We start from the raw sequence: 57671 nt of genomic DNA, 5'->3' as shown, positions 1-57671 counted from the left end.
ACCTGTTCTACAATTTTTATAGCCAGTTCGGTATCGGCAAGGTGGCCGGCTTCGAAGGCATACCTGATCTGTTCCAGTGTGCCTATTACGGTATCTTTTGACCATATTTCGGTGCTTGGTATTTCCAGATAAGTGGCATGCAGCTCCTGCGAAATTTTAATAATCTCATCAGACAGGAAGGAAGCGCTAAATGGTATGCCGAGGTTATTGGCGCTATTTGCCCAAAAGAAAAGTTTGAAGCTGGTCAGTTCAGGGTACTTGAAGAAATGAAATAAAGGAATATCATCTGTTGTAATGGTAATGTGTTTCTCCTTACTTTTTTTAATGGCCTTGATATGCTCCAGCAGATTACGCAGGTAGTTTATCATATCCAGATCTTCGTTTACACTTAAATAGTTAAAAGTAACGGACAACGATTTTTTCGGGCTGTATAGGAATGGCACATCGAAACAGTCAGATAGTTTGATGATCTGTTGCAAAGTTAGGTTGCTATCGCCTCTTATTTTTTTATAAGCCTCATTTGTGCTGATTCCTAATTCTTCTGCTACACTTAATGCCAGATTTTGATAATCGGGCAATGAAGACTTAATGGCCTGAAGAAATAATGCTTGCTGATTATTCATAAAGATTAATTTTTAAATGAAGTGTGTCGACTTTTAATAATTTAAAGGATTATTTTAATCATGAAATATACAAAATGTAATTTTAAGTTACTTGTTTAATAAAGAGTATTGCTTTTAAAAATATCTTTTGATTTTATGTAATCTTTGGGGTTATTCGGATGCAGTTTGGTGTTTTAGATTTGATCAGGAAAATTAAAATACATCAAAATGGATATTCACTGCTCAACCTCAATAAATTCAAATGGTACAACCATAGGATTTAATCAAAAAATTACAACCACTATTTTAGCTCTTGCCTGCTGTTTTTTCTTGTCGGCCTGTGCCTCGTTTTCTGACGGCCCTATAAGGTATCATAAAGTTAAATTGACCGAAAGAAACTTATCAATGCTTTCTGGCACTTATGAATTGTATCCTGATTCAGTTTATAAGAAGAATGGCAAAGCCGGATTGCAGGTTAATTCATCCAAGTATGAAAAATTTCATCAATATATTGGTAAAAGCAAGATTGATTTTGATACACCGGCCAATGCTCATGTGGTTGTTCAGGTTTCTGATCATCAGGTTAACTTTCTTTTTAAAGAAGACAGCTTAGTAAAAGATACGGTAAGCTTATCATATAAGTTACAGTCTCGGGGTTTGTTATTGTTAGGTAATAAATATACCAAATTCGAAGGCATCCCATATGTTTTGGGTGGCTCCAGAAGCGAGAAAACCAGAATAGGTTTAGCTAAAGACGGTGGCCTTATTATGAATCATGCTGTTGACAATACTGGTGCTGTTTTACTCTTTTTTATGGCCGGCTATTCCTATAACGCGTCTTATCATTTCAAAAGAATAAACTCAAAATAATATGAAAAAGCTTTTTTTATTTTTTGTTTTCGTCCTGCTAGGGCATGTGGCTAAATCGCAAGAAGGTTATGGTGATTTTTTTCAGCATTTAAGTGGTGGCTTGGAGTTTGGCGCAGCAACTTTGCAAAAGCCGCTGTTGTCAGGTTATATCGGTTATCATAAACCTGGTTCTTACATCAAATTTAAAATGTCATCTGTATTGCAGGAAACATATGAAGTAAATGTTGACGGTGAGAAAACAACTGTTCCAGGTTTTTCTGAAGCGGCCCTGATTTTAGGTAAAGGGATTAAATCCAATTCCAATCATCGGTTCGAATTTGGTGGCGGCGTGGCTGTTATAGCCGACCTTAAAAAGTACGATCAATCTAATAGTGATACGTTGAGGGATAAAATTATTCAGAAAAATTCGGCTGGAATTGTTGCTGAAGCCAGGTATATATATCGTTTTGTTGATGGTGTTGGGATTTCTGTGTCGGTAAACGGTAATGCGAACAGGCAAAAAACTTTTGCTACAATAGGTTTAGGCCTGGTATTTAGCGCTAAAATGCTGTAGTATGAAAAAGTATATCTTATGTTTACATTGCCTTTGCATGACAGGCTTAGTATCTGCACAGCAGGATACTTTACATCAAAAGTGGAAAACCTATTTTGGTCTTGGTTTCAGTTTAGGTGGTGGAGGAAATGGGCGTTTGTACAGCGATATCGATATTTTCCTGCAGAAAAGAAACAATTTTATTTCGATTAAAACCTCTGGCGTTAAGCGATTCAGGATATTTTACTTTGGTGGATTGCCCGAGCCGCGTATTTCTGACCTTAGTATTTTAGCAGGTAAGAATTATACATTTAACCGTTACCATTATCTAAGATTAAGTGCAGGCCTATCAATGATTAATCAGATCAGCCGTGGCACATTTTTGTACGATGATTGTGATCGGCCGGGAGGGTGCCTGTTTGGCAATTATATATATGAAACAATCAGAAGGCGGTCGATCGGTTTGCCATTTGAAATAAAATACGGTCTTTATCTGGATGGGACCGCTTCTGTTACTGCTGGTTTTTCGGCAAATCTGAACAAAGTGGAGTCTTTTTATGGAATATCAATGGGTTTGGTATTGGGTAGGCTGAGAGATCAAAGAAGAAAACATCGAACGTTTGCAACTTCAAGATAAAATTGATTGAATGCGGTGTTTTGTTTAACGGCACAGATCCTTCAAGGATAAACCTGAAGGAAACGACAGCTCCGGATATAAAGTTGGGACTATAGTGTACAGCAGGGCTTCAGAATCAAAAATGCATCGTTCTTTGTTTTCCAAAAAGAGAATGCATTTAGTGAAAAGAAGTAGCGGGTACTTTTACCTTTTCTGTTGCACCTTGATTACTTCTGATCAGCCAGAAGGCGAATAATGCACCCACCAAGGCCATAGCTGCACCTACATAAGCAGGAGAAGTATAATCGAAACCATAAACCAAAGGAAGACCGCCAAAGAAAGCACCCAAAGCATTACCAATGTTAAAACTTGCCTGACTAGCAGAGGCCGCCAGCATTTCAGATCCTTTGGCACTTTGAATCATCAACATCTGGATGGGGGCAGCTAACGAGAAAGCGACAGCGCCTGTAATAAAAGTCATAATCAGGGCCAAAGCTTGGCTTGCGGATACAAAATGAACGATGGTTAAGGTAACCACCATGGTGAGCAATAAAGCCGCAGATGCTTTGGCTGGGGAAAACTTATCGGCCAAAAGTCCGCCAATGTAATTGCCGAACATCATGCCCAAACCCGCCAGCATTAATATATAAGTTACCGAATTTGGCGAAAAGCCTGCAACATCTGTCATTAATGGAGCGATGTAACTGTACCAGGTAAATAACCCACCCGTACCAATAGAGATCATAAAAATGATGATCCATGCTTCTCTTTTTTTAAAGAAACTTAATTCCGCTTTTAAATCTCTGTTTTTTGTTGCTTCTAAAGCAGGTAACCATAATTTTAAACTTAGTAAGGTTACCAAACCCACAAATACCACCACAGCAAAAGATATACGCCAGGAGAAATTGTGACCGATAAACGTACCCAATGGTACGCCCACAATATTGGCAATAGTTAAGCCCATAAACATCAATGATACGGCCTGTGCGGCTTTCCCTTTTTCGGCTATTCTGCTAGCCACAACTGATCCTACTCCAAAAAATGCCCCATGAGGCAAGCCTGAAAGTAACCTGGAAATAAAGAGAATATTGAAAGTTGGTGCGAATGCGGAAAAGGCATTGAAAACCGTAAACATGATCATCAAGGCCATCAATATTTTTTTCGGTGGATATTTACCCGCAATTATAATTAACAAAGGAGCGCCGATTACCACGCCTAGTGCATAAGCAGAAATTAAATGCCCGGCCTGTGGAATGGTTACTTTTAGATCTTTAGCGATATCGGGTAACAGGCCCATCATAACAAATTCAGTGATTCCAATGCCTAAACCACCTAAAGTAAGTGGGAGTAAATTCTTGTTCATAGCGCCCTTAGTGTTAAAATTACACTATGCAAAGGTAGGTCTTTTTATGGTTGTGTATTGTAAAAATTGGGACATTTTAAGAGATGGGAGATGTGGGATGGAAGATGTAAAATGGGAAATGGAGGGTAGATGATGGAAATTTTTACAGTTTGTGCAATTTCAATGAGCAGTTTGCATTATCATTTGGTTTGTTGGATTCTGAAACACCCGTCCGATTGGCCGTGCGGAAGTTCAGGATGATGGATGGTGGTTGGATTTGCAATTAACCAAATCAAACACTTATGTTTGGCCTGAAGTGAGTTTAGTATGACGGATGACGGGATGATTGTAGATTCAAACCATTAACCATCTTCAGTTTTCAATTAGCAGTTGCCAATTGGCAATTATACCGATTAACCGGCAGCTAGCTGCTGAACCATAAAACAAGAAGGCCTTTCGATAGGCAATTGGCAATTATCAATGAACTAATGGCTAATAAACCATCACCCATGTTACCTCTTCCATTTTCCATACAAAAAAAGGTTGTTTCACCCTGTGGAACAACCTTTTTACAAGTATAAATTTTATAACGACCTGCTGTAAGCTAAAATCTTATTGATGGTTTCATCTTGAGGATCTTTAGCCAACCTATCTAACTTACCTTTTATTTGATCATAAAATAAGTCGATTTCTGCGTCCGATTCCATATCAGTTATTGGCTGAAACATATTGGGTGTAGGTAAATTTACCTTGTTTTGTGATGTAGAGGTTTTTGTCATAAGCAACGAAATGTGATAAGTTTTATAAACTTAACGATAGTTCAGATGCTTTATTTCAAACCCTAAAAAAAAATATGTAACATTTTTACTACCCTTTGTAGGTCATCTCTTTTGTTTTAAGCATTTTACGCAAATTACTCAATGCATAACGCATCCGGCCCAAAGCGGTATTAATGCTAACATCAGTTAAGTCTGCTATCTCTTTAAAACTTAAATCAGCGTAATGGCGCATCAAAAGTACTTCCTTCTGCTCATCGGGTAATAAATGAATCATGGCCTTTAAATCTTTATGGGTTTGGTCGCGAAGCATTTTGTCTTCTGCGCTCTCATCATAAAAGTGTAGCATATTGAATACATCCATGCCATCAGCACTGGTGATGATTGGTGTTCTCTTTTCTCTCCTGAAATAATCAATAACCAGGTTATGCGCAATACGCATTACCCAGGGTAAAAATTTTCCTTCTTCGTTATATCTTCCTGATCGCAGGGTATTAATCACTTTAATAAAAGCATCCTGAAATATATCCTCCGCCAGATATTGGTCTTTAACCAATAAGTAGATAGAGGTATAAATTTTACTCTTATGTCTTCTTAAAAGTTCCTGCAATCCATTCTCGTCCCCGGCAATATATACCTTTACCAGGTCCTGATCATTATATGATTGTAAATTCATAGGTTTACCTACACTAAATCCCGTACTGTTTGCTAAAAATTAATTTGTAGATGTTTAATTTCTATAGCTGATCTCCTATGTTTTTTTGATATGTGTTAGTTTGGTTTTGAGGTTGTTAATGTTCAAAGAAAGTTATTTTTTTATCAAAAAACAAAAAATAAAATGATAAAAAATAAATTAACCGTCTTAGTACCCTATTTTTGTATCTTCTAAAAACCCTAACCACAATCTGGGGTTATATATTTATATTCTTTACCATACATGAGCAAAAAAGAGGCCGAAAAAGATCCGCATAAAAATATTATCATAAAAGGAGCAAGGGTGCACAACCTAAAAAACATTGATGTTGCCATTCCAAAAAATAAACTTGTGGTGGTAACGGGCATGTCTGGTTCAGGCAAATCGTCGCTCGCATTTGATACTTTATATGCAGAAGGACAACGCCGGTACGTAGAAAGTTTGTCATCGTACGCCCGCCAGTTTATGGGCCGGATGAATAAGCCTGATGTTGATTATATTAAAGGTATTGCCCCCGCAATCGCTATCGAACAGAAGGTGATCACTTCCAACCCACGTTCTACCGTTGGTACCTCAACTGAAATTTACGATTACCTGAAACTGCTTTTCTCCCGTATAGGGAAAACCATTTCGCCCGTTTCGGGCAAGGAGGTGAGAAAGGATTCGGTAAGCACAGTGGTAGATTATGTGAATGCCATGCCGGAAGATACCACGGTAACCATTTTTTGTCCGCTATATCCGCATAACAATCGCACCATCAAAGAAGAATTGGCTATTTTACTGCAGAAAGGATTTTTGCGTGTTTTGATTAACGATAAAATAGAAAAGATAGAGGCTATTTTAGGTGATGCTGATTTTAAAGATTCAGAACTCACTGATGATAAAACCGTTCAGATCCTGATTGATCGGATTGTAACCAACCAGGAAGAGGAAACATTAAGCAGGCTGGCCGATTCAGCACAGACCGCTTTTTTTGAGGGTAAAGGCGATTGTTATGTTGAAACCCAGGGTACAACGAAACATTTTAGCGACCGTTTTGAACTGGATGGGATAAAATTTGAAGAGCCTACGCCAAACTTTTTCTCTTTCAACAATCCTTATGGCGCCTGTAAACGCTGTGAGGGATATGGAAACGTTATCGGTATTGATGAAGATCTGGTGATTCCTGATAAGAGCAAAAGTGTTTATGATAATGCCATTGCCCCCTGGCGTGGCGAAAAAATGAACGTTTGGCTGCAAAACTTTATCAAGGCTGCACCAAAATTTGATTTTCCTATCCACCGCCCATATAGTGCACTTACTGAAAAAGAGCAGCAGCTCCTTTGGAGGGGCAATAAATATTTTGCTGGCTTGGATGCTTTTTTCAAGGAATTAGAAGAGCAGACTTATAAAATTCAGTATCGGGTAATGTTATCTCGCTATCGCGGTAAAACCACCTGTCCTGATTGTAAGGGTTCGCGTTTGCGTAAAGATGCATCTTACGTTAAAATTGCTGAAAAATCAATCATTGATGTGGTATTGATGCCGCTATCAAAAGCATTGGGTTTCTTTAATGATTTAAAACTGAGTGTAAACGACGCTAAAATTGGCAAACGTTTGCTCGCAGAGATCAACAACCGTTTCCTGTATTTAAATAATGTGGGTTTGGGATATCTTACCTTAAACCGTTTATCTAATACTTTATCGGGAGGAGAATCGCAGAGAATTAACCTGGCAACCTCTTTAGGTAGTAGCCTGGTTGGGTCGGTTTATGTGTTGGATGAGCCCAGTATCGGTTTGCATCCACGTGATACCAATAAACTGATTGAAGTGTTAGTTTCGCTCCGCAATGTAGGTAATACCGTATTAGTGGTGGAGCACGAAGAAGAAATGATGCGTGCTGCCGATCACATTATCGATATTGGTCCGGAGGCAGGTACCCATGGCGGTAACCTGGTTTTCAGCGGTAATTACGGGGAGATTTTAAAAAATAAAAATAGCTTAACAGGGCGTTATCTTTCTGGAACAGAGAAAATCGCCATTCCGGCGAAACGTCGTAAATGGAAAGATCACGTGCTGATTAAAGGTGCCAGGGAAAACAACTTACAAAATATCGATGTGAAATTTCCGCTGGGTGTTTTTACTGCGGTAAGTGGCGTTTCGGGATCGGGTAAAACCAGTTTGGTTAAAAAGATTTTATATCCGGCTTTACAAAAAGCCATCGGAAACTATGCCGGTGAGCAGACGGGTGCCTACGATGGTATTTTCGGTAATTATGACCTGGTGAGTGCCGTAGAATTGGTAGATCAGAACCCAATTGGCCGTTCCAGCCGCTCTAACCCGGTTACTTATGTCAAAGCCTGGGATGACATCCGTGCACTTTTTTCGGGCTTGCCTGCTGCAAAAGCCGCAGGGCTGAAGCCTGCTGCTTTCTCATTTAACGTAGAAGGTGGTCGCTGCGATGTTTGTCAGGGTGAGGGTGAGGTGAAAATCGAAATGCAGTTTATGGCCGATATTTATCTGCCTTGTGAGGCTTGTAATGGCAAACGGTTTAAACAACAGGTTTTAGATGTAACTTATAAAGAGAAAAATGTTTCTGAAATTTTAGATATGACCATTGATGAGGCGGTTGATTTCTTTAAAGATGAACAAAAAATCCTGAACAAATTAAATCCGTTGGTTGATGTGGGCTTGGGTTATGTGCATTTAGGGCAATCATCGAATACCTTGTCAGGCGGAGAGGCGCAGCGGATCAAGTTGGCTTCATTCCTGATTAAAGGCAATAATGCCAACAAAACGGTGTTTATTTTTGATGAGCCGACCACCGGTCTGCATTTCCATGATATTAAAAAACTCTTAAAGGCTTTAAATACACTAATTGAGCAAGGAAATACCATTTTGGTTATCGAACATAATATGGATATGATCAAATGTGCCGATTGGGTGATCGATATCGGTCCTGAAGGAGGAGATGGAGGTGGCAATCTGGTATTTGAAGGAGTGCCTGAAGAACTGGTTAAAGTAGAAAACTCATATACCGGAAAATATTTGGCTGCGCATTTAAATTTAAATCCATAATTTCGGCAATGCTTTTTCTAACGTTTTTAATCGGCATCCTTCTCAATGCCATGGGTTATATTCCTCCCGGCAATATTAATCTTACTGTTGCGCAGCTCGCCATTAATAAAGGCATGCGGCAGGTTTGGTATTTTATCTTATCTTTTTCGTGTGTAGAGGTATTTTTTACTTTCGGTATGATGCGCTTTGCGCGATGGGCAATGAGTGATATTAACCCTAATGAGGCTGTTAGCGAAGTGCGTTTGGGCACTTTGGTTGATTGTTTTATGATTGTGATGTTTCTGGTAATGGGGACCATTACTTGGAAAAACAGAAAAAAAACACCGAAAACCAGTAGCAAAAAAGATGATAAGCGCAGCGGAAGCGTTTTATATGGATTGATTTTAGGGGTGTTAAACCCGGTCCAGATTCCATTCTGGCTATTTTTTGGCAATTATGTAATTTTACACCAATGGATCCAAACCGATTACCTTTCTCTGGTTATATTTAGTTTAGGCTCTGGTGTCGGCTCTTCTTTGGCCCTTTATGTATACGCCCATTTTGCAACTTATATCCAGGAGAAATTTGCTCTGAGCAGCCTGATTATCAATAAATCCATTGCCATATTTTTATATGCGCTGGCCGCTTACCTGATCGTAAAGCAATTGATCGTTATTTTATAATCCAGCCTGTTTCTGTATCAGCATTAATGAGTTGATAATTACCGAAAATGCCTAAGAGGTTTACGATCTGTCCTTCTTTTAAGGTGGTTCTAAGTGCCGCTAAACTATCCGGTTTATCGTAAACTTTTTGCTGACGCATATTTATCTTAAATTTTTTCAGGGGATCAGCTACCTGTACAAGGCTGTTGCTTTGAATAAAACCTGTGCTTCCATCAGGCAGTTCTGCCTTATAATAATTTGCGGTTGCTGCATTTGCTTCTACAATAGTGCCTGTATTTAGTGTAGCCAGAACAGTAGCTTTACTTTGCGGAGAGGATAACATTCTGGTGGTAAATATGGTCCTGAGCATTTTATTAAACTTATTGCTCGAAGCGGTAACGGCACTGGGCGTTTTGGTTATGGGGTCTATAAAAGGCAATGGATTTACGGCTCCGTTAAAGGTGTAAATGCCAAAATGTAAGTGGGTAGGCGTGTTTCGGGCGTTGCCCGTATTTCCCATAAGGCCTAAAGTATCGCCTGTTTTTACGTCCTGTCCTTCAACCGCAAGCTGTTCGTCCAAATGTGCATAGTATAACGTATAATCTTTACCTTTTGGACGCATCCAAACCACTTTTCCGCCCAGGTTATTTTCGTTTACCCGTGTTACCGTTCCTTCCGAAATGGCCAGAACAGGTGTTCTGAAATTGCCAAAAATATCTACACCTTCATGTTTTCTCACATTATTATCCCTGCCATCTCCCCAATAACTTTTGATATTATTGATGTTTTTCGATTTTATCGGGAAAGCAAGAGATGGACCAGTGGTAATTTCTAATTCATAAGCTACATTCTGCAACAGTTCTGGCTGTAGCCTGATCAGATATGAACCTGTTTCCTCGATATCAAAGCTAACCGGATTATTTAAGGTATCAGCAGATGCAATCAGTTTTTGGGTTTGATCCACACTATACCAAACATCAATATAAACCAAAGCGTTGGTTGAAGGCTTTTTGCTTATTTTTATGATTAGTTTTTGTCCCTTGGTTGCATTAAACTTATAAGCCGTTGCCGGAACCTTATCTGCAGCAAAATAACCATTCTCTTTATAAGGGATGTTAATATTTAACGCTTTTTGGGTGCTTATATTAGCCGCGTTTAACCATGCTGACCCCATTGCGGTTTTATCCAACCCTACATTTATCAACTTTTTTTGATATTGCTCGTGCGGACTTGAGGCCTTAAACAGATTAACCGAACCTGTTTTGCATGACAATATGCCTGTTGCTGTCATCGCGATGAAAAAAAACCAGAATGCAGGTCTGTAAGTTCTCATTGCCTTAAGCCTTTTTCAAGTGTTTGAAAACGGCTGCCGTTACCAATCCACCAATTAGGTACCAGGTCACCGTTAATATCTTAGCTTTATCAGTTCTAGTAACCGGCGTATCATCTAATCCGATTTTGTCAGGAATGCTTATTGCGCCCAGACCAGCTGTAAGGCCTGCTATCGCACCTTTAAAATAGATGTTTTTTTTATTTCCTAAGCCAATGGCACTATAATATAGGGTATTGCTGATGATATCGCCCGCAAGGGTGGCCAGATATAGATTGTCGCCCTTAGGACTATTGAGATTTAAATTGTCCATTGATTTGGAAAGTGCCTGTTTACCCAACAGGTCAATCCTCGGTGCGTCAGGATCAAGCCGCCTAACACTTTCATGCAATATATTCAGGGCTGCAGCGCCTGCAAAGCCAGCGAGTAAGGATTTAAGTGATTTCATATTAGAATAATCCCTGCAAGTGACAAATTGTTTTATGAGGATCGAGATTGTGTTATGCATGGCAATTACAGGTCCTTCTTTGTTATAAAATTGATACACAAAATAGATTCCGTTAACTTAATCATAACATTAAATTTATGTTTAGGATGCTTGATCACCCTAATATTGGGCTTTGATACAAAACCTATTTTATCCTTATGTCTAACAGACGATTTTTTCTAAAAAATAGTTTAGCAGCTGCTGTTGCGGCCAGTATTTCTCCAGTTTTATCCTCATTTGCAGGTGAACAGCATCCTGTTGCTGATCAATCTGCTGAGGTTCCCAAACTGCGTTTTGCTATTGCATCTGATGGTCATTACGGTCAGCCGGGAACAGATTACAAACTCCATCACGAAAATATTGTAAAGTGGCTGAATGAGTATCATGATAAAAGTCCGTTAAACTTTGTCATCATCAATGGCGATCTGGTACATGATCAGCCCGATTTGTTACCTGAAGTGAAAAAGAATTATTACGATAAACTCAAAGTTCCTTTTTACGCCATTCCAGGTAATCATGATCATGCTGACGCCAAAATTTGGCAATCGGTTTTTGGTTATGAGGATAACTTTTCTTTTGAAAAAAATGGAGTGGGTTTTGTGTTGGCCAATACTTCTGATACCAAAGGGACTTATTTATGCCCTAACAATAATTTTCTAAAACAGGAGCTGAATAAGTTTAAAAACTGAAAACTGTTTTTGTGGTATTGCATATTCCGCCACACTTTTGGGTGCCTGAAAGTCCTTTTGTGGATTGTCCGGATACGATTAAGCTCCTGCACAGCTATGCAAATGTAAAGGCTGTTTTTCATGGTCACGACCATAGTTTAGATGCCGTGTTTTATACGGATAAATTACCTCATTTTTTTGATGCACACATTGGGGGAAACTGGGGCACAGCTTATAAAGGTTGCCGAATTGTAGAGGTTGATGATAACGATCAAATCCGGACCTGTCAGGTAAATGCCAGCGGATCGCCATTATTGAATGAAACCAATTTAATTAAATCAAAAACATATTTTTGATACTCATCTTTGTCAGTGCCATATTAAACTATGTTGCTCAAAAGATAAGTAAAGCCAAAACAATTGTAAACGTTCTGAACTGTTCAATTTTGCAAAGATTCGGCACCTGATTTAGATCTAAATGAAGTGCTATGGAAATCAGTTAAGGGTGAGCAATCGGTAATGCCTGCACCAAAACGGAGCGATTTTGTGATTCTTGAAAAAAAGAAAAAAGATGATGATTAGTGTTTGCTAATGATCTGATTTCAAACAAAAGGCAGTTTTCAATTAAGAAAATTGCCTTTTTTTATGCGCCATGGTTTGTATCCTCACAGACCATTTTATTTAATAAAGACCTGCTTTAACGATGATTATTAATTCAACTTCCAATCCGGTCTTTCGAAATGGCAGGTATAACCGTAAGGGTTTTTCTGTAAATAATCCTGGTGCTCTTCTTCCGCATTCCAAAAATCAGTTTCCGGTACTACCTCGGTTACAATTTTTCCAGGCCATTTGCCAGAAGCATCCAATTCAATAATCAATGCTTCAGCGGTTTCTTTCTGTTCTTGACTATTATAAAATATGGCCGATCGGTAGGATGTACCGACGTCATTTCCCTGCCTGTTGCGTGTACTCGGATCGTGGATTTGAAAGAAATACTCCAATAGTTTACGATAGGTTAAAACAGTTGGATCGAATGTAATTTCAATAGCTTCAGCATGTGTGCCATGGTTCCGGTAGGTGGCATTGGGAACATCACCACCAGTGTATCCAACAACAGTTGAGATAACGCCAGGGTAATGACGGATCAATTCTTCTACTCCCCAAAAGCAACCGCCAGCAAGAATGGCTTTTTCATTATTCATATATCTTCCCTCTTTTTTGATGATATAAAGATACGTTGAAGATGTGTAAAAAGAAAGTAAAGAACGGTAGGTAATACCCTCGAGAGATCGTCATTCCCGACTTGATTGGGAATCGAAGGATAACCCATTTAAGCGCATTTAATTAGTTTTTTGGAGCGCAATGCCTTGGCTAAATAGGGGAGTGTGTTCCCGTCTTTTGCTTTTACGCTTCGCTGCCTCGTACCTCGTTGCTGCAGGGTAACGCTTCAGCCGCCCGCCTGCACGGGCAGGGGGCCAAGTGGCCACGGCAGCATTTGATATTAGCGGTTGCAGGGTGCAAAAACTTTTGTTCCTAAACCCGATTAAGCGGAATAGCCCGGATCCCGATTTTTCATGCTACCGTGTGGACACAATTAATTATAATATTTTTCTCCCGCTCTATGCCGCGGAGGCATGGTACTTTGGAGCGCCAAAGTACCCAAAGCGCTTCGTCAATCCAGCAATGAGCCTTTTGCACAACCCCATAAGCATCAAAAAAACAGTGGCACTTCGTTTAATCAGTTGTATTTGTATTTTTTTTGGTCTGATTGAGCCCTTCGGGGTTTGTGTTCAATATTCTTTTGAAATCAAATCATCGTAATGAACACAAAACCACTGCGTTTCAGGTTTGTTAGTGCTAATTTAACTTAACTGCAACTGTTTTTTGATTTCCCTGGCTCTTGGGATTGACAGTGTTCTTCGCTAAAATCAGTGCATTATTAAAGTTGGCTAGCAAAACGCCTAAACAATTCATAAAAAGATGTGTCCACACGGTAGGATTTTTCATCGGGAGAGGACTATAAGCGAAAGCGGGACTACATACCGCCAATAACCACAGGCCGCTCATTTCCTAATTCTACAAACTCATTTATTCGGTCGGTAAAAAACTAGTTACCTCGGTCGGCGAGACAATAGCTGATAGGATAAATTGTCAATCCTGAGCGGAGTCGAAGAACGAAAAGTTTTAGATGTAAAATTAAGCTACGACCCTTAAAATATAATTACGGAGGTATTATCCTTAAGCTTTCATCATCCTTTAGGCATATTTCAATTCGACTTAATATTAATTTAACGAAGCTATTCTTATTGTTGTATAGAGTTAACGCAGGGGACATATAGTGTTAAAAACACAGTTCTACTTTTGCGGCTGTAGAACGCTCAAAAAAATTACTCGTCAACCTTTAAAAGGATAAGCCTATGTAAATGTGAAAATCTACGCTTCTACTTAAAAAACAAATCCCCAATTATTTAAAAAACCATTACAAAACAAAAAGATGACATCATTTTTTTTAACCGCAAGTATCAAGCGTACTTGCAGTAAATTGCTTTTGCCTTTAGGTTTACTGGCCATCTGTAATGCTAATGCAGTAGCAATAAACCATGGTATAGCTGTTTCAGGCTTGCACAGTAAAACATTTGCCACGGTGAGCGGAACAGTTACCGATCAAAATAACCAACCTTTGCCGGGAGTCAGTGTTTTCGAAAAGAAAACAAAAAAAACAGCCGTTACCGATACGAATGGTAAGTATTCAATTAACGTAGAGGAAGGTGCCGTTCTGGTGTTTTCGTACATCGGTTACGATAATCAGGAAGTGGCGGTTGATGGCCGTCAAAATATTAATATTACTTTAAAAGAAAGCAGTAATACACTCAATGAGGTGGTGGCCATTGGTTACCAAAAGGTCAGAAAATCTGATGTAACCGGAGCAATCAGCAGTGTAAAGGCCAGCGAAATGAACTTAACTTCGCCTACGGTTGGCCAGGCATTGGTTGGTAAGGTTGCAGGTGTGCAGGTGTCGCAAACCAGTGGAGCGCCATATTCTGGTACCAAAATACGGGTACGGGGTATCGGTTCCATTAATGCTAGTTCAGATCCATTATATGTTATTGACGGGTACCCAGCAGGAAATAACGTATCGATCAACCCGGAGGATATCGAAACCATCGACATCTTAAAAGATGCGGCTTCGGCAGCCATTTACGGTTCAAGAGCATCGGGCGGGGTGGTATTAATTACCACTAAAAGAGGTACTGATGGAAAGGGACGATTTGAATATGATGTTCAGGGCGGAGTTTCGCAATTGGCGAAAAAAATAAAACTCTTAGATGCCAACCAGTTTATCCAGCTTTTAATTGATGGACGTAACAACGCCTATAAAGATCTGTGGGTAAATGCCGGAAAAACCTGGAACGATGCCATGTTCAGTGATAATAACGCTACGCGGATCGCCAATGTGGGTAATGGAAGCAGTGTGAGTATTCCTGTTGATCTTTATAATTTTAGTATACAACAGGCTATCCCTGCTACATACAATACCGATTGGCAGGACGAACTTTACCGCAATGCGGCCTTTCAGCGTCATAACCTTTCTTTTTCTGGCGGTACAAAAGATGTAAAATACTTTTTAAGTGGCGGCTACCAGAACAACAATGGTATTGTAACCAACACCAACCAAAAGGTAACCAACTTTAGGGCTAATATAGATGGCAAGGTGAGTGAACGTTTACGTGTAGGTGCAAATATTTCATATACGCAAAATGATAACCGTGAGGTGAGGGAAGGACGTTATGATTTAAGTCCGATGATGTCGGCTTTAATTTACCTGCCATATCTGCCTGCAAGAGATGCCAATGGAAATCCGATCCAGTTTGGTATGGGTGCTTTAGCTTCGCAATATGGCATACAGAACCCCGAAAACCCCTTAGCTACAGTTGAACAGGTAAAAATTACCAGAAAGGGAGCCAGAAGTACCTATAATGCCAATGCCACTTATAGCATACTGAATGGATTGGATTTTAAAGCCAATTTAGGTACACAGACTTACAATGAAAAATATGATTTTTATTTGCCAACCAGTTTAAGCAATGGCAATAATCCACCTTATTCTACTGCTGCAATAACGGCGGCGAATGCAGTTGCGCAAACCCTTAGTCAGTTAGATCAGCTTGGTGAGTTCACGCTGAACTACAATAAAACTTTTGGTAAGCATAAAATTGATGTACTCGGCGGATATTCTGCGCAAAAAACAACAAGTGACCTGATCAGAATTGCTGCCAGTGGTTTCCAGAATGATAAGATTGGCGAAATTACAGATAAAGGTGCTGACGCAGGTTTTTTAACGTTAATAACCGATGGGTCAAATAAAACAGCTAAAGCCACCAATACGTTACTTTCTTATTTTGGACGTTTCAGCTATAACTATGCCGGCAAATACTTTTTAACCGGTTCATTCCGCCGTGATGGATCATCAAGGTTTGGCCCGCTTAATAAATACGGTAATTTCCCTTCGATAGCTGCGGGGTGGAACCTTTCGGAAGAAGATTTTTATAACAGTTTCCTGGGCGAACAATCGACCGTTAAGTTAAGGGCAAGCTGGGGATTGAGTGGTAACAACAACATTCCAAACTACAGAACGGCACAGGAAATGAGCGCACCAAGCGGTGTGGTATTTGGAAATGCGATTTCAACAGCCATCTGGCCAAATGCCATTCAAGATCCTAAACTGGGATGGGAATCTACTTCTCAATACAATTTTGGTACCGATATCAGCCTCTTTAAAAACCGTTTAAATATCATTGCCAATTATTATTTGAGTTATTCGTATAATCTGCTGTTCAATCAACCTATTTCAGCCATATCAGGAACTTCTTCCATTTTAACCAATCTGGCAGATAGCAAAATCAGGAATAAAGGTTTCGATCTGCAATTGGACGGTAGAATTATCCAAAACCAGGATTTTACGTTAGGCCTTAGCGGAAACATCGCTGCTAACCGTAACAAAGTACTAAATATGGGAGGTGCGAGTACGATTTTAACCAATGGTGCAGAACGTTCTTATCTAACCCATATCACACAAGAAGGTCAGCCGGTAGGTATGTTTTATGGTTTTAAAGCATTGGGCAGAATCACTGCAGATAATTTAGGAAAGGTTGCCCCTTCAGCTTCTTCAACCAATCCGGCGAAAATTGGTGATTTATATTTTCAGGATACAGATGGAAACGGTATCGTAAATGATGCAGACAAAACAGTTATCGGTACGCCATATCCTAAATTTACCTACGGTTTTGCCTTAAATACCACTTACAAAACGTTCGATTTAAGAGCATCATTCAATGGATCATATGGAAACCAGGTTTTAGACGGACAGGATTATTACCTGTATAACTTTGAAGGCTCTGGAAACCAATATGCAGATGTGGCCAACCGTTATAGAAACGAAGCTAACCCTGGCGGCGGTTTAAATTACCGTGCATCGCGTGCAGGTACACAGAGTAATAGCACCCGTTTATCTTCTTTCTACATTCAGGATGGATCTTACTTTAGGTGTACCAACATTACTTTAGGCTACAGTTTCCCTAAAATGCTTGCAAATGCCATAAAAGTGAACAATATCCGCGTTTATGCAAGTGTTGATAATGCTTTTACAATTACCGATTACAAAGGATATAATCCAGAGGTTGATTATAGTGGAGGTTCTAACTTAACACCAGGTGTTGATTATGGAAACTACCCATTGGCCAGAACCTATAATTTGGGCGTTAAACTTACTTTTTAGAATTACGAAAATGAAGAATAATATTTATACAATTTTGGCCCTTAGCGCAGTTTTAACCTTAGGGTCGTGTAAAAAAGACTTTTTGGCACAAAACAACCCGAACGCAGTTACCGTTGAAAATTATTTTAAAACTGAAAATGATGTGTTGCTTGCCGTAAATGGCGCTTACCAATCGTTGAGGAGTAGTAACACCATGGGCGAGAATAGCGGACTTTTTACGGATGAACGCTCTGACGATACCGGAAGAAATGACAATCAGAGTAATGCGGGCGAACCATTCCAATTTAACGATTTCTCCCTATTGCCAAGTAACTCCTATTTAAAAGCGCATTGGCTGGCACTTTACAACGCAGTTACCCGAAGCAATGTAATCTTATCGAACATTGATAAGGTAACGTTTGTAACATCTGCAAATAAAATTAATTACGCTGCCGAAGCCAAATTTATCAGGGCTATTATGTATTTCGAACTGGTGAGGAAATGGGGACCTGTGCCCCTGGTTACCAAACAATTGCTAAATACTGATGAGGTTACTGCAGCAACCTTCCGTGTTCCGGAAGCTGATGTGTACAACCAGATTGTAGCCGATTTAAAGGATGGCTTAAACAGTACATTGCCCAATTTTCAGTCAACTGCCAATATCGGCAGAACATCCAAATCGGCCATTAACGCTTATTTGGGAAAGGTTTATTTAACTATGGCGGCTACCTTGCCAAACAATAAGGCCGAAAACCTTGCCAATGCCAATAATTACCTAACTGCGGCTTATAATATGAAAGCTTTTGGAAACCTTTCTGAAATTCCATATACCGATGTTTTCGACGTAACGAAAAAAACAACCTGTAAAGAACTTATTTTTCAGATTTCTTACAAACAGGGTGATATTAATTATAGCTCAAGCATTGCTGCAAACAACCAGGCAAAAGGCGAAACCATCAACTCCTTAAAAGTTTCTACCGGTATCGGGGGCAATGTAACGCTTGATCTAATCAATGAGTACGAAACTGCAGATTTAAGAAAAGACTTCTCCGTAAAATACGCTAACGATGCAACTGTAAAAGATTGGTTTATTACTAAGTTTCGCGATGCCAGTGCCCTGGCTACCAATAATGGTTATGGTGGTAATGACTGGATTTTAATGCGTTATGCCGATGTAATTTTAATGTTGGCGGAAGTAAATATGCTGCAGGGTAATGATGCCATGGCTATCCAATACCTTGATATGGTTAGAGCAAGAGCTGGCATGCCATTGTACACAGTAGCCAAAACAGATGCCAATTACGCAGCTAAATTCCCGACGTTAAAGCTTGCTATTTTGCATGAGCGTAGGGTAGAATTTGCTTTTGAACATCAAAGGTGGTTTGATTTAATCAGGAATTTTACCGCTGCCGAACTGGTTACTTACTTAAAAGCCAAACCGCAATCTGCTTTCGGTATTGCAAAACTGGCCAATGTAACCACAAAAGACAGGTATTATCCTATTCCTTTTGATGAGGTAAAATTAGATCCGGTTAAGATGTATCAGAATCCTGGCTATTAGTTAAATCCTAAGGGAGTCAAGTTTTTAAAACTTGACTCCCTTTTTATAAAGCGTTTTCAGTTAGCAGTTGGCAATTTTCAGTTTTCAAGCAATTGAATCAGAAAATAATCACTTTTGTTAGATCCTGAAACACCCATCCAACCGGCCGGGCGGAAGTTACCATTGACAGAATCCATTAGTGCGGTCGTCATTCTCGCGCATGCGGGAATCTTAAAGCAACATAAAAAACCTGCGAAGGCATTACGATTATTCATAAGACTTTGCATTTATTAAGTGGCATTCATGAGCACTGCGTGGTTCCCAATCAAGTTGGGAATGATGATATCTCCCGCCTTTTCCTCTTCCCACGATTGTTTTTCAGTTAACTGTAAATTATTAACTGAGAACTGTCAACCGTTTCACTAAATAACATTCCTAGTAATTTTTCCCTTAATGATGTAAAGCGACAGGATATTCTTTTTACTGATCACTGTATCGCCATTAAAATTTGGGTTTGAAGAACGGAGGATGAGTTTGGTATCATCAGCATGTTGGTAAATGAGTTTAATGGTACGCAGACTGTTAGTGTCTTCATCGGTCATCACTACATACGCCTCTCCCCATTGCAGGATTTCGTAATTGGTAATTTCTTTTATCGCTATAATTTCACCTGCGGCATATTGGGGAGACATGCTATCACCATAAACTGGTAAATAGGCCGTGCAATCGTTAAACGGGAGGTAATTGACCAGGTATTCTGCGCGTTGTTCTTCCACAATGTGTTCTTTCGCATCAGATAAACTCATATCGAAATAAGGTACACCTTCTTTGCTTTCGCCAACGGCTGGCCTCTTTTTGAAGAATGGCTCGCCAATTCCATCTTCCAGCCAGGTTATATTGACGTCGAATTTCATTTCCAACTTATCTTTAATGGCATTAGATACATTGACCCTTTCTCTTAAAATATCTGATAAGGAACCTTGTTGAATATTTAATACTGCAGCAAAATCTTTCTGAGTTTTGAAATGCAGTAATTCCATTAATCGTTTTAAACGCTGATTTTCATTCATAAGAGATGTTAATAAGTTTTTCGAATTAATTATAGATTATCTATATTATTTTGCTAAATTCGTTAGCTAATATAATCATTTAAAAATATACGCTATGAAGGAGAACCTGAATTTTAAAAAAGATACCATGGCATTGATAGATGCGATTGAAAGTTTTTTTGCTATAAATGGTATAAATTACCATTTAAACTTTCTACAAAACTGGTTAAATCCGCCCTACAACGAATTAGATTTTTCGCCACAAAAACACCCCGCACAGCTATTGGTTTTTTACGAAAAACTGGTGCCGCTTTTCGATTATTCGGATTTAGTTTTTAACCGCATTGAAGCTGATACCGAATTTGTAAAAGCGATTGGTGCAGATGAATGTAGTGTAGAACGCGAAACGGTACTACTTGATTATTGTCCGAAACTGTTGAGCAGCGGAGAAATGAAAAATCCAAAACTTACCTTTTTTGATATTTTCTTATTTTTTCATTCAGATACCTATAAAGTGATGTACAAAGAATGGTTATTGGCTGCATTGGAAAACAACCTCAGGCTAGATTGGGACGAGTATATTTTTATTTTTTATGAAAACACCAAAAAAATGTTGGAGGCGTGCTGGCTCATACACGAAAGGATCGTTACCAGGAATAGTTTTAAAAGTATAGATCGTTATTATCAAATGGCCATATTCGAAAGTACATCGCCTTTGGCTTTTGAACAGCAATTGCCTGATGATCCGTTTAAAGTGATCGAATTTTTCTTTAGTCTCGATAACCTTGCAGGGCATAAAGCTTATTTAAAAAACTGGTATAAAGCTGCCCTGGCAGAAGATCAGTGTGTGAGTGATGTGGCCGATTATTTTTTTCTCTATAATCAATTTATCAAACTGCTTAACGCCGGTTTTTTGATTACCGCTAAAAATTTAACGTATCAGGGTACGCCGCCTAAAAACTTGCTTGCCGCTACAGAGCAATCAAAAAACATTGATAGCTACCAGAAATACCTGTGCGAGGTAAATACACTGTCTGCAGTGCATATTGAAAATCCTTATTTGTTTGTAACGTCGTTATTTATTCCCGAAAAAATTAAGCGGCTGCGTTTAGGGCTTCTGGAATGGCTATACGCTGCCTTTAGCACCAAAAGCAGCATTAAACTATTGGATAAGGAATTTTTATTTGAACAATATGAATCCATGTTGATGATTATGGAAGCCTTTTTTGTGATCATTACCAATCCTCGAATGGACGAAATTGAAGAAAGGTACGATTATGCGGAATAAGTTTTTGAATCTAGAACATGTTGCATTAAAGGATGAAAGAACCTTACGTTTGTTAAAAGACATTATGGCTGCGGTACCTGTTCAGTATATTTATCTCCATAACAACTTTTTGGTGGGTAAGCCCATTCAGGAAATGCTGATTATGGTTTCTTTTAAACATGTATGCATTTTGAATGAATTAACACCGATATTAAATATTGTATTTAACGGGCAAATGGAATGGGGTTATCGGGTTTTTCATGTACATGAGGTAGAGCAGGCATTACAGGAGGGCAGTTTGTTTTTTTACTATGCCACCGTTGCAGAAAATTGTTTATTTAGTAGGTCTGGTGTTTTTCTTGATGGCGGCAATCCTAAGCTTATTGCAGATCAGGTAAGCACAACCTGCCGGCATGGAATAAATAAAGCCAATAAATTTTTAATAGGGGCAACCTTTTATTTTAGGCAACAAAATTTCGAATACTGCGCTTTTATGCTTCACCAGGTTTTTGATATGATGTACCGTGCCATTGAGGTTCTGGTAATGGGAAAAGATAAAAAAACACACCGAATCAGGATTCATCAATTGTATATCAAGCCTTATGTTGAGCCGCTTTCAGTACTGTTTAATGATAGTGAAGAAGAGGCTAGCCTATTGCATTTGCTCGATGAGGCCTATCTGGCCGTAAGGTATGAAAACAATTACGCGATCAGTGAATCAGCTATAGTGAGCCTGTTTGAGAAGGCAGATTTATTGTATGTGGTTGCAGAGCAGGTTTATCAGGGGATTATGAACAAGCATTTTGATAGGCAAGAGCGTGTTTTGGGCTAAGTTTATCATATAAACGCACAGCATATTTGACTAAATTTAATCATACATTTTTTATCTATGTAAAATGATTTATTGTATAATTTGTTATCAATATCAAAAACTGTTATACTTGCACCATATCTCGCTCCCGGATATTTTTGATCCATTAAATCTAAATTAACGAATGAAAAAAAACTACTTTTTAAGGCAATGGGCATTTGCATTAGTGCTTTTGCTTACCATTACTATTACTTTCTATTCTTGTAAAAAAGATAAGCACAATAACCTTGAGATAAGTGGTGCAGATTTAATGGCGGCTAAAAGCTGGCTTAAACTTAACCTTAAAACAACCGAAAATAATCCATTTAAAACACTTAGCCCTAACTGGGATGATGTTTATACAGATACTGAAGATAATCAGTCCATTATTGAAGTAGGCTTAACCAACCCCGATAAAATTTTTGTAGGAGATAGCCCAAATGATTACAGCCAGCCAGAGTTGGGTCTGGCCAGGAGTAATATCAGGCTGGTTTTATTTAAAAACATAGGTAACAATAGTATTGTTGCGGGCTGTTATATGGTTATTATTAATAATGCAGGCACGGAATCGGCAAAATTACACTATAACAGCACAGGTAATTTAAGTGGTAAAGTTTATTATTTTAATACCGATGGCAGTTTTAGCAATGGGGCACTTTACAGCAATGGCCAAATAGTAAAAGCCAATGGGAAAATCAATTCATTAAACCAATCGTTACTGAATAAAAAGCTTTACAGTACGGCTGTTAAAAAATTAAGTATTGGTATAAAAGATAAAATAATTGCTGTAAAATCGCCCTGTGCAGATGGGGTTGATATACCCATATGGGTCCAATCTTGTGTGGGTGTAGAAGGATATATGACATGTACACCTTATATATCTGGCTTTGCCCATTTGCCAGGAAGTTGTGATGGTGATTATGGCGATAACGGAGGATATGCTGGTTCGCATGGGGGTTATGCTGGGAATGGGGTAACACTTCTCCTCCTCTAATAGAGGTAAAACAAGATTCTATTCAAAAATATTATCCTTGTATGGTTAAGGAGGTTTTAAATAAGTTAGCTGGAAATCAAGTTTTTGGAAAGTTAGTTCAACCGTTTCAGAAAATCCAACTGCCAAACGGTACAACTCTTAGTATGCAAGGTTTACCAAATTTAAAATATGATTTTTCAGCGCAGGAGTACGGAGTTGGCACAAATAATTATAGTTTAGGGACAACAGGAGATTATGCAGGAACAAGTTCGACAATTAGATTTAATACTGCTGCTATGGCAAACGCTTCACAGCTGTTATTGCAAGCAACAGCCATCCATGAAACTGGTCATGCGTACGCTAATTACTATATCAAAGCTGGTCAATATGGATTTCCTGTTGATACAACAAGATATTCGACATGGGCGATCAACATAGTTAATTTTGAAAGCGTTGCCAATAGTTCGGCTCAAGGGGGTGGGAATTTCAACGACCATTCTATATTTTTGGAAGAATATTTTGAGAATTTCTGGGTAATATTGAAGACCGTCAATGGAAATATATATACGGACAAAGATTACCAAATGGCTGCATTATATGGCTTGAACAATGCAGGCCCAGCCCCACAATCTTCGATTATAGGAGGTGTAAATATATATGAAGTTTACAAAGGAATGCTTACCAAATCCTTTAACAATATTAAAACAAAATATGGAATTACTGATGCTGATTTAAATACTTTTAATTTAGCCAATCTTAAAAATGTTCCTGCTAATAAAAAATTGCCTACTACTTGCCCCTAGTTTCATGAAAAAGAAATTATTTTTAATTGCCTCACTATTAGTTATAACCTTTGAGGCATTTTCCCAAAACACGAACAGGGAAATTTATTTCTTAGCAGATACGATAAATGTATCTCTGCCTAATCGAATATTAAAAATCGAAACGGTAAGTTTTTTCGAACATCACTTTACATTCTTTTGCAAGTGTACACCTCCTTATAAGAGTTACGCAACATTTTCATACATTAATAAAAAGGGAGACAAGAAAGCAGAAATCGTATCGAAAAAGCCGGCTCACCCTTATATAAGTTTCAAAGAGTTAATGGACATTACGGCAGAACATCATCGTTCTCTTGATAATTACTGCGATCTGTATATTACAGAAGTTTTGCCCGGTAATAAATACAGAACGAATAAAGTGAAATTTGTTCCTTACATCCTTCCGATGGATGATGGCGTGAATATTAAGGAGAAACAGTAAATGGCATCTGCGTTACCATTTGATACATTACAGAAAGATATTACCTTCCTTCTACCATTTACAAATAGGCGGGCAAATATAGATTGATAAACTGGAAAGAGGAGTGGGTTAATCTAGATGGAAAATTCAACCGGTGCTTTATCGGAATGCTTTTTAACTTAAACCTGTCTGCTGCCCCCTTTCAGACAAAACTTGCAGCACCCTGAACCTGCCTAAAGGCATAGATTAATAAATCATAAAAAAAGCTTGATAAAGTTGAGTATTAATACAGATAATCATGATCGTATAAATATATTTGCGGATAGGATTTGATATCCGTTCATATCTTATCGCAAAAAAAAACTCAATTTTTAACCAATGAACAAATTCGAAAGCCGTTACGCCCAAAGCCCTAAAGAAGTTAAACAAATGGATACCGCAGCGTTGCGGGATAACTTCCTGATTGAAAATGTGTTTGAAACCAACCAGGTAAACCTTACCTTATCTCATTTTGACAGGTATATTGTTGGTGGTGCAATGCCTGTTGATCAGAAAATTACCCTTCCAAATCCTGATGATTTAAAAGCAACTTACTTTTTGGAGCGTAGGGAACTGGGGATTATCAATGTTGGCGGAAAAGCGATTGTTACCGCTGATGGCGAAAAATACGAACTGGATTATAAAGAAGCTTTGTATATAGGTAAAGGTACTAAAGAAGTATTTTTTGAATCTGCCACTCCTGGTGAGGCTGCTAAACTATATATCAATTCTGCTCCTGCACACCATAGTTATCCTACTAAGAAGGTAAGCAAAGCTGAAGCAGAGGTTGTAGAGCTGGGTACGCCTGAAACCGCGAACCATAGAATAATTAATAAGTTATTGGTGAACAGTGTGTTGCCAACCTGTCAGTTGCAAATGGGGATGACCGAACTAAAATCGGGCAGTGTGTGGAATACCATGCCAGCACATACACACGATAGAAGGATGGAAGCTTATTTCTATTTCGAAGTTCCAGAGGGGCAGAGTGTTTGCCACTTCATGGGCCAGCCACAAGAAACCCGCCACATTTGGATGCAGAACGATCAGGCAGTAATTTCGCCCAATTGGTCTATCCACTCTGGGGCAGGTACAAGCAACTATACTTTTATTTGGGGGATGGCCGGCGAAAACCTGGATTATGGTGACATGGATCATTGTGCCATTACCGAGCTGAAATAATAATTTTTTACCGTCATCTCGATCCGATAGCTATCGGATGAAGCGTAGCGGAATGCCCGCCCTTGCGGGCGGAGAGAGATCTAAAAACTGAATTTTAAACATCATGTCTGACATATTTAATTTAGCAGGTAAAACTGCATTGGTTACTGGCTGTAAAAGAGGTATCGGAAAAGCTATGGCTTTAGCTTTGGCCGAGGCAGGTGCCGATATTATCGGTGTATCTGCAAGTCTCGAACTTCAGGGTAGTACTATTGAAAAAGAAATTTTAGCGCTGGGAAGAAAATTCTATGCTTACCAGTGCGATTTTGGTAAACGCGAAAATACCCTGGCTTTTGCGGCTCAGGTAAAGGCAGATCATCCTGTGATTGATATTTTAGTGAATAATGCCGGAACGATTTTGCGCCAGCCCATTGCGGAGCATTCGGATGAATATTGGGATGAAGTAATTGCGGTAAACCAATCGGCACCGTTTATTTTAACCCGCGAAATTGGTCGGGAAATGATTGCAAGGGGAAGTGGAAAGGTGATTTTCACAGCATCATTACTTTCCTTTCAGGGTGGTATAACCGTTCCTGGTTATGCCGCGAGCAAAGGTGCAATTGCATCTTTAACCAAAGCCTTTGCTAACGAATGGGCATCAAAAGGTGTAAATGTAAATGCGATTGCACCTGGGTATATCGCAACTGATAATACTTCTGCCTTACGTGAAGATCAGGATAGGAGTACCTCAATACTATCACGTATCCCAGCTGCAAGATGGGGAACGCCTGAAGATTTTAAAGGACCGACCATATTTCTGGCCTCTGCTGCCAGCGATTATGTTCACGGAACGATTTTAACCGTTGATGGCGGTTGGATGGGACGATAGGTTAGTCCTAAGTCGTAAGTCGATCACTCAAGGTTTTACATTAAAGAAGTCAAGTTTTCAAAACAACTTAACTTCTTTGGTTAATAGCTCCGCTATCTGAATAAATGACTTAAGTAGAAAATCGTCCTCGACCGAAGAAATGCGGAGTGCCAGCCTGGGCGAATAGGCATACCCTGGGAGAGATCTTTAAACTATGTTTGTGGAATAGTTCAAAAATTTCGACTATGTTAAGCATGTCTAAGCGATTATCTTTTTGAAAAGGTCATGAAATAAGTTTAGGATGACGGGGCTTAACGGTAATTACTCTTCAGGCGCATTCACTGTATTTTCCGGATGCTGCGGAGGCAATACATCTACCTTTTTCTCTACAATAGTGATTTTTGTAAATACAGCATATTTACTGGGAGCAATGCCGTTGTCATATTTTTCAGCATAAGCCTGGGTAAATTCAGCACCAAAGTAGAGGATGATTGAGGTATAATAAATCCACAATAAAATAACAATGATGGAGCTTGCCGCTCCAAAGGCAGAACCAGGGTTACCTTTTTCGATATAAATTCCAATGAGGTATTTACCTAAACTAAAGAGGATAGCAGTAAATAAAGCACCGATTATTGCCGATTTCCAACGTATAATCACGTCTGGTAAGACTTTAAAAATAACAGTAAAAACGGCGGTTACGGCGGCAAGCGTAATGACGTTGTTCAAAATATAAATCAGCAAGGTCATGGTGTCGTTAGCTACTGGGATAACTTCCTTTATTTCGCTTTGTGAAATCAGATTGGCTAATTTTGAACCCAAACCAACTACTATACTATTGATCACCAGCGAAACCAGCAATAAAAAGCCCATTGAAACGATTAAAGAAAAGGACAATAATCGATTTGAAAGCATTTTCAGCCAACCTTTTTTTGGCACAGCCTTTACCTTCCAGATCATGTTGATACTATCCTGTATTTCGATAAAAATGGCTGTAGACCCGATAATCAGCGTAGCTATACCAATAATTAAACCAATGGTTGATTGGCCCGATTTATTGGCATGTTCTACAAAACCCTGAATTTGCGCAGCTGCATCTTTGCCCACCATTTCGGTAACCTGACCATAAAATTGCCCCCTTGTCTTTTGGTTTCTTTCATCACCAAAAAACAAAGTGGCTGCCGAGAGGAGGATAATAATTAGCGGGGTAAGTGAAAAAATAGTGTAGTAAGCCAACGAAGCACTTAATTTAGTTACCCGATCTTCTACAAAACCTTTTCCGGCAGCAATAAAAAGATGATAAAGCGCAATAAAGAAATTTTTGATCTTGGTGATTACTTTCATCTGAAAATTAAAACGGATAGCCTATGCCTATATTAAAAATTAAATTTTGTCTGCGCCAATCTTTGTTACCAAAGGCAATATCATCAAATACCCATCTTTGTCCTTCAGGTAGGTATGGTTTACGTACAGGGAAAGCTACATCTAAACGAACTACAAAGATTGTTGCATCTACACGTACGCCGGCTCCGGTACCTACAGCTAACTCATTAAAGGTATTCTTTAGCTTAAAGCCTGACCCTAGTCTTGCTGTTTCTGGTTTGCCGGGTTCTCCCAGATCTTCTTTCCTTAGCCAGATATTTCCAGCATCTACAAACAATGCGCCATATAATATACTTACAATTTTAAATCGTAGTTCAGAATTAAGCATTAACTTGATATCACCGCCCTGATCGGCAAAAATGGCATTATCTGGCACTTTGTAAGTCCCCGGACCCAAGGTGCGGGCCGGAAATGCCCTGATATCATTACTGCCACCAGCAAAAAACTGCCTCACAAATGGTAAGGATGTACTATTGCCATAAGCATAACCATAACCCAGGTTCAATCGGTTTGCCCATATCAGGTTGCGGTTAATTTTATAAAAATCCCTGAAATCGGCTTCTGCCCGGATAAATTGGGTGAGAGGTGTATTGAATAAAGTTTTTTGACCTTTATCGTTCGTTGGCGTAAATAAGCCCCAAACATTGCCACCCGTTTCTAAACCGCCAAAGAAATAAACATTGTTACGGCGGTTGGTTTCCATCTGGTTGGTGTAGGTAAAGTTGTAATTACTACCAATAATGAATTGGTTTTCAAGTGTACTTCTTAACAAGGGATTTACTCTAAATAAGCTATCTCGTCTATTAGAATCTGGAAAACCTGTAGAAATGTAACTGATGGAGATGGGGTTGAAGTTATGCTCTTTATACTGGTTCTCTTTGAAATTGTAGCCATATTCGCCTTTTATGGCATGTAAGGTATATTCAGACCCACGGTTAAGCATCTGATAAGATAGCGAAGCAATGGTTTTCGGAATGAAAGCATTCGTACTGTTAGGCTTGTAAAACGGCACAATAAAACGTGGGAAGGTTAACTTGGCTTCTGTGGTCAGCGAAAGCGAATTCCTACCTAACGAGGTACCTCTTACCTGTGTTTCAAAACCACCACTAACACTTACATCCAACTGCTCGGCGCCCCTGAATAAATTTCGGGTGGTTTGGGTAACTTTCACTTCTGAACCCACAAAATTGTTTGATTTACTGGTGCCTGTAACCGAGAAACTTAATGAGTTTTTCTTCAACGGGGTAAGGTAAATATTCAGGTCTAACTGATTATTTTTGAAACTATCAACCGGTAAGAATTCCGCCCTTACATCCCTGAAAGCGCCAATATTGACCATTCTGTTTAACGATTGGTTATGATCTTTACGGTTATAAGGTTCGCCTTTCTGAAAGAAAACCAATCGATCAAATAACCTTGGTTTAAAAGTATTGCGGTCATCATAAATACTGAAATCGTGATATTCAAGCGGTTTTAACTTTCTTAAGAGGGTATCTCTACGGAGGCTGTAGCTTGGATAAATGTTGATATCCCTGATGCTGTATGGTTTCAATGCAGCATCAGGTGCAATATCTTTCACTTTGATAGTCACATTTACCAGGTTTTTACCAATGGTGCTATCCACCTGCATAATCAGGTAATCAGGACTAAAGTAAAAATATCCCTGCTCTTTAAGGTCATTATCGATCCTGATGCGTTCGTTTTTATAGTTGTCGAGATCGTAAAAATCGCCTGCCTTTATTAACGTTTTATTTTTGTTCTGATTGATGATTTTAGTTAAAACGCCGGTATCAGGAGGGAAAGTGACTTTATTGATTTTATATCGGTTACCCGTTTCTGCAGTATAAATGGCTTTGCCTTTTTTATCTTTCACTACCGTATCGCCTGTAACAGACGCCTGTAAATAACCTTCACTGATTAAATAGCTGGTCAGTACATCATTATTATATTTTAGTTTTACCTCACTCACTAAAACGGGCGGTTCACCCTGTCTGCGTAGCCAATTTCTAAAACCTTTAGGCTTTTTTGGTTCACCTGCAAGGTTATAAATGCCCAATTTATATCTTATACCTAAAATAGATTTATTGGGGCGGGGTCTTGTTTTACTCTCTAAATCACTCTTTACCTGTTTTTCATCATCAATTTTGCCTGATGAATCCGGATTGATCTTTACTTCGGCACCTGTATATAAATGTTGCCCCGGCTTTAACGATTTGGTGGAGCTACAAGCAGCCCAAACTAAGCAGGCCAGTACAAATAAAATTGGTCTAATTAGTTGTTTCATTTTTAGGTTTTTGTTCAATGTTTCTTCTGTTGCGTTTTTTCTGGAAAATCTCTCTGAATTTGTTGTAATCTACTACCAGGGTGAAACCCAAACCGGTTTCGATAATTTGTCCCTGTACAATTACATCGTTTTGGTTGCGTCGGTAAGCCCTTAATCTATATCTTCCGTCGGCTGATAAAGCATATTCAACATTTACATTTCCACCGATATCTGTCGATTTTTCGCCTGGTGCCTGCGGTCCTTCCAATGCGAAAGAACTACCTACCGTTACCGTTAGTCTGTCGTTTAATAATTTTTTCGATAAACCGACTTCGAGATCAGTTTTCTGTTGAAGTGATCCGGTAGAATAATCTTCTGATGAATTTACGCCAAAGTTCAATTCTACACCTTGAATTAAATCTGAAGCGAGGTTATTTAACTGTTCCGTTAATAATTTACTCACACTCGATCTCGCCAGGGTAGAAACACCACCGCCACCGCCTGCCAAGCTTTGGAAAGGGTTATTGGCGATAAACCTGTTCAATGCCAACAGGGCAAAAACCTGTTTATTTAATTCACTTTCATCGCGGTTTACGTTGATTAATTTGGTGTAAACCGTACCATTTAATGCCCCACGCTCGTTTTCAGGTAAATCAAGTTTGAAAGAAATAACCGGTTTCAATAACTCACCTTTCATCATCAAATAAACCTGAAAAGGCAATTTGGTTTTGGCCTGGATATTATCTGGCTCATTGATCAGATCAATAGGAGCTGCATTAACTTCATACAATGCCGTTAAGTTCACGTTGGCTGAAGTAGGCTCACCCGTCCAAACAATAGTACTTCCTTTAACCAGTTTGAATGCTTTTTTGCCTAGCGGGCCAACCGATAAATTGTAAGAACCATCAATAATTTCATAACGGCCTGTTAAGCTGATTTTACCACTTGGGTCCATCGTTGCGTTAAGATCTGCCTCACCTTTAATATTCAGGGCATCGCCATTTGATGGATCTACGACCACATTCAGTTCGGCTTCAGGATCGATGGTGATGGCTGCAACCAGGTTAATCCCTTTCATGGCGGATTTACTTATGCTATCTACCTTTAATGCTTTCTGACCATTAAATGGTGGCGCATCGGCATCAATAAACTGTACAATTCCTTCCTGATCTATCACTGAAGGATCGCTTGTTGGTAGGGCAAAAAAGAATTTTGTGCCTTTGTTCACCCTAACGTTCATGTTCACATCTGGCTGGTTCAAATCGCCACGTACTTTAATATCGCTGGTTAAAAATACTGTTCCATAAATGAGGTCATTATCAGCAGCGGTCGAATTGATCGCCCTGAAATTATTCATTTTAATATCTAAACCAAAACGATAATCTTTGAAATTACTGGTATAAACTTTTCCATCGATGGTTGCCTTTTGATTTAAGGAATCAATCAGTGTGAAGTTATTAAAACTGATCCCTTCATTTGTAAATGAAATCTTCTCGTTAGGCAACCGGAAATATGAATTTACATATGCAACTCTGATCCCAGCGTTGTTGAAAGTTAAATCGCCCAATATTTTTGGAGCAGTTAACTCGCCTTTAACACTTAGTGCCCCTGTTAAAGTACCTGTGCCATCTTTAAGCTGACCTGCAGATAAACTCTCAATATTTTTCATTTCGATCTTATCAATGTTCACGGTAAGATCTAATGCACTTTTCGGTGCGGTATAATAGAAGCCATTTACCCTTAGTTCGTGCACGCCGGTTAAGGCCACATTTACCTCAAATGCATTTTCGGTATTATTGTTTACCGCTAAACGTAAAGTGCCCAACTGATCTTTCTGATAACGCAACTGATCGATAGTCAGATTTGCTTCAAATTTTGGCGTACTGGCTAAATCTTTAACATTTGCAGTTCCGTTTAAACGGCCACCAACCAAAGTCGTATCAGTTTCGGCAAATTTGGTTAAAGTTTCAAGTTGAAAATCTTTAAATGCGACAGCTAAAGGTGCATTGGGTTGGGTAGGGTTGCTATTGATGGAAAGCGACTGTCCGTTATTGCTGATCTGAAACTGGTTTACCAATATGCCCGACGCACCGAACTGGATGTAGTTGTCCTGAGAAACCACCCATTTTTGATAATCGAGCAATAGTTTCTGCGGATCTAAAGAGAATTTAAAATCTTTATTGATCGATTGGAAATTACCACCAATAACGTATTTGTCTTTTTTCTGCCTATCCCGTAAGAAAATGTTAACACCTAAATTATTGTTAGCGGCATCGCCACTCACTTCGGTATTGAAAAGTGCAACAGATGGACTTTGAAGGCTTTTAACAGTTAAACTGTAGTCTAATTTATTGTTGTCGTTATTGATATTTAAAACCGTAGTATCTACTTTAAAATCGCCATAAACTACCTGCGGGAAATTACCTTTAATCTGCAGGCTGTCTTTCTGCGTATCAATCAATCCGTAGAACTGGGAGGGTTTAAATACCGTTAATTCAGGCACAAAATTCTTTAATAGTTTAGAATCATAAATCTGGACAAAAAACCTTAAACGCTGATCAGGCACCTTTGTAACTGTTCCAAACGCATAATATTTATTGATTTCGTTTATGATTGCACTGCCTACTTTGGTCAACTGGTAGTTTCCGTCGATTTTTGCTGAAAGTATTTCAGATTTAAGTGTAAGCTCGTTTTCGGTTGAGGTAGATTTAGCGCGGATCGAAATCGTGTCGACATTAATTCTTTGTTTATCTTTTACCAGTTGTAACCCCGTAACATCAACCGATCCGTTCAAATAATCGGCATCGGCAGTAGCCAGGTCTACTTTAACCACTCCGGCAGCACTTAAAACTGTTGGACTAAAGTTTAAAGCCTGAAGGTTTACCTGTTTTAAATTCAGGTCGGCTTTTACTGCTGGATATTTACCTGCAAGATTTACTTTCGCATTTAAATTAAAGTTAGCATTGCTATCGGGCATGCTGCTTTTGATGTTGATGCGCTGGTTGCTGTAATCACCGGCAAGAACTAAATTGCGGTAGGTGTATTTATTGTAATAAGCATTTAACACTTTGGCATTAAACTTAGCATTGATTTTTTTAGGATCAAGCCCCGTACCCGCTACATTTGCCTTAACCGAAACGCGGCCCAGTTTAGGTTGCATTTTTAACAGCCTGCCTACATTAAAATTATTTAAACTGACATCTGCCTTATAACTTTCTCTATCTTTAGGGCCATTCATGCTGGCAACAACCACAGCACCACCCATATCAGTACTGATGTTCAGGTTGGTGTTAAAATCGGTCATTGAACCTTTAAAATTACCTTTTGCATCAATTACGTTAGGGAGTTCGATTGAAGGGGGCACTGATTTTTTGGGTACAGCCACCAGGATATCACCTTTGGTAACATGAAGTTTTTTGATGTTTAAATCGAGAAAGGTTTTTTTGATATCAGGTAAACCTTTTGCTTTTCCACTGATATCAATCTGCGTATTTTTTAAACCGCTGATCTGTAGTCTTGGGATATTCAGGTCGTTCAGATAGCCATTAACGTCAGCATTGATTTTTATTTTTTCGTTGCGATAATTTGCTGGTACAGCATTACTAAAGTATCCGGCATCTTTTAAGCCAATGGTGGTGTTTTTAAGCGCAATATTTAATTTTACACGTTCAGGATGTTTGGTCAAATCCTCCATGGAGGTGAAATTTAACTCCGTAGCATTTTCAATAGCAGTATTTGGTGTTTTCAGGATGAAATTGCTCAACTTGATCTGTTTATCATTGTACACCGCATCGCCACGTAATTCATCCAAAACAAAGCCGCTTTTCTCTTTTAATGATCCATTTTTAACATTGGCTTTTATTCCCGCTGCACTATAACTTACGTCGCTTGCGCCTAAGTTTAACTGATTTATTTTAAGATGGTTAAAGTCCATACCTTTGGGCGCGGGCTTTGCACCCAGGTTATCAAACTGTACATCGTTATCGGTTAAACTGATGTTCTTAATGATTAAACCCAGAGGCGATTTTTCAGGAACAACGGTATCTTTAACTTTCTTTAAATCGTTACTCGGGGCAGGCTTAAATGCAAAAAGAATATTCGATTTGTTTAAGTGTGCATCATCTACCGAATATTTACTATTGGTTAAATCTACTTTCAGATTAGCTAACCCAAGGTCATTTACATTAGCAATGGCTTTCGTGGTCGAGATCTGATCGTCGTAATTTACTTTTACATTATTAAAAATAAAGTTCTGCACCTCTATCAGCGGCAATTTTCCTTGCTCTTTCTCTGTACTGTCTACACTGTTGGTGATGTGTTGTACCAATTTAACGAGTGGCTTTTGCTGTAAATAACGCAATGAAGTATTTACGAGGCTTAACTCTTTAATTACATAGTGCTGGTTGGCCAGGTCGAAGTCTTTGATTTTAGTTTTAAATGCGCCTAGATATAGTTTTACATCATTACCCGCAACATCATCGCGATAGTTAATGCCAATATCTTCGAAAGAAACTTTATCAACAGAGAATTTTAGGGTAGAAGTACTGTCTTTTTTTACCTGCTCCTCCGGTTTTTTCTGATCGCTTGCAAACGCATCAACGATGAAAGAAAAATTGAAAGTTGTATCTGGAGTAATACGCTTTACGTTGGCGCGTACATTTTTAAGCTCAATATTATTAACCTCGACCGTGTTTTTTAACAATTTAAATAAGCTAATGTCTACCGCAAGTTTTTCGGCATACAATAAAGTGTCACCTTTACGATCTTCGATGTAGAATTTGTTTAAAACCACATCTTTTGGCAAAGCAATTTTAATGCTTTCCAAACTTACTTCTGTTTTGGTTTTATTTTTAAGATAGTTTATTGCTTTCCCTTTAACGAAATTCTGAACAGCTGGGATATTCAGCGCAAGGGCTACGCTAACCACCAGAAAGATGATGGAAGCAATTATCCACAATAAAATTTTAAGACTTTTGCGTACGTATTTATTCAAAGCTAAGTGTGTTTGGTATTTAGATAAATGCCTAAAGCATGCCGATAAAATTAATTTTAGGGCAGGTTTATTAATTAATACAAAAAATAACCTAAATTGTTCGCCCGCTGTAAAAAATTAACATTGGCGGTTCCAAATCACTTTAAAATGAATTCAATAAATCTGAATATAACTTTTGAACAATATGCTGATATTTCTGAACTGACATTGGCCGATAGAACCCTTTGCGAAAGCGCAGAACAGGCTTTACGTACTTCTTATTCGCCGTATTCTAAATTTAGGGTAGGTACTGCCATCCGCTTGGCCTCTGGTGATATTATTTTGGGTAGCAACCAGGAGAATTTAGCCTATCCATCAGGGCTTTGCGCTGAGCGTGTTGCACTTTTTAGCATCGGAGCAATCTATCCCGATGCAGTAATAGAAAGCATGGCAATTACCGCGCAGACTGATAATTTTCAGATTTTAAAACCAGTAACTTCTTGTGGAGGCTGCTTACAGGTAATGGTAGAATTTGAACGCAAACAACATGCACCAATTGAGGTAATTTTTTATTGTTTAAATGGAGAAGTTTTAAAAGTACCAAGTGTAAAGAGTTTGATACCATTTGCTTTTGTCGAGGATAGGCTGGAGCGGTAATCAGTTTTCAGTTCTAAGTTGGTAGTTTGCAGCGCAGATAATCTCCTATGCTTTTTTGGAGATAAAAGAAGCTATTTTACATCTATTTCCCGCTGATTTAAGGTGATAAGCACAGAAGCTGGTTGTCAGTTTGCAAGTTCCCGTCGCAATTGTTTTTCTAATCTGTGGAAATCTGTGAGGTCAGTGGGAAACCTTTAATCTGCTGGTTGGTTTCTCACAGCCGACACCAATTTAAACTATTATCTATATTTGGTTTTTTAACCACAATGAAGCATTTTTCCATCCTCATTTTTTCTGTTTTTGTTTCTTTTAACCTGCAGGCGCAGCGCGTACTTAAACATGATGCCGTTTATAAAATCACTTATTTCCGATCGGCTGATGGGAAACCAAAAGAAGATCGAAATCCTGTAGTGCTTATTACTTCTGCAAAGCAGAATTTGATCACTAATGCAGCTATTCTCGATCATAAGGCAAAATATCCTTACGAACAGAGCATTGTGGAAAAGCCTGATCAGATTTTATTTCAGCTTGCTGATTTAAGTGTCGATAATGAGATCGCTAGTTCAGATATTACTGCAATTGCCAAGCAGGTTTTTGAATTTGTTTCGGAGACTAAAATCATTTTAGGTTACACCTGCAAAAGGGCAACAACGGTAGTAAACTCTAACCGTATTGATTTATGGTATAGTACCGATGCAGGAATAAAAGCCGCGCCAACAAGTTTAGGGCAAAACCTGGGATTAGTTTTGGAACAAGTACGTAATGGAAATAGTTATATAACGGCTGCAAAAATTGAAGAAGTTAAAAAAGCAATGCCAATTGACCTGGAAAAAATGTCATCTAAACTAACTGACGGCTTAACTTATAAAGATTTGCTTTGGAAAAGCAGATTTACTACGCTAAACGTTTTTAATAACGAAAAAATTAATTTTATTGATAAGCCACTCTCAAACGATTCTATTTTCCGCTTCGCAGGCGGAACGGTAATTGCTAGAAAAGTTAAATTCCCTCAATTGACTAATCCAAATGTATTTGTCGATTTAACGGAACAATCAAATGGAGATGCTTACGACAGGACAGGTTCAGTATTTATTATCCCGACCGATAAAATGATCAGTTTGATGGATGCGCTTGAAAATTCGGTTAAGGTGCTACCAGTTTACGATAATGGGAATGGAAAAAAATACCAGGGTGTAGTGGCTACGGGAGATTATAGCCCAGTAATTGAACTGATGCGCTTTTTTACCCCTTTTGGCGTAGGGAAATACAATACCTTAAAATTAAAGGATAAAAACTGGGCAGAGAAAGTTTATTACCGTCAGGATGTTTCGGAGTTATTTCCATTGATGAACGGAAAAGAAGCGTGGGTAGCTGTTTTTATTGGTAATTATGATAAAGGCGGACATCAGGTTTCGTTAAACATTACCTTGCACAACGGTGGTAGGCCTAAAGAGGTGAAAGAAGTGGTTTTACCTTTATTTAATTCGACTAATGTTATGGAGATGGCCGGACAGGAATATGCAACCATGTTTAGCAGCGATAAAGGATTGGAAGTTTCTTTTACATTAACAAAAGATTTAAAGGATGCAAAATTGCGTTACATTACCACAGGGCACGGTGGTTGGAGTAATGGCGATGAGTTTGTACCTAAGAAAAATACCATCTGGTTGGATGAAAAGGAAGTTTTCGCTTTTACACCTTGGCGACAAGATTGCGGATCTTACCGTTTATCTAACCCGGCTTCAGGTAATTTTGAAAGCGGGCTTTCTTCGTCTGATTTAAGCCGTTCTAACTGGTGTCCGGGTACGGTCACCAATCCAAGTTGGGTCGGCCTGGGTGATTTAAAGGCTGGTGAACATACCATAAAAGTCACTATCCCTATGGGAAAACCCGAGGGCGGCAGCTCTAGTGCCTGGAATGTTTCGGGCGTGTTGCTGGGGGTAGAATAACCAAGGATCTGTCAATCCTGAACGCAGTAGCGGATCTTTTTTCGCTTCTGTCACCATATAAGATATTTAAGGTAATATAAACTTAACTCTGCTTTCCAAATCATGACAAGCGAATCTTGATTTCGTCAGGTGAGAACCAAATTGATAGCTGTCATCCTGAACGTAGTGAAGGATCTTTTTTTCGCTTCTTTTATCATGTAAGACATTTAAGGTAATACAAGCTTAATTCCGCTTTCTATATCATCATAAGCAAATTGAAATCTCGGCACGTGCGACACCAGCCGATAGGATGGATGCACTTTGCAAAATGTGAATAACCTCTCTTCACGCTGTGCCATCATTTTTATTATATTTACGGCTGCCAATTTCTGTAAATAAATGAGTGAAGAATTAGATCAAAACGTAAACGAAGAGCACAAACATACCATAACCCCAATCAACGGTTTATACGAAAACTGGTTTCTCGATTACGCGTCTTATGTAATTCTTGATAGGGCCGTTCCACATATCAACGATGGTTTAAAGCCTGTTCAACGCCGTATTATGCATTCTCTTAAAGAGATGGATGATGGACGCTTCAACAAAGCTGCCAACGTAATCGGTAACACCATGAAGTATCACCCACATGGTGATGCCTCAATTGGTGATGCGATGGTACAGATTGGGCAAAAAGATTTATTGATTGATATGCAGGGTAACTGGGGCGATCCGGTTACGGGCGATAGCGCTGCAGCACCACGTTATATCGAGGCGCGTTTATCAAAATTTGCCAATGAAGTGGTATTCAATCCTGATACTACCGAATGGCAATTGAGTTACGATGGACGTAACAATGAACCGATTACTTTACCGGTTAAATTTCCTTTGTTGCTTGCACAAGGCGCCGAAGGTATTGCGGTAGGTTTGGCCACCAAGGTAATGCCGCACAATTTTGTTGAATTACTTGATGCTTCGATAGAAGCACTGCGCGGCGTACGCCCAAATATCCTGCCCGATTTCTTTACGGGTGGTATGGCCGATTTTTCGAACTATAACGAAGGTCAGCGTGGCGGTAAAATCCGTGTGCGTGCCAAAATAACCGAGAAGGATAAGAAAACGCTAGTCATCACTGAAGTGCCCTTTAGTACCACAACAGGTTCTGTGATCGATAGTATTTTATCGGCCAATGATAAAGGCAAAATCAAGATCAAGAAGATTGAAGATAACACGGCGGCGAATGTAGAAATTGTAGTGCATCTGGCGCCGGGTATATCACCTGATGTAACCATTGATGCGCTGTATGCCTTTACGGCCTGTGAAGTTTCCATCTCACCAAATACCTGCATTATTCAGGATGATAAGCCACACTTTTTAAGTGTGAACGATATCCTGATCGAAAATACCAGACACACCAAGAGTTTACTTAAAAAAGAGCTTGAAATCCGTCTACACGAATTACAGGAGAAAATTTTCTTTAGCTCGTTACTTAAAATATTTATTCAGGAAGGGATGTACAAAAATCCTGAATATGAAAACTCATCCAATTTTGAAACCGTAGTTGAGGTTTTACACATTTTATTCGATCCGTTTAAACCGTCGCTTTACCGCGAAATATTACCTGAAGACTTTAAGAAGCTGATTGATAAGCCAATGAGTAGCATCACCCGTTTTGATGTGAAAAAGGCAGATGAGCAGATGAAAAAACCTGGAAGATGAGATTAAAGTAGTTAAAAATCACTTAAAACATCTTACCGATTACGCCATTGCCTGGTACCAGAAACTGAAAGATAAATATGGGAAAGGACGGGAACGTAAAACCGAAATCCGTTTGTTCGATCGGGTAGAAGCATCTAAAGTTGCTTTGGCCAACGTAAAATTATATGTAAACAGGGCCGATGGTTTTGTAGGCTCAGGTTTGCGTAAAGATGAATTTGTTGCCGATTGTTCAGACATTGATGAAATCATCGTTTTTCGCGAAGATGGGAAATGCATGATCACCAAAGTGGCCGATAAAACTTTTGTGGGTAAAGGCATTATCCATGTGCAGGTGTTCAAGAAAAACGACGAGCGGACCATTTATAATATGGTTTATAAAGATGGGGCAAGTGGTACTTCTTATATCAAAAGGTTTGCTGTAGTAGGCGTGACGCGTGATAAGGAATATGATTTAACAAAGGGATCAAAAGGCTCAAAGGTTTTATATTTTACCGCTAATCCGAACGGAGAAGCGGAAGTGATCAATGTAGCCCTAAAGCCGCATTCTAAACTGCGTAAGCTGCAGTTCGACCTTGATTTTGCTGAGGTGGCCATTAAAGGACGTGGTTCACAGGGCAATATTGTATCCAAGTACCCTGTTAAGAAAATTGTGCTGAAGAGTAAAGGCGTTTCTACTTTATCCGGACTAAAAATCTGGTACGATGATTTATTAAAGCGCCTGAATGTTGATGGTCGCGGAAAATACCTGGGCGAATTTGATGGAGATGATCGTATTTTACAGGTACACAAAGATGGATATTATGAGTTGAGTTCTTTTGAACTTAGCAATCATTTTGATGATGGGTTAATCTTGATCCAGAAATTTGATCCAGAGCAGATTTTTGCCGCAGTGCATTTTGAAGGCAAAGCACAAAATTATTTTATCAAACGTTTTGTGTTCGAACTGCAGGCCAATGGCAAGAAAACCATCTTTATCAGTGAAGAACAAAAATCGAAGTTGTTACACCTCACTTCAAATCCAGCGGCAAAAGTTATTGTTGATGTGTTAAAAGGCAAAACTCAAATCCCGGAAACACTGGATTTGACCCTGGCAGAACTGATTGATGTTAAAGGATTGAAAGCGAACGGTAACAGATTATCTCCGCATGATGTTCAGAAAGTAGCGTTAGAAGAGCCTGAAATCGTGGGTGAAGAGCAGGAAGAAACGACTACGGAAGAAGATGGCGATAAGGAATCAATGTCTGAAGTGGAAGCCGCTAATGAAGAACCAGAAACGGATAATGTGAACACTGAACCAACAGTAATTAGTGAGCCTGTTGCAACGCCACCAAAACCGAAGTTTGAACGTGCAGATGTGCCTGTAGTTAAGGTTGATAAACCAGAGGTAAAAGAAAAACCAACGATAGAAATACCTAAATCAGAACCTGAATCAGTTAAAAAAGAAGATGGTAAAGCTGAAGATAAGCCCAACACAAGTGAAAAACCTGTTAAAAAGGTAGATTTCGAAATCACCAACCCAGATGATATCGATATTGATGATAAAGGACAGTTGGGATTATTCTAAAAAAAACTAAGTTGTCAACTTTGATGGCCAAAAGGTCATAAAGTTGACAACGCTTCTCATTTCAATGGAAACATTTCATTTTTAAACCTATATTTGCCTCACTCAAAGGGGTGCTTGTTGATGCTGCAATTTCTGTTGCCGTCAATTTGCTGAGATTATACCCATTTTAAGGTAAAAGGTAGAAAGGTAAAAGGTTGAAGGTTTCCCCTCCACCTTCCAACCTTCCAGCCTTCAGCCTTAAATGAACCTGATGCGGATAATACCGACGTAGGAAAGAGGTTAGCATTACCTTGCTGTTTTGCCCTGAAAGCAGTTTTCAATGATTTTAACAAATATTTTAAATGAGTTTTCAAGAGTGGTTTAAGCTTTTTCAGGAGCAGATTTTAAATACTTCAGTAATTGAGTGGCTGGCTGTAGGTTTCGGTGTAACTGAAGTATTGTTAGCGAAGAAGAATAACATCTGGCTTTATCCTACCGGAATCATTTCGGTATTGCTATCGATGTTTTTATTATTGAACGTAAAATTATACGCAGAAACACTTTTAAGTATGTATTATCTGGTAATGAGTGTTTACGGTTGGATCATCTGGAAGAAAAGGAAACAGGATGGAGAAAATCAGGTATCCTGGTCAGGCAAAAATGAATTAACCATTGCCGTTTTTATTTCACAGGTCGGTTTCGTACTGCTTTATCTGGTATTGAGGCATTATACTGATTCGGATGTGCCTTTATTTGATGCTTTTGTGTCTTCAACAGCTTGGGCAGGCATGTGGCTGTTAGCTAAACGTAAAATAGAGAACTGGATATTCCTAAACATATCCAACATTGTGGCTATTCCATTGCTTTTTCACAAAAAACTTCCCCTCATGGCCTGTTTAACAACATTTTTGTTCATCGTAGCCATATTTGGTTTTTTTGAATGGAAAAAGATCATTAACAAAAGCAAAATGAGTATAGCCTAGTTGCACCAATAAACCATGAACAAAACAGTAAACCCTACATGGCAAGAAAAAGTAAACGCTTATGCCGCACTTTCTGAAGAAATGGGCAAGCTACATCCCGAAATTTTGGAACTGGCCTATCAGGAAAATTGGTTTAAACTTTTTGTACCCGAGGTTTACGGTGGGCCAGGGAAAAAACTTCCTGAAGTTTTAAGATTGGAAGAAGAATTGGCAGAAGCCGATGGAAGTTTAGGCTGGACCGTTACCCTTTGTGCAGGTGCAGGCTGGTTTGCCGGATTTCTGAACCCCGCATTGGCAGCAGAAATCTTTGCCGACCGTGAAGTTTGTTTTGCAGGGAGTGGTGCTGTTGGTGGAGTAGCCATTAAAACACAGCAGGGTTATCTAATCAATGGGAAATGGAACTATGCGAGCGGAGCATTACATGCTACTATATTTACTGCCAACTGTACCCTTAAAAATGAAAGCGGTGATGATATTTTGGATGAAAACGGATTGCCGGAAGTTAAGTCATTTATACTTAAAAAAGAGGAAGTGAATATCTTACCTGGCTGGTCTTACTTTGGATTAATAGCAACAGGAAGCCATGCATTTGAAGTGTGTAATTTAAACGTAAACGAAAATCGGACCTTTAAAATTAACCAGCAAATTGAAGTGGCTGATCGTGGTTTTGATTATCCCTTTTTACAACTCGCAGAAACCACGCTAACGGTAAATAGTTTAGGAATGACCAATCATTTTATTAAACTGGTAGAACAGTCTTTTTATGCCCGATCTGGATTAGGAAGATATAGCGAAGCGCAGATTTTGTTCTTTAACAATGAGCTTAACTATTGCAAGGCTGAATTGTTAACCCTTCGTTCGCAATTTTACCATGCTTTTGATGAATCATGGAATCAGTTAATCAGTAATGGTGAAATTCCAGATGGCAAATTAAAGGAGGTAAGTTCAAACAGCCGTAAATTGGCGCATGCCTGTTGGAGATTAGCCGCTACCTTGTTTCCATACTGTGGGTTAGAGGCCGCCAAGAAAGAATCGGAAATTAACAGGGTTTGGAGGGATATTTATACGGCAAGCCAGCATGCCTTACTTACTTTCGACAACTAATTATTCTAAAAATTCTGATTTAACTTTATCTTTAAAATCTGCAACAAACTTATTCAGTTTAGGTTGTATTACAAAAGCGCAATATGGTTTTGACTGATTGTGGCCGAAATAATTCTGATGATAATCTTCGGCTTCGTAAAATTCAGCTACCGGAGCAACTTCTGTAGCAATAGGCTTATCGAAAATATGTTGTTCCGTTAAATCTGCAATCATTTTTTCTGTCTGCATTTTCTGGTCATCATTTTCATAAAAAACTACTGAGCGGTATTGTGTCCCCACATCATTCCCCTGCCTGTTTAAAGTTGTTGGATTATGGGTTTTAAAGAATATCAATAGAAGTTCGTTGAACGTAATCACGTTTTCGTCAAATGCGATTTGAATCACCTCTGCATGTCCCGTATCACCGTTACATATTTCCATATAGGTTGGATGCTTTAATGTTCCTCCCATGTAACCCGATGTAACCTGAGTTACGCCATTCAAAGTTTTAAAAACGGCTTCTGTGCACCAAAAACAGCCTCCGCCAAATGTTGCTATTTGCATAAGTCTAATTGGTATAAAATCTGTTCCAATTTTATGTCATTCCAAAAAAAAGACATGTTTTTAATATTATAATCGTGTTAAAGGGCTGATTATTCTTGTAGGTTTTTGATTTATAGCATTTCATAACTCGATTACAGCTATCGATTGGAATTACAAACATAAAAAAAGCCTGTAATTTCAATACAGGCTTCAAATTTATTGATATTGGATATATATCGGTTTTGGTGTTAGCTTTAACAATTCTTCCGGAGTCATTAAACGCTTAGGTTCTTTTTTCAGGTCATTTTTATAGAAAAGTTTGAAGCCTGTAAATTGTACCGGTTCGCTTTGTATAAAGTGGCGGTAGGTGCCAATTTTTAAATCGGGTTCACCCCATCCGTCCATATGCACTACTACCTGTACTTCAGGACGTAATTTAATGTTGGCCGAATTGGTTACCATCTTTTTTGTGAAGCGGTGCAATACAAATACTTTTGGAGGCAAATTATGCTTTTTAACGATATTGGCCAGGTATTGCGTTACATAATTGACGTCTGCAGCATCATAAGTTCCGATTTTTTTACCGGGCAATGAACCGTCTTTCATGGAGAATTCCGGGTCGATACCTAAGTGTACATAAGGCAATTCAAGATATTTTTCGATGTGTGGCAATTCTGCTTTGATGGTACTTAAAGCGACCTGAAGATCTAAAAATACGATGGTATTAGGTTGCATTTTGGCAATTTTCAAAACAGAATCAATCTGTTTGTTGCCCATCCTATTGATGTATTTTCCATCTTTTCCAGGCGTTCCACTGGCTACTGCAGCGATGTAGTGTAATCCCGGTTGGACAGGGGTAGAAGGATCAGCCTTTTCCCAGTGTTTAACTTCAGCGTTAAGGCGTTGCCACATTTCTTTAGGTGCATACTCGCCAAGCGCCCCCATTTTTTTCGAATGCAGGTTTCCGTAATAAACAACGATGCGTTTAAATGGTAAAATAGCTCCTGCTAAAGGATATGGTTGTTTTTTTACTGGCCATCTTCCCGTAGTATCTCCATTTGCCAGTTTTTTTACCAATGAATCGTAAAGTTTTGGATCAACCGGTTTCATGACATTTACGGTTGAGTCGGTTTTCTTTTTGGTGGTATCAGTAGAGAAGATTTTACCAATGCCGCTTCCGCCCTTACTGTCTGAATTGCAGTTGGCAAATAAGCTGATTGCGGCAAAACCAAGTATGATGGTGCCTGCTAATGGAGGGAATTTCATAGATATATTAGATAATTAAAATTTAGTCTTTTTTCCGAACCGATGAAAGTAGGTCGGAAATCTGATAGTTTAAAATAAAGTAATCAACATTTACACATTACAGAATTTACCAAAAACTCCTAGTGGCAATTTAATGCCAGAAGTAGCCTGTAAATAAAGTTCTCCTGTTTCGAGATTTTTAACTGCAGGGAAAGAAGTACGGATTAAATTTTCAACAATTACTGAAGAAAAACCAAGAGAGTAGGTATTCAGGATAAGGAAATGTTCTTTTTCATCTAATAACTGTACTACATCCTGCATCATTTCCTGGATATGGTCTTCAAGCTTCCATTTTTCTCCATTAGGGCCGTGGCCGTAAGCTGGTGGATCTAGGATAATACCATTGTATTTTTTGCCTCTTTTTAATTCTTTCTTTACAAACTTTAGTGCGTCTTCAACTATCCAACGGGTGTCTTTCAAACCCGAAAGTTCCTGGTTTTCATTTGCCCAGGTTACCACCTGCTTAATCGAATCTACGTGGGTAGTTTCTGCACCTGCCGCATTTGCAATCAATGATGCCGCACCGGTATAGGCGAAAAGATTTAAAACTTTAGGCTGTGGCGTTTTGAATTTTTTAATAGATGATGAGATAAAATCCCAATTTACCGCTTGCTCAGGAAATACACCTACATGTTTAAATGAAGTTAAGCCTAAACGGAGCTTAATGGCTACCTCATTATTTTTATATTCAACATGCCAACGGTCTGGAATAGACTGGTTTTTTTTTACCCATTCGCCAGAAGTTGCCGAACGGCCTCTAAAAGTAATATTGGCTGTTTTTTTCCAATCCTGTTCCGATAATGTTTTTTTCCATACCGCCTGAGGTTCGGGACGGATGAGGATGACGTTTCCGAAACGTTCTAATTTTTCAAAATCCCCGCAATCTATCAGCTCATAGTCTTTCCAGTGAGTGGGGGCAAGTAATTGTATCATTTATTATTATATGTGGTCCGTCATTGCGAGGTACGAAGCAATCTTAATGCGATATATACAGAATGAGATTTCTTCGTGCCTCACAATCACGATTTATTTAGTAAAATTTAAACGCATTACATATAATCCTTAAGTTCATCTAGTGGCTCATTAAAATCATTAGAGATATAAAGAATTGTACCCTTTGCAGCACCATATAAGCTTTTTGGTTCTTCAACAACAGTTGCTTTTTCACCTGTTGATTTAGGGAAACTTTTTGAATGTTTAGCTTTTAAAAAATCAATAAAATCTTCAACCTCATTTACCATGCTTTCTGGTAAGGTTTCCAATTTGTGAATGATATTTTTGGTAGCCGTAGTCATATACAAATATACAAATTTTCTTAAAACTTATCTTTTGCGGCTTTCATGAAACGGCTGGCAAATACGAAATCATTCAGTTCCTGAATATCAGTATGGGCAATTTCCTTATTGCTGCCTTCCCAAAATTTCTTTCCTTCGTGCAGAAATAGAATGTAATCACCGATTCCCATTACGGAATTCATATCATGTGTTACCACGATGGTAGTAGTTTTATATTCTTCAGTAATTTCCTTGATCAGTTCATCAATCACGATGGAAGTTTTCGGATCTAAACCCGAGTTAGGCTCATCACAAAAAAGGTATTTTGGGTTCATAGAAATGGCACGTGCAATACCGACACGTTTTTTCATTCCTCCAGATAATTCAGCCGGAAATAATTTGTTTTTACCAGCAAGATTTACCCGCTCCAAACAAAAGTCAACCCGTTCAAGCTTTTCCTGTCTGCTTTGATCAGTAAACATGTTTAAAGGGAACATGATGTTTTCTTCAACTGTCATACTATCAAACAGGGCAGAGCCTTGAAATAACATCCCGATTTCTTTACGTACCTCAATACGCTGTTCATAGGTCATCGGCGTGAAATCGCGTCCATCATACAATACTGAGCCAGAATCTGGTTGGTGCAAACCCACCATACATTTTAGCAAGGTTGTTTTTCCGGATCCCGAACCGCCAATAATTAAATTGGTTACGCCTTCTTCGAACTTTCCAGAAATACCTTTTAATACGTCGTTCCCGGAGAATGACTTATAAATATCTTTAATTTCGATCATTACAATAACAATTGGGTCACGATATAATCGCAAGCTAAAATAGAAATACAGCTAATTACAACAGCCCTTGTACTGGCCTGAGAAACTTCCAGTGCACCACCGCGAACATAAAATCCTTCATATGCCGGAACCGACGTGATGATAAATCCAAATACAAATGCCTTTACCAAAGCAACGGTAATGGTATAAGGGTTAAAATCGGTGGTAATACCTTGAATATATTCTGATGGTGTTACTGCTCCGGAAACCGAGCCACCAATATAGCCACCGGTAATGCTCAAGAACATTGAAATAATAACCAGCATGGGTACCATGGTTATGCCCGAAATGATTTTAGGAAGAATTAAATATCCCGGTGCATTAATACCCATAATTTCCAGGGCATCAATCTGTTCGGTAACCCGCATAGAGCCAATTTCAGACGAAATGGCCGAGCCTATTTTTCCTGCCAGTACGATTGCGCTAATGGTAGGACTTAATTCCAAGATACTCGAGTCACGGTTTACAGAACCGATAATGGTTTTTGGAATAAAATCACTAACCAGCTGGAAAGCAATTTGTAAAGTCATTACTGCACCAATAAAAGTAGAAATAATAGCAATTAAACCTAAAGAGCCCACGCCAACATAATCCATTTGTTTGGCAATTTCTTTCAGGTAAATTTTTAGTTTTTCCGGCCTTCTGAATACAGACTTAAGTAGCAGGATGTATCTGCCGAAATTGGTAAAATTCATTCCGTATGTATTTGCTTAATTTAAATGATCATTCTATACTACTACAAAGAAACGATAAAAAAGTTGGAGCGCTTTGCTAATTACAAAAATATTCGTGGTTTTGAATATAATTATGGTTTTTTGTTAACAAAAATTAAACCATAAATCATGAAAGCGGTAATAACAGGGGCAACTAAGGGAATCGGAAAAGCTATTGCGATTAAATTTGCCCAGAACGGGTACGATTTAATTTTAGTAGCAAGGGGCTTGGATGACCTTAATAAGCTTAAGGAGGAATTGACACCTTATGGGAATGCTGTTTTTATCTACGCAGCAGACTTTTCGATAAAAGAAGAAGTATATGCTTTTTTAAGTTCGACTACAATTAACCTTGATCATGTAGATGTTTTAATCAACAATGTGGGAATCTTTTTGCCTGGAAGTATGCTTGATGAGGATGACGAAATCTTTGAAAAACAACAGTATTTAAATACAAATGCCACCTATTATTTGAGTAAATTCTTTGGAAAAAAAATGCGTTCAGTCAAATGGGGCCATATATTCAACATTTGTTCGGCGGCTAGTAATGTACCTGCGAAAAATGCAGGAAGTTATAGTGTAACAAAAGCAGCGATGTTGAGTCTTAACCATGTATTGCGGCAAGAGTTGGCTCCTCATCATGTTAAAGTAACAGCATTTTTGCCAGGCGCTACCAAAACTTCATCCTGGGAAGGAACAACAATTCCGGATGAAAAATTTGTACAGCCTGAAGATATTGCAGAAACTTTATTTACCATTTTAAACTTAAGTAAAGGGGTAAATGTAGATGAGGTCTTGATTACTCCGCTTGATTTTTAACACAAAATGAACAACGTTATGGAAAAGAAGCTTTTTAGAAACGAACATGATAAGATGATTGCCGGTGTAGCTTCGGGACTTGCAGATTACATGCAGGTGGAGGTTACCATAATCAGGTTATTATTTGCATTATCGGCCATATTTATGGCGGGAGGTGGCTTAATTGCCTATATTATCATGTGGATTATTGTTCCGGTTAACAACGATCCGGCAGCAAGGTTCTCTAAATTTAACGATTACTTTGGTAACAAAAATCCAAATGCACAGCCTTTTGGAACTGCAGATCCTTTTGCCGGGCCTGCTAGTCAGGGAAATCAAAATTGGACACAACCTGTAGACGGCACACAGAAAACGCCGTTCGAAACACAGCCTGATTTTAGTAAATTCAATAAATCGAATGATACTGGACGGACCATAGGCGGTTTGGTATTGCTGGTAATAGGCTGTTTTTTTCTGATGCGCGAAATGGATTTCATACCTGATTGGTTTAGTATCCGTAATTTATTCAGGTACATGTGGCCTTTGATATTTATCGCTTTAGGCGTGAGTATTATAGCCAAATCAAAAAGAAAAAATGACTGGGCAGCTTTTCAGCACCAACAGGAAGCTGAAAAACAAAAAGCCGATTTTTCTGAAACGATAGTAGAAAATGAACCTACAACATCAGTAAATAAAGATGATCATTCAACATCCGCTAACCCTCAAGTATAAATAAAATGAAATTAGATAGATTAATGTGGGGTATCATTCTGCTTTTTATTGGCGGTGTACTTCTACTCGAAAACTTTGGCGTGATCACTTTTTATTGGCGCAATGTTTGGAGCTTCTGGCCAGTGTTTTTAATCATAGCAGGTTTAAATATCCTGTTCAATAAAAATAATTCGCAAACAGGCAGCATTATTTCCATTGGTGTTTTAGTGGTGGCTCTTTCTTTCCTTTTTTATAGAGGCCAACAGGTTCCTGAGCGAGGCAGTTGGTGGGGGCGTCAATTTAAAAAAGACGTCGATATTAATATTGAGCACAACAACGATGACAATGACGACGATGATAATGATACATCGTACAATCATTTGAGTTTATCCGAGCCATTTGTGGCTGCAGATAATGCGAAAAAAACAGTGTTAAATATTTCCGGGGGTGGTATATCATTTAATCTTGATGGTGAAACCAATGAGTTGATCAATGCCGATGTGAAGAAAAAACATGGCAACTTTTCTTTAAGGAAATTACTTACCGACAGTGCTACCGTGTTGACATTCCAGATGGACGATAAAAAGAATAAATGGAATTTTGGCGATGGTGGCAACGATGTTAACTTTAAACTAAACAAGGAAGCCAATTGGGATATTTTGATGAAATTGGGTGCTGGCGAAGCAAATTTCGATTTTACCGATTACAAAGTGCGTACTTTCCGCTTTGATGGTGGGGCTGCAGCTTTAGATATTCAATTTGGAGATTTATTGCCAATCACTGATGTAATCGTAAAATCTGGTGTAGCCGACGTGAAAATTAAGGTGCCTACCAATTCTGGCTGCAGGATTAAAACCAAAACGGGCTTATCGGCGAAGGATTTTGATGGATTTGAAAAATTGAGTGATGGTGTTTACGAAACCTCAAATTATAAAACTTCAACTAAAAAAATCTTTATCAATTTAGATGGTGGATTGAGTAACTTTGAAGTAAGCAGATACTAGGGAGGCTGAAGGTTAGAAGGTAGAAGACGTAAGGCTAAGACTTCATTAAGAATCTTTATAAAACGCCTATCTTAAAATCTTAAATCCAAACCATCCTGATCCAGTCCAATGAATCTTGATCAATATACAGTTGTAATCAATGGTAAGCCAGAAGGGCCGTATAATTTAAACGAACTGAAAGATTTAAATATCAGTGCGAATACTTTTATACGCAAACCTGGAATGGACGATTATAAAGAAGCTCACGCAATGCCTGAACTGCGTGAGCTTTTAGGTTTTACGTATCAGAAAACTGCACCGCAATATTTCGCCGCTTTTGATCAAAGATTATTGGCTTCAGTAATTGATCATTTTGTTATTTTCGGTTTCTATACCGTAATTATTTTGACCAGTTATCTTTTTATAGAAGGGAAAGACCAACGGATTATGGCTTTTTTAGCCCCTTTTCCGATAATATTTTTAGTTAAATTGGTTTATGGCAGCATCGCTGAAGCAACTAATAGCCGGGCAACTATTGGTAAAAAACTCCTAAATATCAAAGTAACGGATTTAGAAGGTAGCCAAGTTTCTTTAGGTGTTTCCCTCGCCAGGAACTTTTCTAAGATCTTATCTGTAATTCCTGTTTTCTTTGGTTATCTATACAGTTTCCTGAATAAAAAACACCAATGCTGGCATGATATTGTAGCAAATACTTTGGTGATCAAAGATCGGTTGATATAGTTAGAGAGGCTGACAATACTTGTTTAGCGACATGCTATATTTAGGATGATGAAATACGGCCAGGCCCAACCAATGTTAAAGAATAAACCCGGATTGAAGCAAACACGAGGTGCAACCGAGTAAAGCAAAAAGCGGGCTGTATTTAACAAGCAATACTGCCCTTTAGTTTCCAAAAGATAAAGAATTTTGTCATTAGGATTAGTGCGATTTAATTACAACATTCCAACGTTAAAACACTCCAACAATCCTTATCTTTGCTGGTAGATGGAAAATATATTGGCAAAACATGATCTGGCTGGCGGATATTGTAACAGTTTAACCGCTTATTCCAGGTATCTAACCCGTGAGGTAAAGATTGGAGATATTGCGTTAGGTGGGTACAATCCGATCAGGATTCAATCGATGACGACTACCGATACAATGGATACGCTGGGTACGGTAGAGCAAACCATACGCATGGTTGAGTCTGGTTGTGAATATGTCCGTATTACTGCACCAAGCATTAAAGAAGCTGAAAATCTGGCCAATATTAAAAAAGAATTGCGTTTCCGCGGTTATGATGTGCCTTTAATTGCCGATATTCATTTTACACCGAATGCAGCCGAAATGGCCGCAAGAATTGTTGAAAAAGTGCGTGTTAATCCAGGGAATTACGCAGATAAAAAGAAATTTGAGAATATAGAATATACTCAGGATGCCTACAATGCAGAATTGAGCCGGATTTACAAAAAGTTTGTCCCTTTGGTAAAAATCTGTAAAGAGTATGGCACTGCGATGCGTATTGGCACCAATCATGGTTCACTCTCTGATCGGATTATGAGCCATTATGGCGATACACCACGTGGTATGGTCGAATCGGCAATGGAGTTTATCCGCATGTGCGAAGATCAGAACTACTATAATCTGGTGATCTCGATGAAAGCCAGCAATACCCAGGTAATGGTACAGGCTTACCGTTTGCTGGTAGAAACCATGGCTAAAGAAGGTATGAATTATCCTTTACACTTAGGTGTTACCGAAGCTGGTGATGGCGAAGATGGTCGCATTAAATCAGCGGTTGGTATTGGAACTTTATTGGAAGATGGTTTGGGCGATACCATTCGCGTTTCTTTAACCGAAGATCCTGAATTTGAAGCACCAGTGGCTAAAGCTTTAGCAGACCGATATTCGAAGAGGAGTTTGGAACTTGGAGTTCAGAGTTTTGAGTCGCATGCAAAAGTCCCAACTCCCAACTCTCAACTCCCAACTTACAGCCCTTACGAATACAACCGCCGTATTACCACTCCTGTACAACATATTGGCGGGCATCACCATCCGGTAGTGATGATTGATGTTTCTAAAGAAAACCTAAAAGATCCTTATTTCTTAAATTCAGTTGGTTACCATTATAGTGCAGGTTTAGATAAATATAATTTAGCCGATCAGGCATGTGATTTAGCCTTTTTGGGAGATCATTTGCCGTCTTTTTCCTTCCCTGGGAATTTGAAGCAGGTTTATAATTATGCAGCCTGGTTAAAGTTAAAACAGAAAAATAACTGTCATCCCTTATTCTCTTTAGAAGAATTTATCAAAGCTGATCAAAAAGATGAGCTGTTAAACTTTGTTGAGATTGATGCCACGCAGTTAACCAGTTTAACAATTAACCAGTTAACCAGCTTAGTGCTGATCCTTAAAACTTCTGCTATTCACGGCATGGCCGAACAAAGGGCATTTTTTGTGGCGCTGCAGGAGAAAAACATACAGGTTCCGGTGATCATCAAGAGAACTTACCAGGATGTTGATGCTGATCATTTGATGCTTTATGCCGCTACAGATCTTGGTGCCTTGCTTACCGATGGTTTTGGTGATGGCGTTTGGATTGATGCGGAAGGACAAAACCCTTCATTGATCAACTCGACCAGTTTTGGTATTTTACAGGCTACCCGTACACGCATCAGTAAAACAGAATATATCTCTTGCCCAAGCTGTGGACGAACGCTTTTCGATTTACAAGAAACTACACAGCTTATCCGTTCGCGTACTGATCATTTAAAAGGAATTAAGATTGGTATCATGGGATGCATCGTTAACGGTCCGGGCGAAATGGCCGATGCAGATTATGGCTATGTGGGTACCGGGCCTGATAAAATTACCTTATACCGTGGTAAAGAAGTGGTAAAGAAAAATGTAACTACTGCTTATGCGTTGGACGAACTGATCGATATCATTAAAGGCGACGGAAACTGGGTAGAAAAGAATTGATAGTTATTGCTTAATAGGAATGGCAAGTAAGAGTAAACCGTGGTCTGTGTCCTGACAGACCACTACGCTATCATTCTGAGCATAGCAAACAATCCTATATTCTGATATCAACTAATTACAAACTCCTGCGCAATTATCGATATTAGCATAGTTGCGGCATCTTCAGTAATCTCTAATGCCGGATTCTTCATTCATCCAATAGCTATAGGGTCAGAATAACAAAGACAAGAAGACTATTAATTTTCTAACCAATAAATCCTAAATTGCCTTGATGAAAATCCCCGAGTTTCAATACCTTTTTAACGAACTTAGATACTGGCTGGTTGGTAAAGGCCTTGCAGGTAATGAACTCATTTATTCCTATTTTTTTATCGGGTTAGTTGCAGTTGTTTTATTCCTGTTTGTCACCATTTTTGTAACACGTCAGGTTTTTATTATGATGGTAAAAAGTGCCAAAACTAAATCCGACTGGCAAAATGCATTATTCGAATTCCGTGTTTTTAGGGCTTTTGCCTTAATTTTTGGAGCCTATATTATCTATAATGTTGTTCCGTACCTTTTTATCTATTTTAAAAACTGGCATTTCTATGCTTTGATTTTGGCTAAAATCTACATGGTTTTGGCTGTGATGTTTGCTATAAATGCATTTTTGAATGCGGTGGTTTCCATTATGGAATCATCTAAGAAATATGCGGATAAACCCATCAGAAGTTACAAACAGGTAGCCAAAATTGTATTTTACATTGTTGGTTTCGTGCTTATCCTTTCGATTATTCTAGGTGAATCGCCATTGTACGTTTTTGGTGGTTTTGGTGCGGTTACAGCAGTTCTTATTCTGGTTTTCAGAGATCCGATTTTAGGTTTTGTGGCATCGGTACAAATGAGTGCCATTGATCTGGTGAGAGTGGGTGATTGGATTACTGTAGAAAAATACGGCGCCGATGGCGAGGTAACTGAAATTAATTTAACCACTATTAAAGTGCGCAACTGGGATAAAACAGTAACCATTGTGCCGAGTTATGCCATTGTAAGCGAGTCTTTTAAAAATTGGCGGGCGATGGAGGAAAGCGAGGGCAGGCGGATTAAACGTCACATCAATATTAAAATTTCCAGTATTAAATTCTGTGATGAAGAACTGATCGGTAGGTTGCAGAGCATCGATTTTCTGAAAGATTACCTCCGGGAAACCCAGGCTTTTATTGAGCGTTACAATGCTGAAAACACGGTAAATCCCAATAATCTGGTTAACGGTCGCCACATGACTAATATCGGAACTTTTAGGGTGTATGCAGAAAAATACCTGGAAAGCAATCCTCATATTAATAAGGAACTCACCTTTATGGTACGCCAATTACAGGCTACAGAACACGGATTGCCTATTGAGATTTATGTATTTTCGAAGGAAAAAGGTTTAAAACGTTTTGAAGAAGTGGCTGCTGATATTTTTGACCATTTATTGGCTGCAGTACCTTACTTCGATCTTGAAATTTTCCAAAGCCCTAGCGGCAGCGATATGAGGAATTTTGTAAGGAGGGGGGATGATTAATTATCCCCCCAAATTATCTTGCGTAATAATATATTCAACCCGCTCTTTTACACGATCAAATAATTTTTGATTTTTAAATCAAACCATAATTGCCTGTATTCGCCTGAATTATCTAATTCATATTTAAATTCCCTGAAAGGTTTTCTTTTACTAAGGGCCTCAATTAATTTAACTTTTATTCGAGTATTATCAGGAAGTTCGTCCAGAAATTCTTCCATCATCCTAAATGATTCTCTTGAATCAGGTTGCTCAATTTCCCTATAATCGCCCGAGTTTGATTGCAACTCTTTTAGGTCTTAGTCCCATGCATCATTGGAGTCAGGATTAAAATCCTCATTGTTTGGTATAAAAATAAGTCTATTGTTTTTGATATTCCAGTGTCATATGAAACCGCAATCGATTGTGTCTGCAATTTCTTTAATTTGTTGTGAGGTTAAAGTTGTCATCATGTTTAATTACCCTTCATTCAAAAATAACAAAACCTTTTCGCAAACTTTAAATAATAGTGGTGGTAAAGTTTCGCTAGTGTAAGGCTGTGTTGCCCCATAGACATGGTTTGCACCTTCAATTTTAACCAACCTGCTGCCGGGGTTGGCCTCTGTCAGGGTTTGCGCGGTTTCGAAAGGAACATTGACGTCATCATCGCCATGTATAATTAACCAAGGGATATTAATGCGCTTTGCTGCATCTATGATATTTAATGTTGCAGCATTTTCTTCCAGGTCTTCCAATAAGGTTACATTTAATGGCATCTGTTCTTTGGTACGGGCATTAGTAACGAAAATCTTCCCGGTTTTTTTCCATTCTGCCTCTTGTTCCTTTTTCCAAAGACTATTAAAATCGGCAATGGCGCTCCAGGTAATTAGTTTGTTGATTCTTAAATCGTTTGCTGCTTCTATGATGGATAATCCACCTCCCCGGCTATGGCCAATTAAATTTACTTTAGTGTTTGAACCGTAAGCTTTTTCTACAAAATCCAATACTGCATTTACGTCAAATAGTTCTTTTGATACAGTATTACTGGCAAAAGCTTCCATATCAGTAACATCTTTTGGTTCGTCAACAGCTACGCCACTATGTGATAAATTAAACTTAATGTAACGGTAACCATTGCTGGCAAAATAACTGGCTACCAGATTATGGGCACCCCAATCTTTAAAACCTTTAAAGCCATGTACAAAGAGTACGATGGGGGTATTAGGATTTTTTTCATCAAAAGTGATGTCGCCAATAATTAATTTTCCGTCTGCACCGCTAAGGCTAAAACTACTTTGTGTGATCATAATTTAAAAGGTTGGTATAAAATATAAACCTGCAAAATTTGATTTTGTTGTGTTTGAGCTATAGAGAAACTGATTACGACCTTTGCTATAAAGCCTTGTTGTGAAATAGAACCTGTTTTTTTTCGGGAGCAATATTACAGCGGGACGGAACCTTTACTTTTAGTACCGGTACTGCACTTTACGCTATAAATTATCCCGATCATGACGACAGCGTATTTAAGTTGAAAAAAGAAATGGGGATTCCACTACCGCAGAATCCCCATCATCTAAATTAACGCTCTCATATACATTAACGCTGTAAAAACGATTTATTGCATCAGCTGTAAAATTTTTTTCATTTTTGGATGTTTATCAATTAAACCTATTTTTACTTTATGGCTACTACAGATAAAACGCAACAAGATGCAGAGAAGTTGGCAGCTGCCCAGACTGCGGTAAAATTTGTTAAAAATGGTGATGTAGTTGGCTTAGGCACGGGTTCTACTACAACCTTTGCTATTATTGAGTTGGGGAAACTTGTACAAAACGGACTTCAAATAAAAGCAGCCGCAAGTTCCATTCGAACGGAAGAACTCGCGAAATCTCTTGGCATCGAAATTCTTGACCTTGGACGCTTAGGTCAAATTGATATCAGCATTGATGGTGCTGATGAATTTACAGAATCGCTTGATCTGATTAAAGGCGGAGGGGGAGCACTATTCAGAGAAAAGATAATTGCTTCATTAAGTAAAAACACCATTATTATTACCGATGCTTCAAAAAAAGTCAAAAAGCTGGGTGCTTTTACTGTTCCTATCGAGGTAATTCCTCTGGCTTATCAATATGTGTTCGATCAAATTAGCAAACTAGGCGGAAGCGGTGTATTGAGAACCGTGGAAAACAAAACCTTTATTACCGACAATGGAAACCTGATTATTGATGCTGATTTTGGCCTGATTGATGATCCTGCAAAATTGGCTTCTAACCTAAACCAGATTAACGGCTTACTAGCACATGGCTTATTCATTAACCTTACCTCAAAAGTAATCATGAGTGAAGGAGCAGATATTCTTATTTTTGAATAACATTAGTTCGGTTGTCCAAAAAATCGTCATTGCGAGGAGGAACGACGAAGCCTGCCGGCAACAGGCTGGCAATCTTTCACGCCAATGATCCCCTTGCAATAAAGATTGCTTCGTCGGCTGAAAAAGCCTTCTCGCAATGACGATCCCTGGCGAAGGTTTTTATTCAATACTACTGTCATTTATTGATTTTAATTATCCCTAATCGTGTTACTAACAAGCGAAATGACAAATCAATCTTTAAGAATTACAAATTGAGAGAATTTGTTTCCATTCCGTGTTCTCTGTGTTTCCGTGGCAAAACTGACAACTTCACCGATAAAATAACTTACCCTTAAATTCTCCAAAATTTTTTACCGACAGTTTTATTTCACTCACCGATAAAAGATCGCAACTAAGGGAAAAGCCATTCTGCAGCATCGATATTCATGATACATTTGAATCATAAAACAAAACGGTCATGGAAAATTTAATCAAAAAAAATCACGCAGATAAACAAGTTGGTTTAGGTATTTTAATCATCACTATCGGTTCGGTGTTCTTATTAAGAAACTCGGGAATAGATATTCCACATTGGATTTTGAGGTGGCACACCATTATGTTGGGTATTGGTTTGTGGATGGGTTACCGTAAAGACTTCCAGGGAAGCGGTTGGTTGGCATTGACTATCATTGGAGGCTTATTTACTTTTAAAGCGATAAACATTTTTGATTTTAATCTGTTTAGGATTAGCATTCCAATGGTACTGATCGGTTT

48 protein-coding genes and 1 pseudogene (2 of these 49 cut by a window edge) are annotated in these 57671 nt (G+C 38.7%); 29 read left to right on the top strand and 20 right to left on the bottom strand.

Annotated elements, in window-relative coordinates; translation table 11 throughout:
• Nucleotides 1–623, bottom strand: the 5' portion of a protein-coding gene (locus tag PGN18_RS06685; protein ID WP_335318647.1) for a hypothetical protein. It extends 331 nt beyond the left edge of the window; the window shows 623 of its 954 coding nt (coding positions 1–623); the start codon lies at nucleotides 621–623; the stop codon falls past the left edge of the window.
• A 207-nt stretch (nucleotides 624–830) separates the two neighbouring features.
• Between PGN18_RS06685 and PGN18_RS06680 the strand changes: the two genes are divergently transcribed.
• Genes PGN18_RS06680 through PGN18_RS06670 form a run of 3 tightly spaced genes read left to right on the top strand, consistent with a single transcriptional unit; the run spans nucleotide 831 to nucleotide 2641 of the window.
• Nucleotides 831–1472 carry a hypothetical protein gene (locus PGN18_RS06680; protein WP_335318645.1) on the top strand — a complete coding sequence of 214 codons (642 nt, stop codon included), beginning with the start codon at nucleotides 831–833 and terminating at the stop codon, nucleotides 1470–1472.
• A 1-nt stretch (nucleotide 1473) separates the two neighbouring features.
• Complete coding sequence (locus PGN18_RS06675; protein ID WP_335318644.1) at nucleotides 1474–2025, top strand: hypothetical protein; 552 nt, start codon at nucleotides 1474–1476, stop codon at nucleotides 2023–2025.
• 1 nt (nucleotide 2026) lies between these two features.
• Entirely contained in the window at nucleotides 2027–2641 is a 615-nt protein-coding gene (locus tag PGN18_RS06670) for a hypothetical protein (RefSeq protein ID WP_335318643.1), read from the top strand.
• A gap of 157 nt (nucleotides 2642–2798) precedes the next feature.
• Here the strand turns inward: PGN18_RS06670 and PGN18_RS06665 are convergent, their stop codons facing one another.
• The 3 genes from PGN18_RS06665 to PGN18_RS06655 all read right to left on the bottom strand — a co-directional run bounded on the left by PGN18_RS06665 (nucleotide 2799) and on the right by PGN18_RS06655 (nucleotide 5414).
• Complete coding sequence (locus PGN18_RS06665) at nucleotides 2799–3983, bottom strand: MFS transporter (protein ID WP_335318642.1); 1185 nt, start codon at nucleotides 3981–3983, stop codon at nucleotides 2799–2801.
• 563 nt (nucleotides 3984–4546) lie between these two features.
• The gene (locus PGN18_RS06660; RefSeq protein WP_335318641.1) at nucleotides 4547–4741 is read right to left on the bottom strand and encodes a hypothetical protein; all 195 of its coding nucleotides are present in this window, start codon (nucleotides 4739–4741) and stop codon (nucleotides 4547–4549) included.
• 88 nt (nucleotides 4742–4829) lie between these two features.
• Entirely contained in the window at nucleotides 4830–5414 is a 585-nt protein-coding gene (locus tag PGN18_RS06655; protein WP_335318640.1) for an RNA polymerase sigma factor, read from the bottom strand.
• Between the two features lie 261 nt (nucleotides 5415–5675).
• Between PGN18_RS06655 and uvrA the strand changes: the two genes are divergently transcribed.
• Nucleotides 5676–8489 carry an excinuclease ABC subunit UvrA gene (gene uvrA / locus PGN18_RS06650; protein ID WP_335318639.1) on the top strand — a complete coding sequence of 938 codons (2814 nt, stop codon included), beginning with the start codon at nucleotides 5676–5678 and terminating at the stop codon, nucleotides 8487–8489.
• A gap of 8 nt (nucleotides 8490–8497) precedes the next feature.
• The gene (locus tag PGN18_RS06645; protein WP_293788928.1) at nucleotides 8498–9151 is read left to right on the top strand and encodes a LysE family transporter; all 654 of its coding nucleotides are present in this window, start codon (nucleotides 8498–8500) and stop codon (nucleotides 9149–9151) included.
• Here PGN18_RS06645 and PGN18_RS06640 read toward each other — a convergent pair.
• Together PGN18_RS06640 and PGN18_RS06635 are read right to left on the bottom strand one after the other, a co-directional pair.
• Nucleotides 9141–10463: a M23 family metallopeptidase gene (locus PGN18_RS06640; RefSeq protein WP_335318637.1), complete on the bottom strand. Its 1323-nt coding sequence runs from the start codon at nucleotides 10461–10463 to the stop codon at nucleotides 9141–9143. The genes PGN18_RS06645 and PGN18_RS06640 overlap by 11 nt on opposite strands.
• 4 nt (nucleotides 10464–10467) lie before the next feature.
• Nucleotides 10468–10908, bottom strand: coding sequence for a hypothetical protein (locus tag PGN18_RS06635; RefSeq protein ID WP_335318636.1), 441 nt, complete (start codon nucleotides 10906–10908; stop codon nucleotides 10468–10470).
• 197 nt (nucleotides 10909–11105) lie between these two features.
• On the opposite strand from PGN18_RS06635, the gene PGN18_RS06630 reads away from it, so the two are divergent.
• Both PGN18_RS06630 and PGN18_RS06625 read left to right on the top strand, forming a co-directional pair.
• On the top strand, nucleotides 11106–11636 hold the full coding sequence (locus tag PGN18_RS06630; protein ID WP_335318635.1) for a metallophosphoesterase family protein: 531 nt from the start codon (nucleotides 11106–11108) through the stop codon (nucleotides 11634–11636).
• Nucleotides 11637–11647: 11 nt separating this feature from the next.
• Nucleotides 11648–11971, top strand: a complete 324-nt coding sequence (locus tag PGN18_RS06625; protein WP_335318634.1) for a hypothetical protein — start codon at nucleotides 11648–11650, stop codon at nucleotides 11969–11971.
• A gap of 353 nt (nucleotides 11972–12324) precedes the next feature.
• Here PGN18_RS06625 and msrA (PGN18_RS06620) read toward each other — a convergent pair whose 3' ends face one another.
• A complete protein-coding gene (gene msrA / locus PGN18_RS06620) occupies nucleotides 12325–12816 on the bottom strand; it encodes a peptide-methionine (S)-S-oxide reductase MsrA (protein WP_335318633.1) in 492 nt (163 codons plus the stop codon).
• A 1292-nt stretch (nucleotides 12817–14108) separates the two neighbouring features.
• On the opposite strand from msrA (PGN18_RS06620), the gene PGN18_RS06615 reads away from it, so the two are divergent.
• Nucleotides 14109–17390 (top strand): SusC/RagA family TonB-linked outer membrane protein, encoded by a 3282-nt coding sequence (locus PGN18_RS06615; protein WP_335318632.1) that lies wholly within the window; start codon nucleotides 14109–14111, stop codon nucleotides 17388–17390.
• 10 nt (nucleotides 17391–17400) lie between these two features.
• Complete coding sequence (locus PGN18_RS06610; protein WP_335318631.1) at nucleotides 17401–18930, top strand: RagB/SusD family nutrient uptake outer membrane protein; 1530 nt, start codon at nucleotides 17401–17403, stop codon at nucleotides 18928–18930.
• A gap of 401 nt (nucleotides 18931–19331) precedes the next feature.
• Here the strand turns inward: PGN18_RS06610 and PGN18_RS06605 are convergent, their stop codons facing one another.
• Nucleotides 19332–19979, bottom strand: a complete 648-nt coding sequence (locus PGN18_RS06605; protein ID WP_335318630.1) for a LexA family transcriptional regulator — start codon at nucleotides 19977–19979, stop codon at nucleotides 19332–19334.
• Nucleotides 19980–20073: 94 nt separating this feature from the next.
• On the opposite strand from PGN18_RS06605, the gene PGN18_RS06600 reads away from it, so the two are divergent.
• The 7 genes from PGN18_RS06600 (at nucleotide 20074) to PGN18_RS06570 (ending at nucleotide 26376) form a co-directional block, all read left to right on the top strand.
• Nucleotides 20074–21246, top strand: a complete 1173-nt coding sequence (locus PGN18_RS06600) for a hypothetical protein (RefSeq protein WP_335318629.1) — start codon at nucleotides 20074–20076, stop codon at nucleotides 21244–21246.
• Complete coding sequence (locus PGN18_RS06595; protein ID WP_335318628.1) at nucleotides 21236–22057, top strand: HEPN domain-containing protein; 822 nt, start codon at nucleotides 21236–21238, stop codon at nucleotides 22055–22057. The genes PGN18_RS06600 and PGN18_RS06595 overlap by 11 nt, the downstream gene beginning before the upstream one ends.
• 163 nt (nucleotides 22058–22220) lie before the next feature.
• On the top strand, nucleotides 22221–23069 hold the full coding sequence (locus tag PGN18_RS06590; protein WP_335318626.1) for a hypothetical protein: 849 nt from the start codon (nucleotides 22221–22223) through the stop codon (nucleotides 23067–23069).
• A gap of 41 nt (nucleotides 23070–23110) precedes the next feature.
• Entirely contained in the window at nucleotides 23111–23851 is a 741-nt protein-coding gene (locus tag PGN18_RS06585) for a hypothetical protein (protein WP_335318625.1), read from the top strand.
• A gap of 4 nt (nucleotides 23852–23855) precedes the next feature.
• Complete coding sequence (locus PGN18_RS06580) at nucleotides 23856–24311, top strand: hypothetical protein (protein WP_335318624.1); 456 nt, start codon at nucleotides 23856–23858, stop codon at nucleotides 24309–24311.
• 357 nt (nucleotides 24312–24668) lie between these two features.
• Nucleotides 24669–25508, top strand: a complete 840-nt coding sequence (gene kduI, locus PGN18_RS06575; RefSeq protein ID WP_335318623.1) for a 5-dehydro-4-deoxy-D-glucuronate isomerase — start codon at nucleotides 24669–24671, stop codon at nucleotides 25506–25508.
• A 103-nt stretch (nucleotides 25509–25611) separates the two neighbouring features.
• Nucleotides 25612–26376, top strand: coding sequence for an SDR family NAD(P)-dependent oxidoreductase (locus tag PGN18_RS06570; RefSeq protein ID WP_335318622.1), 765 nt, complete (start codon nucleotides 25612–25614; stop codon nucleotides 26374–26376).
• 300 nt (nucleotides 26377–26676) lie between these two features.
• Here PGN18_RS06570 and PGN18_RS06565 read toward each other — a convergent pair whose 3' ends face one another.
• Genes PGN18_RS06565 through PGN18_RS06555 form a run of 3 tightly spaced genes read right to left on the bottom strand, consistent with a single transcriptional unit; the run spans nucleotide 26677 to nucleotide 34994 of the window.
• Complete coding sequence (locus tag PGN18_RS06565) at nucleotides 26677–27699, bottom strand: YihY/virulence factor BrkB family protein (RefSeq protein WP_335318621.1); 1023 nt, start codon at nucleotides 27697–27699, stop codon at nucleotides 26677–26679.
• Nucleotides 27700–27706: 7 nt separating this feature from the next.
• Nucleotides 27707–30022, bottom strand: a complete 2316-nt coding sequence (tamL, locus tag PGN18_RS06560) for a translocation and assembly module lipoprotein TamL (RefSeq protein WP_335318620.1) — start codon at nucleotides 30020–30022, stop codon at nucleotides 27707–27709.
• Nucleotides 30006–34994 (bottom strand): translocation/assembly module TamB domain-containing protein, encoded by a 4989-nt coding sequence (locus PGN18_RS06555; RefSeq protein ID WP_335318619.1) that lies wholly within the window; start codon nucleotides 34992–34994, stop codon nucleotides 30006–30008. Before PGN18_RS06555 ends, tamL begins: the two co-directional genes overlap by 17 nt.
• A gap of 147 nt (nucleotides 34995–35141) precedes the next feature.
• On the opposite strand from PGN18_RS06555, the gene PGN18_RS06550 reads away from it, so the two are divergent.
• From PGN18_RS06550 to PGN18_RS06540, 3 genes and pseudogenes are all read left to right on the top strand, one after another.
• A complete protein-coding gene (locus tag PGN18_RS06550) occupies nucleotides 35142–35630 on the top strand; it encodes a cytidine deaminase (RefSeq protein ID WP_335318618.1) in 489 nt (162 codons plus the stop codon).
• Between the two features lie 266 nt (nucleotides 35631–35896).
• Complete coding sequence (locus PGN18_RS06545) at nucleotides 35897–37579, top strand: PNGase F N-terminal domain-containing protein (RefSeq protein ID WP_335318617.1); 1683 nt, start codon at nucleotides 35897–35899, stop codon at nucleotides 37577–37579.
• A gap of 378 nt (nucleotides 37580–37957) precedes the next feature.
• Nucleotides 37958–40838, top strand: a pseudogene (locus PGN18_RS06540) (DNA gyrase/topoisomerase IV subunit A).
• Between the two features lie 155 nt (nucleotides 40839–40993).
• On the opposite strand, the gene PGN18_RS06535 reads toward PGN18_RS06540, so the two are convergent.
• On the bottom strand, nucleotides 40994–41191 hold the full coding sequence (locus PGN18_RS06535; protein ID WP_335318615.1) for a hypothetical protein: 198 nt from the start codon (nucleotides 41189–41191) through the stop codon (nucleotides 40994–40996).
• On the opposite strand from PGN18_RS06535, the gene pnuC reads away from it, so the two are divergent.
• A complete protein-coding gene (pnuC, locus tag PGN18_RS06530; RefSeq protein ID WP_335318614.1) occupies nucleotides 41180–41800 on the top strand; it encodes a nicotinamide riboside transporter PnuC in 621 nt (206 codons plus the stop codon). The genes PGN18_RS06535 and pnuC overlap by 12 nt on opposite strands.
• A 15-nt stretch (nucleotides 41801–41815) precedes the next feature.
• Nucleotides 41816–42904 carry an acyl-CoA dehydrogenase family protein gene (locus tag PGN18_RS06525; protein WP_335318613.1) on the top strand — a complete coding sequence of 363 codons (1089 nt, stop codon included), beginning with the start codon at nucleotides 41816–41818 and terminating at the stop codon, nucleotides 42902–42904.
• Here PGN18_RS06525 and msrA (PGN18_RS06520) read toward each other — a convergent pair whose 3' ends face one another.
• The 6 genes from msrA (PGN18_RS06520) to PGN18_RS06495 form a co-directional block, all read right to left on the bottom strand.
• Entirely contained in the window at nucleotides 42905–43447 is a 543-nt protein-coding gene (gene msrA / locus PGN18_RS06520; protein ID WP_335318612.1) for a peptide-methionine (S)-S-oxide reductase MsrA, read from the bottom strand. It abuts the gene before it with no gap.
• Between the two features lie 195 nt (nucleotides 43448–43642).
• Nucleotides 43643–44692, bottom strand: a complete 1050-nt coding sequence (locus tag PGN18_RS06515) for a hypothetical protein (protein ID WP_335318611.1) — start codon at nucleotides 44690–44692, stop codon at nucleotides 43643–43645.
• Between the two features lie 90 nt (nucleotides 44693–44782).
• On the bottom strand, nucleotides 44783–45664 hold the full coding sequence (locus PGN18_RS06510; RefSeq protein ID WP_335318610.1) for a class I SAM-dependent methyltransferase: 882 nt from the start codon (nucleotides 45662–45664) through the stop codon (nucleotides 44783–44785).
• Between the two features lie 116 nt (nucleotides 45665–45780).
• On the bottom strand, nucleotides 45781–45993 hold the full coding sequence (gene vapB, locus PGN18_RS06505) for a type II toxin-antitoxin system VapB family antitoxin (RefSeq protein ID WP_335318609.1): 213 nt from the start codon (nucleotides 45991–45993) through the stop codon (nucleotides 45781–45783).
• A gap of 53 nt (nucleotides 45994–46046) precedes the next feature.
• Nucleotides 46047–46799: an ABC transporter ATP-binding protein gene (locus PGN18_RS06500; RefSeq protein ID WP_335318608.1), complete on the bottom strand. Its 753-nt coding sequence runs from the start codon at nucleotides 46797–46799 to the stop codon at nucleotides 46047–46049.
• Nucleotides 46799–47533: an MlaE family ABC transporter permease gene (locus tag PGN18_RS06495; RefSeq protein ID WP_335318607.1), complete on the bottom strand. Its 735-nt coding sequence runs from the start codon at nucleotides 47531–47533 to the stop codon at nucleotides 46799–46801. The genes PGN18_RS06500 and PGN18_RS06495 overlap by 1 nt, the downstream gene beginning before the upstream one ends.
• A gap of 147 nt (nucleotides 47534–47680) precedes the next feature.
• Between PGN18_RS06495 and PGN18_RS06490 the strand changes: the two genes are divergently transcribed.
• The 6 genes from PGN18_RS06490 to PGN18_RS06465 all read left to right on the top strand — a co-directional run bounded on the left by PGN18_RS06490 (nucleotide 47681) and on the right by PGN18_RS06465 (nucleotide 54571).
• Nucleotides 47681–48370, top strand: coding sequence for an SDR family NAD(P)-dependent oxidoreductase (locus PGN18_RS06490; protein WP_335318606.1), 690 nt, complete (start codon nucleotides 47681–47683; stop codon nucleotides 48368–48370).
• An 18-nt stretch (nucleotides 48371–48388) separates the two neighbouring features.
• Nucleotides 48389–49081 (top strand): PspC domain-containing protein, encoded by a 693-nt coding sequence (locus tag PGN18_RS06485; RefSeq protein ID WP_335318604.1) that lies wholly within the window; start codon nucleotides 48389–48391, stop codon nucleotides 49079–49081.
• A 5-nt stretch (nucleotides 49082–49086) separates the two neighbouring features.
• Nucleotides 49087–50064, top strand: a complete 978-nt coding sequence (locus PGN18_RS06480; protein WP_335318603.1) for a LiaF transmembrane domain-containing protein — start codon at nucleotides 49087–49089, stop codon at nucleotides 50062–50064.
• 108 nt (nucleotides 50065–50172) lie between these two features.
• Complete coding sequence (locus PGN18_RS06475) at nucleotides 50173–50784, top strand: RDD family protein (protein WP_335318602.1); 612 nt, start codon at nucleotides 50173–50175, stop codon at nucleotides 50782–50784.
• A 264-nt stretch (nucleotides 50785–51048) separates the two neighbouring features.
• Nucleotides 51049–53025 carry a (E)-4-hydroxy-3-methylbut-2-enyl-diphosphate synthase gene (gene ispG / locus PGN18_RS06470; protein WP_335318601.1) on the top strand — a complete coding sequence of 659 codons (1977 nt, stop codon included), beginning with the start codon at nucleotides 51049–51051 and terminating at the stop codon, nucleotides 53023–53025.
• 271 nt (nucleotides 53026–53296) lie between these two features.
• A complete protein-coding gene (locus PGN18_RS06465; RefSeq protein WP_335318599.1) occupies nucleotides 53297–54571 on the top strand; it encodes a mechanosensitive ion channel family protein in 1275 nt (424 codons plus the stop codon).
• A 47-nt stretch (nucleotides 54572–54618) separates the two neighbouring features.
• Here PGN18_RS06465 and PGN18_RS06460 read toward each other — a convergent pair whose 3' ends face one another.
• Both PGN18_RS06460 and PGN18_RS06455 read right to left on the bottom strand, forming a co-directional pair.
• The gene (locus PGN18_RS06460) at nucleotides 54619–54855 is read right to left on the bottom strand and encodes a UPF0158 family protein (RefSeq protein ID WP_335318598.1); all 237 of its coding nucleotides are present in this window, start codon (nucleotides 54853–54855) and stop codon (nucleotides 54619–54621) included.
• Nucleotides 54856–55026: 171 nt separating this feature from the next.
• On the bottom strand, nucleotides 55027–55854 hold the full coding sequence (locus PGN18_RS06455) for an alpha/beta hydrolase family protein (protein ID WP_335318597.1): 828 nt from the start codon (nucleotides 55852–55854) through the stop codon (nucleotides 55027–55029).
• A 374-nt stretch (nucleotides 55855–56228) separates the two neighbouring features.
• On the opposite strand from PGN18_RS06455, the gene rpiA reads away from it, so the two are divergent.
• Both rpiA and PGN18_RS06445 read left to right on the top strand, forming a co-directional pair.
• Complete coding sequence (rpiA, locus tag PGN18_RS06450; RefSeq protein WP_335318596.1) at nucleotides 56229–56918, top strand: ribose-5-phosphate isomerase RpiA; 690 nt, start codon at nucleotides 56229–56231, stop codon at nucleotides 56916–56918.
• Between the two features lie 457 nt (nucleotides 56919–57375).
• Nucleotides 57376–57671: the 5' portion of a LiaF transmembrane domain-containing protein gene (locus tag PGN18_RS06445; RefSeq protein ID WP_335318595.1), read on the top strand. It continues 94 nt past the right edge of the window; 296 of the gene's 390 nt are visible here — the first part of the coding sequence; the start codon lies at nucleotides 57376–57378; its stop codon lies beyond the right edge, outside the window.

Origin of the sequence: Pedobacter terrae (assembly GCF_036946585.1) — a bacterium.
Taxonomy (GTDB): domain Bacteria; phylum Bacteroidota; class Bacteroidia; order Sphingobacteriales; family Sphingobacteriaceae; genus Pedobacter; species Pedobacter terrae_C.
This window is presented reverse-complemented; position numbering and strand designations above follow the sequence as displayed.

Coding starts and splice junctions, on each gene's coding strand:
- PGN18_RS06680 (WP_335318645.1), top strand. CDS start 831: ATGGATATTCACTGCTCAACCTCAATAAATTCAAATGGTACAACCATA.
- PGN18_RS06675 (WP_335318644.1), top strand. CDS start 1,474: ATGAAAAAGCTTTTTTTATTTTTTGTTTTCGTCCTGCTAGGGCATGTG.
- PGN18_RS06670 (WP_335318643.1), top strand. CDS start 2,027: ATGAAAAAGTATATCTTATGTTTACATTGCCTTTGCATGACAGGCTTA.
- PGN18_RS06665 (WP_335318642.1), bottom strand. CDS start 3,983: ATGAACAAGAATTTACTCCCACTTACTTTAGGTGGTTTAGGCATTGGA.
- PGN18_RS06660 (WP_335318641.1), bottom strand. CDS start 4,741: ATGACAAAAACCTCTACATCACAAAACAAGGTAAATTTACCTACACCC.
- PGN18_RS06655 (WP_335318640.1), bottom strand. CDS start 5,414: ATGAATTTACAATCATATAATGATCAGGACCTGGTAAAGGTATATATT.
- uvrA (WP_335318639.1), top strand. CDS start 5,676: ATGAGCAAAAAAGAGGCCGAAAAAGATCCGCATAAAAATATTATCATA.
- PGN18_RS06645 (WP_293788928.1), top strand. CDS start 8,498: ATGCTTTTTCTAACGTTTTTAATCGGCATCCTTCTCAATGCCATGGGT.
- PGN18_RS06640 (WP_335318637.1), bottom strand. CDS start 10,463: ATGAGAACTTACAGACCTGCATTCTGGTTTTTTTTCATCGCGATGACA.
- PGN18_RS06635 (WP_335318636.1), bottom strand. CDS start 10,908: ATGAAATCACTTAAATCCTTACTCGCTGGCTTTGCAGGCGCTGCAGCC.
- PGN18_RS06630 (WP_335318635.1), top strand. CDS start 11,106: ATGTCTAACAGACGATTTTTTCTAAAAAATAGTTTAGCAGCTGCTGTT.
- msrA (WP_335318633.1), bottom strand. CDS start 12,816: ATGAATAATGAAAAAGCCATTCTTGCTGGCGGTTGCTTTTGGGGAGTA.
- PGN18_RS06615 (WP_335318632.1), top strand. CDS start 14,109: ATGACATCATTTTTTTTAACCGCAAGTATCAAGCGTACTTGCAGTAAA.
- PGN18_RS06610 (WP_335318631.1), top strand. CDS start 17,401: ATGAAGAATAATATTTATACAATTTTGGCCCTTAGCGCAGTTTTAACC.
- PGN18_RS06605 (WP_335318630.1), bottom strand. CDS start 19,979: ATGAATGAAAATCAGCGTTTAAAACGATTAATGGAATTACTGCATTTC.
- PGN18_RS06600 (WP_335318629.1), top strand. CDS start 20,074: ATGAAGGAGAACCTGAATTTTAAAAAAGATACCATGGCATTGATAGAT.
- PGN18_RS06595 (WP_335318628.1), top strand. CDS start 21,236: ATGCGGAATAAGTTTTTGAATCTAGAACATGTTGCATTAAAGGATGAA.
- PGN18_RS06590 (WP_335318626.1), top strand. CDS start 22,221: ATGAAAAAAAACTACTTTTTAAGGCAATGGGCATTTGCATTAGTGCTT.
- PGN18_RS06585 (WP_335318625.1), top strand. CDS start 23,111: ATGGTTAAGGAGGTTTTAAATAAGTTAGCTGGAAATCAAGTTTTTGGA.
- PGN18_RS06580 (WP_335318624.1), top strand. CDS start 23,856: ATGAAAAAGAAATTATTTTTAATTGCCTCACTATTAGTTATAACCTTT.
- kduI (WP_335318623.1), top strand. CDS start 24,669: ATGAACAAATTCGAAAGCCGTTACGCCCAAAGCCCTAAAGAAGTTAAA.
- PGN18_RS06570 (WP_335318622.1), top strand. CDS start 25,612: ATGTCTGACATATTTAATTTAGCAGGTAAAACTGCATTGGTTACTGGC.
- PGN18_RS06565 (WP_335318621.1), bottom strand. CDS start 27,699: ATGAAAGTAATCACCAAGATCAAAAATTTCTTTATTGCGCTTTATCAT.
- tamL (WP_335318620.1), bottom strand. CDS start 30,022: ATGAAACAACTAATTAGACCAATTTTATTTGTACTGGCCTGCTTAGTT.
- PGN18_RS06550 (WP_335318618.1), top strand. CDS start 35,142: ATGAATTCAATAAATCTGAATATAACTTTTGAACAATATGCTGATATT.
- PGN18_RS06545 (WP_335318617.1), top strand. CDS start 35,897: ATGAAGCATTTTTCCATCCTCATTTTTTCTGTTTTTGTTTCTTTTAAC.
- pnuC (WP_335318614.1), top strand. CDS start 41,180: ATGAGTTTTCAAGAGTGGTTTAAGCTTTTTCAGGAGCAGATTTTAAAT.
- PGN18_RS06525 (WP_335318613.1), top strand. CDS start 41,816: ATGAACAAAACAGTAAACCCTACATGGCAAGAAAAAGTAAACGCTTAT.
- msrA (WP_335318612.1), bottom strand. CDS start 43,447: ATGCAAATAGCAACATTTGGCGGAGGCTGTTTTTGGTGCACAGAAGCC.
- PGN18_RS06515 (WP_335318611.1), bottom strand. CDS start 44,692: ATGAAATTCCCTCCATTAGCAGGCACCATCATACTTGGTTTTGCCGCA.
- PGN18_RS06510 (WP_335318610.1), bottom strand. CDS start 45,664: ATGATACAATTACTTGCCCCCACTCACTGGAAAGACTATGAGCTGATA.
- PGN18_RS06500 (WP_335318608.1), bottom strand. CDS start 46,799: ATGATCGAAATTAAAGATATTTATAAGTCATTCTCCGGGAACGACGTA.
- PGN18_RS06495 (WP_335318607.1), bottom strand. CDS start 47,533: ATGAATTTTACCAATTTCGGCAGATACATCCTGCTACTTAAGTCTGTA.
- PGN18_RS06490 (WP_335318606.1), top strand. CDS start 47,681: ATGAAAGCGGTAATAACAGGGGCAACTAAGGGAATCGGAAAAGCTATT.
- PGN18_RS06485 (WP_335318604.1), top strand. CDS start 48,389: ATGGAAAAGAAGCTTTTTAGAAACGAACATGATAAGATGATTGCCGGT.
- PGN18_RS06480 (WP_335318603.1), top strand. CDS start 49,087: ATGAAATTAGATAGATTAATGTGGGGTATCATTCTGCTTTTTATTGGC.
- PGN18_RS06475 (WP_335318602.1), top strand. CDS start 50,173: ATGAATCTTGATCAATATACAGTTGTAATCAATGGTAAGCCAGAAGGG.
- ispG (WP_335318601.1), top strand. CDS start 51,049: ATGGAAAATATATTGGCAAAACATGATCTGGCTGGCGGATATTGTAAC.
- PGN18_RS06465 (WP_335318599.1), top strand. CDS start 53,297: ATGAAAATCCCCGAGTTTCAATACCTTTTTAACGAACTTAGATACTGG.
- PGN18_RS06455 (WP_335318597.1), bottom strand. CDS start 55,854: ATGATCACACAAAGTAGTTTTAGCCTTAGCGGTGCAGACGGAAAATTA.
- rpiA (WP_335318596.1), top strand. CDS start 56,229: ATGGCTACTACAGATAAAACGCAACAAGATGCAGAGAAGTTGGCAGCT.